This window comes from Ruegeria sp. CDSA077, from assembly GCF_059612265.1.
Window position 1 is genome coordinate 1 of the sequence record NZ_JBXWQG010000001.1, and the last position, 54538, is coordinate 54538.

58 protein-coding genes and 1 pseudogene (1 of these 59 cut by a window edge) are annotated in these 54538 nt (G+C 57.6%); 34 read left to right on the forward strand and 25 right to left on the reverse strand.

Annotation, left to right across the window (positions count from 1 at the left end; genetic code table 11):
- The 4 genes and pseudogenes from AC2FLE_RS00005 to rpsD all read left to right on the forward strand — a co-directional run.
- Positions 1–293: pseudogene (locus AC2FLE_RS00005) on the forward strand (glycine dehydrogenase (aminomethyl-transferring)); the annotation flags it as partial.
- 98 nt (positions 294–391) lie between these two features.
- Entirely contained in the window at positions 392–1399 is a 1008-nt protein-coding gene (locus tag AC2FLE_RS00010; RefSeq protein WP_496694686.1) for a helix-turn-helix domain-containing protein, read from the forward strand.
- A 283-nt stretch (positions 1400–1682) separates the two neighbouring features.
- Positions 1683–2186 (forward strand): hypothetical protein, encoded by a 504-nt coding sequence (locus AC2FLE_RS00015; RefSeq protein ID WP_496694687.1) that lies wholly within the window; start codon positions 1683–1685, stop codon positions 2184–2186.
- Positions 2187–2399: 213 nt separating this feature from the next.
- Entirely contained in the window at positions 2400–3020 is a 621-nt protein-coding gene (gene rpsD / locus AC2FLE_RS00020) for a 30S ribosomal protein S4 (protein ID WP_058279997.1), read from the forward strand.
- 129 nt (positions 3021–3149) lie between these two features.
- On the opposite strand, the gene AC2FLE_RS00025 is transcribed toward rpsD, so the two are convergent.
- The gene (locus tag AC2FLE_RS00025) at positions 3150–3611 is read right to left on the reverse strand and encodes an Lrp/AsnC family transcriptional regulator (protein ID WP_496694688.1); all 462 of its coding nucleotides are present in this window, start codon (positions 3609–3611) and stop codon (positions 3150–3152) included.
- Between the two features lie 103 nt (positions 3612–3714).
- Here AC2FLE_RS00025 and AC2FLE_RS00030 point away from each other — a divergent pair, with 103 nt between their 5' ends.
- From AC2FLE_RS00030 to AC2FLE_RS00045, 4 genes are all read left to right on the forward strand, one after another.
- Positions 3715–5130, forward strand: a complete 1416-nt coding sequence (locus AC2FLE_RS00030) for an aminotransferase class V-fold PLP-dependent enzyme (protein WP_496694689.1) — start codon at positions 3715–3717, stop codon at positions 5128–5130.
- A 65-nt stretch (positions 5131–5195) separates the two neighbouring features.
- A complete protein-coding gene (gene hisC, locus AC2FLE_RS00035) occupies positions 5196–6281 on the forward strand; it encodes a histidinol-phosphate transaminase (protein ID WP_496694690.1) in 1086 nt (361 codons plus the stop codon).
- Entirely contained in the window at positions 6278–7198 is a 921-nt protein-coding gene (locus tag AC2FLE_RS00040) for a prephenate/arogenate dehydrogenase family protein (protein WP_496694691.1), read from the forward strand. The genes hisC and AC2FLE_RS00040 overlap by 4 nt, the downstream gene beginning before the upstream one ends.
- Entirely contained in the window at positions 7195–7914 is a 720-nt protein-coding gene (locus AC2FLE_RS00045; protein WP_496694692.1) for an extensin-like domain-containing protein, read from the forward strand. The genes AC2FLE_RS00040 and AC2FLE_RS00045 overlap by 4 nt, the downstream gene beginning before the upstream one ends.
- Here AC2FLE_RS00045 and AC2FLE_RS00050 read toward each other — a convergent pair.
- A complete protein-coding gene (locus tag AC2FLE_RS00050; protein ID WP_496694693.1) occupies positions 7911–8912 on the reverse strand; it encodes a DUF2125 domain-containing protein in 1002 nt (333 codons plus the stop codon). The two genes, AC2FLE_RS00045 and AC2FLE_RS00050, sit on opposite strands and share 4 nt — an antisense overlap.
- Positions 8913–8979: 67 nt before the next feature.
- On the opposite strand from AC2FLE_RS00050, the gene AC2FLE_RS00055 reads away from it, so the two are divergent.
- From AC2FLE_RS00055 to AC2FLE_RS00065, 3 genes are all read left to right on the forward strand, one after another.
- A complete protein-coding gene (locus tag AC2FLE_RS00055; RefSeq protein ID WP_496694694.1) occupies positions 8980–9510 on the forward strand; it encodes a gamma-glutamylcyclotransferase in 531 nt (176 codons plus the stop codon).
- 69 nt (positions 9511–9579) lie between these two features.
- Positions 9580–10761: a biopolymer transporter ExbB gene (locus AC2FLE_RS00060; protein WP_142636479.1), complete on the forward strand. Its 1182-nt coding sequence runs from the start codon at positions 9580–9582 to the stop codon at positions 10759–10761.
- Between the two features lie 3 nt (positions 10762–10764).
- On the forward strand, positions 10765–12444 hold the full coding sequence (locus tag AC2FLE_RS00065) for a peptidoglycan -binding protein (RefSeq protein ID WP_496694695.1): 1680 nt from the start codon (positions 10765–10767) through the stop codon (positions 12442–12444).
- A gap of 137 nt (positions 12445–12581) precedes the next feature.
- Here AC2FLE_RS00065 and clpA read toward each other — a convergent pair whose 3' ends face one another.
- Together clpA and gloB are read right to left on the reverse strand one after the other, a co-directional pair.
- The gene (clpA, locus tag AC2FLE_RS00070) at positions 12582–14906 is read right to left on the reverse strand and encodes an ATP-dependent Clp protease ATP-binding subunit ClpA (RefSeq protein WP_496691026.1); all 2325 of its coding nucleotides are present in this window, start codon (positions 14904–14906) and stop codon (positions 12582–12584) included.
- A 174-nt stretch (positions 14907–15080) separates the two neighbouring features.
- The gene (gloB, locus tag AC2FLE_RS00075; protein WP_496694696.1) at positions 15081–15848 is read right to left on the reverse strand and encodes a hydroxyacylglutathione hydrolase; all 768 of its coding nucleotides are present in this window, start codon (positions 15846–15848) and stop codon (positions 15081–15083) included.
- A 61-nt stretch (positions 15849–15909) separates the two neighbouring features.
- Here gloB and AC2FLE_RS00080 point away from each other — a divergent pair, with 61 nt between their 5' ends.
- The 7 genes from AC2FLE_RS00080 (at position 15910) to AC2FLE_RS00110 (ending at position 22278) form a co-directional block, all read left to right on the forward strand.
- Positions 15910–16644, forward strand: coding sequence for a class I SAM-dependent methyltransferase (locus tag AC2FLE_RS00080; protein ID WP_142636487.1), 735 nt, complete (start codon positions 15910–15912; stop codon positions 16642–16644).
- Between the two features lie 310 nt (positions 16645–16954).
- Positions 16955–17515: a F0F1 ATP synthase subunit delta gene (locus AC2FLE_RS00085; protein ID WP_142636489.1), complete on the forward strand. Its 561-nt coding sequence runs from the start codon at positions 16955–16957 to the stop codon at positions 17513–17515.
- Positions 17516–19054 carry a F0F1 ATP synthase subunit alpha gene (gene atpA / locus AC2FLE_RS00090; protein ID WP_142636491.1) on the forward strand — a complete coding sequence of 513 codons (1539 nt, stop codon included), beginning with the start codon at positions 17516–17518 and terminating at the stop codon, positions 19052–19054.
- A 15-nt stretch (positions 19055–19069) separates the two neighbouring features.
- The gene (locus tag AC2FLE_RS00095; RefSeq protein WP_496694697.1) at positions 19070–19945 is read left to right on the forward strand and encodes a F0F1 ATP synthase subunit gamma; all 876 of its coding nucleotides are present in this window, start codon (positions 19070–19072) and stop codon (positions 19943–19945) included.
- A gap of 20 nt (positions 19946–19965) precedes the next feature.
- Positions 19966–21390 (forward strand): F0F1 ATP synthase subunit beta, encoded by a 1425-nt coding sequence (gene atpD, locus AC2FLE_RS00100; RefSeq protein ID WP_282021532.1) that lies wholly within the window; start codon positions 19966–19968, stop codon positions 21388–21390.
- Between the two features lie 12 nt (positions 21391–21402).
- A complete protein-coding gene (locus AC2FLE_RS00105; RefSeq protein WP_142636498.1) occupies positions 21403–21813 on the forward strand; it encodes a F0F1 ATP synthase subunit epsilon in 411 nt (136 codons plus the stop codon).
- Positions 21814–21927: 114 nt separating this feature from the next.
- Positions 21928–22278 carry an H-type lectin domain-containing protein gene (locus tag AC2FLE_RS00110; protein WP_142636499.1) on the forward strand — a complete coding sequence of 117 codons (351 nt, stop codon included), beginning with the start codon at positions 21928–21930 and terminating at the stop codon, positions 22276–22278.
- Between the two features lie 14 nt (positions 22279–22292).
- Here AC2FLE_RS00110 and rpiB read toward each other — a convergent pair whose 3' ends face one another.
- Both rpiB and AC2FLE_RS00120 read right to left on the reverse strand, forming a co-directional pair.
- Complete coding sequence (gene rpiB / locus AC2FLE_RS00115) at positions 22293–22745, reverse strand: ribose 5-phosphate isomerase B (protein WP_142636502.1); 453 nt, start codon at positions 22743–22745, stop codon at positions 22293–22295.
- Positions 22746–22805: 60 nt separating this feature from the next.
- On the reverse strand, positions 22806–23825 hold the full coding sequence (locus tag AC2FLE_RS00120) for a ribose-phosphate pyrophosphokinase (protein ID WP_142636504.1): 1020 nt from the start codon (positions 23823–23825) through the stop codon (positions 22806–22808).
- 108 nt (positions 23826–23933) lie between these two features.
- Between AC2FLE_RS00120 and AC2FLE_RS00125 the strand changes: the two genes are divergently transcribed.
- Together AC2FLE_RS00125 and AC2FLE_RS00130 are read left to right on the forward strand one after the other, a co-directional pair.
- Entirely contained in the window at positions 23934–24536 is a 603-nt protein-coding gene (locus tag AC2FLE_RS00125; protein ID WP_496694698.1) for a 2-hydroxychromene-2-carboxylate isomerase, read from the forward strand.
- 9 nt (positions 24537–24545) lie between these two features.
- On the forward strand, positions 24546–25358 hold the full coding sequence (locus AC2FLE_RS00130) for an alpha/beta fold hydrolase (RefSeq protein ID WP_496694699.1): 813 nt from the start codon (positions 24546–24548) through the stop codon (positions 25356–25358).
- A 16-nt stretch (positions 25359–25374) separates the two neighbouring features.
- Here the strand turns inward: AC2FLE_RS00130 and AC2FLE_RS00135 are convergent, their stop codons facing one another.
- The 7 genes from AC2FLE_RS00135 to AC2FLE_RS00165 all read right to left on the reverse strand — a co-directional run bounded on the left by AC2FLE_RS00135 (position 25375) and on the right by AC2FLE_RS00165 (position 31521).
- Positions 25375–26409 (reverse strand): threonine aldolase family protein, encoded by a 1035-nt coding sequence (locus AC2FLE_RS00135; protein ID WP_281994979.1) that lies wholly within the window; start codon positions 26407–26409, stop codon positions 25375–25377.
- Positions 26409–26882: a YcgN family cysteine cluster protein gene (locus AC2FLE_RS00140; RefSeq protein ID WP_142636512.1), complete on the reverse strand. Its 474-nt coding sequence runs from the start codon at positions 26880–26882 to the stop codon at positions 26409–26411. Before AC2FLE_RS00140 ends, AC2FLE_RS00135 begins: the two co-directional genes overlap by 1 nt.
- Positions 26879–27811 (reverse strand): bifunctional riboflavin kinase/FAD synthetase, encoded by a 933-nt coding sequence (locus tag AC2FLE_RS00145; protein WP_496694700.1) that lies wholly within the window; start codon positions 27809–27811, stop codon positions 26879–26881. Before AC2FLE_RS00145 ends, AC2FLE_RS00140 begins: the two co-directional genes overlap by 4 nt.
- 58 nt (positions 27812–27869) lie before the next feature.
- Positions 27870–28313: a MaoC family dehydratase gene (locus AC2FLE_RS00150; protein WP_496694701.1), complete on the reverse strand. Its 444-nt coding sequence runs from the start codon at positions 28311–28313 to the stop codon at positions 27870–27872.
- A gap of 100 nt (positions 28314–28413) precedes the next feature.
- Entirely contained in the window at positions 28414–29289 is an 876-nt protein-coding gene (locus AC2FLE_RS00155) for an HAD family hydrolase (protein ID WP_496694702.1), read from the reverse strand.
- Between the two features lie 230 nt (positions 29290–29519).
- The gene (locus tag AC2FLE_RS00160; RefSeq protein WP_142636520.1) at positions 29520–30440 is read right to left on the reverse strand and encodes a manganese-dependent inorganic pyrophosphatase; all 921 of its coding nucleotides are present in this window, start codon (positions 30438–30440) and stop codon (positions 29520–29522) included.
- Positions 30441–30540: 100 nt separating this feature from the next.
- Positions 30541–31521 (reverse strand): TraB/GumN family protein, encoded by a 981-nt coding sequence (locus tag AC2FLE_RS00165; RefSeq protein ID WP_496694703.1) that lies wholly within the window; start codon positions 31519–31521, stop codon positions 30541–30543.
- A 136-nt stretch (positions 31522–31657) separates the two neighbouring features.
- Between AC2FLE_RS00165 and AC2FLE_RS00170 the strand changes: the two genes are divergently transcribed.
- From AC2FLE_RS00170 to AC2FLE_RS00195, 6 genes are all read left to right on the forward strand, one after another.
- Positions 31658–32332 (forward strand): DUF2161 domain-containing phosphodiesterase, encoded by a 675-nt coding sequence (locus AC2FLE_RS00170; protein ID WP_496694704.1) that lies wholly within the window; start codon positions 31658–31660, stop codon positions 32330–32332.
- Positions 32333–32483: 151 nt separating this feature from the next.
- A complete protein-coding gene (locus AC2FLE_RS00175; protein WP_120632017.1) occupies positions 32484–32771 on the forward strand; it encodes a co-chaperone GroES in 288 nt (95 codons plus the stop codon).
- A 55-nt stretch (positions 32772–32826) separates the two neighbouring features.
- Complete coding sequence (gene groL, locus AC2FLE_RS00180) at positions 32827–34467, forward strand: chaperonin GroEL (protein ID WP_496693887.1); 1641 nt, start codon at positions 32827–32829, stop codon at positions 34465–34467.
- 239 nt (positions 34468–34706) lie between these two features.
- Positions 34707–35549: a DMT family transporter gene (locus AC2FLE_RS00185; protein WP_496694705.1), complete on the forward strand. Its 843-nt coding sequence runs from the start codon at positions 34707–34709 to the stop codon at positions 35547–35549.
- A gap of 38 nt (positions 35550–35587) precedes the next feature.
- Positions 35588–36361, forward strand: coding sequence for an alpha/beta fold hydrolase (locus AC2FLE_RS00190; RefSeq protein WP_142636531.1), 774 nt, complete (start codon positions 35588–35590; stop codon positions 36359–36361).
- Positions 36358–37509: an alpha-D-ribose 1-methylphosphonate 5-triphosphate diphosphatase gene (locus AC2FLE_RS00195; protein ID WP_496694706.1), complete on the forward strand. Its 1152-nt coding sequence runs from the start codon at positions 36358–36360 to the stop codon at positions 37507–37509. Before AC2FLE_RS00190 ends, AC2FLE_RS00195 begins: the two co-directional genes overlap by 4 nt.
- A 1-nt stretch (position 37510) precedes the next feature.
- On the opposite strand, the gene AC2FLE_RS00200 is transcribed toward AC2FLE_RS00195, so the two are convergent.
- From AC2FLE_RS00200 to AC2FLE_RS00215, 4 genes are all read right to left on the reverse strand, one after another.
- Positions 37511–38578: a 5-(carboxyamino)imidazole ribonucleotide synthase gene (locus AC2FLE_RS00200; RefSeq protein WP_496694707.1), complete on the reverse strand. Its 1068-nt coding sequence runs from the start codon at positions 38576–38578 to the stop codon at positions 37511–37513.
- Positions 38579–38580: 2 nt separating this feature from the next.
- The gene (locus AC2FLE_RS00205; protein WP_496677633.1) at positions 38581–39336 is read right to left on the reverse strand and encodes an NAD(P)-binding domain-containing protein; all 756 of its coding nucleotides are present in this window, start codon (positions 39334–39336) and stop codon (positions 38581–38583) included.
- A complete protein-coding gene (gene purE / locus AC2FLE_RS00210; RefSeq protein WP_142636539.1) occupies positions 39333–39818 on the reverse strand; it encodes a 5-(carboxyamino)imidazole ribonucleotide mutase in 486 nt (161 codons plus the stop codon). Before purE ends, AC2FLE_RS00205 begins: the two co-directional genes overlap by 4 nt.
- A 76-nt stretch (positions 39819–39894) precedes the next feature.
- Positions 39895–40119, reverse strand: a complete 225-nt coding sequence (locus AC2FLE_RS00215) for a YdcH family protein (protein ID WP_037308505.1) — start codon at positions 40117–40119, stop codon at positions 39895–39897.
- Between the two features lie 163 nt (positions 40120–40282).
- Between AC2FLE_RS00215 and AC2FLE_RS00220 the strand changes: the two genes are divergently transcribed.
- The 4 genes from AC2FLE_RS00220 to AC2FLE_RS00235 all read left to right on the forward strand — a co-directional run bounded on the left by AC2FLE_RS00220 (position 40283) and on the right by AC2FLE_RS00235 (position 42763).
- Complete coding sequence (locus AC2FLE_RS00220) at positions 40283–40696, forward strand: Hsp20 family protein (protein WP_142636541.1); 414 nt, start codon at positions 40283–40285, stop codon at positions 40694–40696.
- Between the two features lie 5 nt (positions 40697–40701).
- Positions 40702–40926: a DUF1150 family protein gene (locus tag AC2FLE_RS00225; protein ID WP_142636543.1), complete on the forward strand. Its 225-nt coding sequence runs from the start codon at positions 40702–40704 to the stop codon at positions 40924–40926.
- A 92-nt stretch (positions 40927–41018) separates the two neighbouring features.
- Positions 41019–41903, forward strand: a complete 885-nt coding sequence (locus AC2FLE_RS00230) for a PhzF family phenazine biosynthesis protein (protein ID WP_142636545.1) — start codon at positions 41019–41021, stop codon at positions 41901–41903.
- Positions 41903–42763 carry a glycosyltransferase family 10 fucosyltransferase gene (locus AC2FLE_RS00235; RefSeq protein WP_496694708.1) on the forward strand — a complete coding sequence of 287 codons (861 nt, stop codon included), beginning with the start codon at positions 41903–41905 and terminating at the stop codon, positions 42761–42763. The genes AC2FLE_RS00230 and AC2FLE_RS00235 overlap by 1 nt, the downstream gene beginning before the upstream one ends.
- A 57-nt stretch (positions 42764–42820) precedes the next feature.
- Here AC2FLE_RS00235 and AC2FLE_RS00240 read toward each other — a convergent pair whose 3' ends face one another.
- The 4 genes from AC2FLE_RS00240 to trxB all read right to left on the reverse strand — a co-directional run bounded on the left by AC2FLE_RS00240 (position 42821) and on the right by trxB (position 47901).
- Complete coding sequence (locus tag AC2FLE_RS00240; RefSeq protein WP_142636548.1) at positions 42821–44539, reverse strand: bifunctional sulfate adenylyltransferase/adenylylsulfate kinase; 1719 nt, start codon at positions 44537–44539, stop codon at positions 42821–42823.
- A 217-nt stretch (positions 44540–44756) separates the two neighbouring features.
- Positions 44757–46427 (reverse strand): adenylate/guanylate cyclase domain-containing protein, encoded by a 1671-nt coding sequence (locus tag AC2FLE_RS00245; RefSeq protein WP_496694709.1) that lies wholly within the window; start codon positions 46425–46427, stop codon positions 44757–44759.
- A 60-nt stretch (positions 46428–46487) separates the two neighbouring features.
- A complete protein-coding gene (locus tag AC2FLE_RS00250; protein WP_496694710.1) occupies positions 46488–46955 on the reverse strand; it encodes an RES family NAD+ phosphorylase in 468 nt (155 codons plus the stop codon).
- A gap of 4 nt (positions 46956–46959) precedes the next feature.
- Complete coding sequence (gene trxB / locus AC2FLE_RS00255) at positions 46960–47901, reverse strand: thioredoxin-disulfide reductase (protein ID WP_282021515.1); 942 nt, start codon at positions 47899–47901, stop codon at positions 46960–46962.
- 225 nt (positions 47902–48126) lie between these two features.
- Between trxB and AC2FLE_RS00260 the strand changes: the two genes are divergently transcribed.
- Positions 48127–48627, forward strand: a complete 501-nt coding sequence (locus AC2FLE_RS00260; protein WP_142636556.1) for an Lrp/AsnC family transcriptional regulator — start codon at positions 48127–48129, stop codon at positions 48625–48627.
- 116 nt (positions 48628–48743) lie between these two features.
- Here the strand turns inward: AC2FLE_RS00260 and AC2FLE_RS00265 are convergent, their stop codons facing one another.
- The 4 genes from AC2FLE_RS00265 to lgt form a co-directional block, all read right to left on the reverse strand.
- Positions 48744–49526, reverse strand: coding sequence for a Hint domain-containing protein (locus tag AC2FLE_RS00265; RefSeq protein WP_271949219.1), 783 nt, complete (start codon positions 49524–49526; stop codon positions 48744–48746).
- A 726-nt stretch (positions 49527–50252) separates the two neighbouring features.
- On the reverse strand, positions 50253–51011 hold the full coding sequence (pgeF, locus tag AC2FLE_RS00270; protein ID WP_496694711.1) for a peptidoglycan editing factor PgeF: 759 nt from the start codon (positions 51009–51011) through the stop codon (positions 50253–50255).
- Positions 51008–52075, reverse strand: coding sequence for a class I SAM-dependent methyltransferase (locus AC2FLE_RS00275; protein ID WP_496694712.1), 1068 nt, complete (start codon positions 52073–52075; stop codon positions 51008–51010). Before AC2FLE_RS00275 ends, pgeF begins: the two co-directional genes overlap by 4 nt.
- Positions 52075–52956 carry a prolipoprotein diacylglyceryl transferase gene (gene lgt, locus AC2FLE_RS00280; RefSeq protein WP_496694713.1) on the reverse strand — a complete coding sequence of 294 codons (882 nt, stop codon included), beginning with the start codon at positions 52954–52956 and terminating at the stop codon, positions 52075–52077. The genes AC2FLE_RS00275 and lgt overlap by 1 nt, the downstream gene beginning before the upstream one ends.
- A gap of 97 nt (positions 52957–53053) precedes the next feature.
- Between lgt and AC2FLE_RS00285 the strand changes: the two genes are divergently transcribed.
- The 3 genes from AC2FLE_RS00285 to proC form a co-directional block, all read left to right on the forward strand.
- Positions 53054–53302 (forward strand): accessory factor UbiK family protein, encoded by a 249-nt coding sequence (locus AC2FLE_RS00285; protein ID WP_142636566.1) that lies wholly within the window; start codon positions 53054–53056, stop codon positions 53300–53302.
- A 308-nt stretch (positions 53303–53610) separates the two neighbouring features.
- A complete protein-coding gene (locus AC2FLE_RS00290; RefSeq protein ID WP_496691006.1) occupies positions 53611–54111 on the forward strand; it encodes a type III secretion system chaperone family protein in 501 nt (166 codons plus the stop codon).
- Positions 54112–54147: 36 nt separating this feature from the next.
- Positions 54148–54538, forward strand: partial view of a pyrroline-5-carboxylate reductase gene (gene proC, locus AC2FLE_RS00295; RefSeq protein WP_142636570.1) — the beginning only. 425 nt of this gene lie beyond the right edge of the window; only the first 391 of its 816 coding nucleotides appear in the window; the start codon lies at positions 54148–54150; its stop codon lies beyond the right edge, outside the window.

The window sequence follows — 54538 nt, forward strand, 5'->3', positions numbered from 1 at the left end:
AGCTGGATCGCTTCTGCGACGCCATGCTGTCCATCCGGGCCGAGGCGCAGGACATCATCGACGGCAAGATCGATGCGAAGAACAACCCGTTGAAAAACGCCCCCCATACGGTGCGCGATCTGGTCGGCGACTGGGACCGCCCATACACCCGCGAACAGGCCTGCTTCCCCCCGGGCTCCATGGGCGTCGACAAATACTGGTCCCCCGTCAACCGCGTCGACAACGCATACGGAGACCGAAACCTCATCTGCACATGCCCACCAATGGACGCTTACGAAGAAGCCGCAGAGTAAACAGACGACAACCAGATCAGCCCCCGCACTGGCCAGGGGCTGATCCATCCCGGGCCATATGCCTTTGCCTGTGGCCCAGGCTTTTCAGCGGGGGAGACATGAAGCATTGCATCTTCGAAAATGACCAAGCCTATCTGGCTGAGCCAACCTCTGCTGCGTTCGTGCGAACCCACAACATCGATGTGATCGTGCGCGATAGTAGTGCATTTGCCTCGGCCGAGATGATCAGGGAATTTTATCATGCCCTGAGCGACCTGACCGGCGACCACTCCTACGTTGTTAATCTGCGTTTGGCTGGTGCGGGGTCCGTAGGAGGACCGCAGTACTGGACCGGAAGAGCCGCTGTTTTCTGGGGCGATTTTTCGGATTGTTGGACGTTGTCCGACGCCGAAAAAACATGGGTCTCACAAGTTCTGAACCTTTCGCCACGGACCGTTCTTGTCGGTGGTGCCGTGCTTGTGCTGGCCCAGATTAGATTGTCGGAAAAAACAGTCGCGGCCATTCACCCCAACTTCGATGCGGCAGCGCGTGAAGCAGGTTTGACCAACTGTGGTACAGGCACATATCTGGCGGCGCGCGGGCGCACGCATAGCGCGACGACACGTCTGAGTACGCTGCGTTTGTTGGCGGATTTTGTTTCGTTGGACCATGGTGAGAACATGGCTGATAACCTACGCGGGTTTATCGGCCTGTCCGAACCCAAGCGGGACTGCGAAAGCCAGCTTGCCAATCGCTTGATCCATCGTGCGGGCGGGGATCACCTGGTTATGTCAGCCGTTGAGGCAATGCTGAACCATGTCGAAGAGCCACTCAGGATCACGGATCTTTCGAACATGGTCGGCACTTCAACCCGGCAGCTTCAGAGACGGTTTCTGAACAAGACGGGGGCAAAGCTTTTGGCCACATACCGAGAATTGCGTCTGGAACGTGCGCATAGCCTGCTGCGGTTTACGGATTTGCCACAAATCGAGATTGCCACCGCCACAGGGTTTTCGTCTACAACGTCACTAAAACGTGCTTTTCGAGACCAGTACAAGACGATGCCGGAAGATATCCGCAGCCTCCGCTTTTCCGGTGGAATGGCGGATCGGGGGCTGGTGAACTGACAGCTCGTGCAGTGTGCCGATTAGGGCGCACGCATTTGAAATTTAAATCCGCTGTGATTGGCGAATCGAAAAAAAGCCTGATCAGACCGAATGCAGGGCAGACCGACATTCGGGCTCAGTATGATCCTTTAGGTCTTTGAAACGCGGATTTCTGCACCCGGATTCTGATTCTGTTCTGCAACATTCTCGTGATTGCTGCAATTCCGTCCCTTTTCTGCCGGAATCGTCACTGATAAACCCTTGGCCATCGGGCAGTGATTTGTTGAGGGGTACGGGCGGTAAAATGAATACCGGGGTAAACGGTCGTGTTGCCATTTCATGGTCGCAGACAGAGATTGATGGGCTAGAGGCGGCGCCTCTGGCATTTTTAAATGTAGGGTCGGCCTGGTCCTGGCGCGGTCAGGCATCGATGCTGGCAGGCAGCGCTGAAGTTGCCGGGCGTAAAAACGCATTTGCATCTGGTACAATCGGGCGCGTTATTCCTGGCACGACTTTTTCGGATAATGTCGTCGGAACGCTCGAGCTTATGAACGGGGCGCAACGGTTTTCAGCGTTACTGGTCGTTTCCGATGATGATGAAAGCCCGTCGCTGGTGTTTGAAAGCGGCTTTCCTTCACGCGATCAGGAATTCTGGATCAGCGCATATACTCAGATCAAGCATCAGAGTGGTGAAGTTGCAGAGCAGGACGGAACTGTCGTCGCGTTTCATCGCAAGGCCACTCAGTTCCAGTACACTGGTGTCGCGAACCTACGCGCAACTGTAAACGGTGCCACTTTAGCGGACTAAATCCCGTTAGTGGTGCCGTCTTTGAATTGAATTTCAGAAAGTTTCGGTTCCGTCCGTTCGGCATGTTGACTCTGCCAGCGCTGCGGATATAAGCGCGGCTTCATTGGTGTTGGTGGCCCCCGCAAGGGGAGGCCTGTCATGAGGGAAACCTCAAGAGGACAACGCCCTTCATAGTGGCCTATCAGGGCCTCGACCTTAAGAAGGAGATCAGCCGTGACCAAACGCACGTCTGCCAAGTACAAAATCGACCGCCGGATGGGCGAAAACATCTGGGGTCGTCCGAAATCCCCGGTCAACCGTCGTGAATACGGCCCTGGTCAGCACGGTCAGCGCCGGAAAGGCAAACTGTCTGACTTCGGTCTGCAGCTGCGCGCCAAGCAGAAGCTGAAGGGCTACTATGGCGACCTGACCGAAAAGCAGTTCCGCCGCATCTATGCCGAAGCTGTTCGTGTCAACGGCGATACCGGTGAAAACCTGATTGGTCTGCTGGAACGCCGTCTGGACGCCGTTGTCTATCGCGCCAAATTCGTCGCGACCGTGTTCGCCGCGCGTCAGTTCGTGAACCACGGCCACGTCACAGTGAACGGCAAGCGGGTCAACATCCCCAGCTACCGTGTCAAAGAAGGCGACGTCATCGAAGTACGTGACAAGTCCAAGCAACTGGCCGTTGTTCTTGAAGCTGCTGCTCTGGCCGAGCGTGATGTTCCTGATTACATCGACGCCGACCACTCGAAAATGACCGCGACTTTCGTGCGCGCACCGGGTCTGGGCGATGTGCCTTACCCTGTCATGATGGAACCGAACCTGGTTGTCGAATTCTACGCGAAGAACTAATCTTCGCCGAAATCGAAATTCGAAAGGCCGCGCGGTTGCGCGGCCTTTTTCGTTTTAGGGGACTCTGCCCCCAATCACGACCAGCCGCGATGCCCCCCGAGCAATTTTTTTGGCCAAATAAAGAGCGGATCAGATTGGCAAGGGTCGTCCTTCTGCAATTGCCTCCATCGCGAAATATGAGGTTACGCTGTCCAGCTCGACTTTTTCGATGAGGCGTTGATAGACCTTGTCGTACGAAGCCATATCCTGCGTAACAACCTTGAGCTGATAGTCGTAATCGCCGCCAATGCGGTGGAAGTCCACGACCTCTGGTATCGTCAGAACATGCCTGCGAAAGGCCTGTAACCACTCGGCCGAGTGGTGCCGCGTACGCAGCATGACGAAGACTACAAGGCTCAGCCCTAGTTTTTCACGCGCGATTTGCGCCGTCGATCCGATGATGACGCCCTGATCATTCAGGGCCTTCAGCCGACGCCAGCAGGCGTTTTGCGATAGCCCGATGCGGTCGGCCAATTCTCGTTGGGACAGCGTAGCGTCGGTTTGCAATTCACGCAGCAGGCGGTGGTCAACATGATCTAGATTTTTTGACATTCCAAATCATATGACACATGATTTATGAAAACCATCTAAAAATATGCATTATATACACAACACATATCAATCATATTTGTTGGGAAACTTCGGAGTCCATATAATGACACTTTCCCAATTTCGTTCTGACATTGAAGCTGCTGTTCGTAGCGACACGTTGCGCGATGGCTTAATCGGCGAGAATGTTATGATCCCGGGGCTGCGCGGGGACATACCTTTGGTTTACGCGGATTATGTTGCGTCGGGCCGCGCATTGAAGCAGGTCGAGGATTTTGTGGCCGCTCATGTGTTGCCGTTTTATGCCAACAGCCACACCGAGGCGTCTTATTGCGGGGCCTACATGACCCGACTGCGGCGCGAGGCCCGCGTGGAAATCTCCCGGATTGTTGGCGCCGGGGAAAATGATGCGGTGATCTTTACGGGATCGGGCGCTACAGCGGGTCTCAACCGGCTGGTCAACCTGTTGGGGATCGAGGCTGCTGCGCGACCAGTGGTTTTGATCGGCCCATATGAGCACCATTCGAACATCCTGCCGTGGCGGGAAAGCAAAGCGCTGGTGATCGAAATCCCCGAAGCACCCGAAGGGGGTGTCGATCTGTCGGCTTTAGAGCGTGCCTTGGCGGAAAACGCGGATGCGGATCTGATCGTCGGATCATTTTCGGCCGCTTCGAATGTGACGGGCATAATCACTGATCCCGACCCGGTTACGCGGCTGCTCAAGGCTAATGGCGCTGTAGCGGTTTGGGATTATGCGGGCGGTGGGCCTTATCTGCCAATGAGAATGGGCCCTGCGGATGCGCGCAAGGATGCGATCGTGGTCTCTCCTCATAAATTTGCCGGTGGACCCGGCGCGTCTGGTGTATTGATCGTCAATCAAAACGTTGTGCAGCGCACATGCCCCAGCTGGCCCGGTGGTGGCACTGTGAGTTTCGTGTCCCCTTGGGGGCATGACTACAGCGCCGATCTTGCAACGCGCGAAGAGGCGGGAACGCCGAATGTCATAGGCGACATCCGTGCCGCGTTGGCTTTCATGGTCAAGGATGCGGTTGGCGCAGACGAAATCGCAAGGCGCGAGGCGCTTTATAACCAGATGGCATTGGAAGGGTGGGGAGATAACCCAGGTCTGACCTTGTTGGGCGCGGACAATCCACATCGGTTGCCGATTTTTTCCTTTCTTGTTCATGACAGTAAAGGTCAGCCGGTGCACCAGCAGTTATTCACCCGGATGCTGAGTGATGTTTATGGCATTCAAGCGCGGGGCGGGTGTGCTTGTGCAGGGCCCTATGCCCATCGGTTGCTGGGTATTGATCGTGCAGCCTCGGAGCAGTTGCATGCGGCGCTTGGTGCTGGTGAAGAGTTGAAAAAACCCGGTTGGGTGCGTCTGAACTTTTCATATCTGATGTCCCAAGAGACTGTCCGCTTCATCATCGACAGCGTCAATGACCTTTCCCGGCGGACCGAAGAATTTACCCCCTTTTACGACGCCGACCCGGCGACAGCCCGCTTCAAGGCGGCATAAGGGAATTGCCGCTTTTCTCAACGCTTTGAGACGGGTATGAGGGGCTTCTAAATACGGAGCCTCTTATGACCCAGATCACCCCTCAACCCGGCATTATGGACATCGCGCTTTATCAGGGCGGCCAGTCGAAGGTGGCGGGGGTCGACCATGTGATCAAGTTGAGCTCGAACGAAAACCCCTTTGGCCCTAGCCCCAAAGCGATCGAAGCAGTGCGTGACAGTGCGGCCACCCTGAACCGGTATCCCAGTACAGATCACGCCAGTCTGCGTATGGCCATTGGCGAACGCCACGGGCTGGACCCGGCGCGAATTATCTGCGGCGTGGGCAGTGACGAGGTGCTGCAATTCGTGGCACAGGCTTATGCCGGTCCGGGGGATGAGGTTATCTATACCGAACACGGATTTTCGATGTACCCGATCATCGCTCGGATGGCTGGGGCAACTCCAGTGATGGTGTCTGAAACCGATCGTCACGTGGATGTGGGCAACATTCTTGCCGCTGTGACTGACCAGACCCGGATCGTGTTCGTGACCAATCCGGGCAATCCGACATCGACCATGATCCCCGAGGCTGATCTTATCCGACTGGCCGAAAGCTTGCCGCAGACCTGTCTGATGGTGATTGATGGCGCCTATGCCGAGTTTGTCGAAGGGTTCGACGGAGGCCGCGCTCTGGTGGATCGGTTCGAGAATGTGATCATGACGCGGACCTTTTCCAAGATCTTTGGACTGGGTGGGATGCGGGTCGGTTGGGGCTATGCGGCGCAAGAGATCATTGATGTGCTGAACCGGGTGCGCCAGCCCTTCAACCTGTCGCTGACTGCGTTGGCCGCTGCCGAAGCCGCCATAAAGGACGAAGAGTACCTGACCTTTTGCCACAGCGAAAATGCACGCTTGCGGGTTTGGCTTTCGGCCCAGTTGTCCAAAATCGGCGTATCTTCGGATGCGTCCAGCACCAATTTTATTCTCGCCCGTTTTAGGGATCAGGCCGAGGCCGAAGCGTGCGACGATTACCTCAAGACACAGGGTTTGATCGTGCGCCGCGTGGCGGGATATAACCTGCCAAATGCTCTTCGGATCACGGTTGGGGACGAGGAGGCTTGTCGCCGTGTCGTTGCGGCCATAACCGCTTTCAAAGGGGGCGCCGCATGAGCCAGGTATATGACCGCGTTGCGCTGATCGGGTTGGGCCTGATCGCATCGTCGATGTTCTGGGCGATTAAACGTGCTGGATTGGCCGCCGAAGTAACCGGCTATGCCCGGTCCGAGGCCACGCGCGACACCGCGCGCAAGATTGGCCTATGCGACCGGATCTGTGACACCGCGCAAGAGGCCGTTGAGGGGGCAGACCTTGTGGTTCTGTGCGTGCCTGTTGGCGCGATGGGCGCGGTAGCGCAGGAGATTGCGCCTGCCCTGAAGTCGGGCGCGACCGTGTCAGATGTGGGTTCGGTCAAGCGACATGTCATTCAAGAGGTCTCACCTCACATCCCGCAGGATGTTCATTTCATTCCCGCGCATCCGCTGGCCGGGACCGAGCATTCCGGCCCTGAATCTGGATTTGCCGAGCTGTTCGACAATCGTTGGTGCCTTTTGGTGCCGGTAGAGGGCTCGGACCCGGAGGCCGTTGCGCGACTACGCTCATTGTGGACGGGTTTGGGTTCGAATGTTGATGAGATGGATGCCGATCACCATGATCTGGTTCTTGCAGTGACATCCCATGCGCCACACCTTATCGCCTATACGATGGTCGGCGTAGCGGATGATCTGCGCCGTGTGACCGATAGCGAGGTCATCAAATACTCGGCCGCGGGCTTTCGGGATTTCACCCGGATCGCGGCCTCGGACCCGACTATGTGGCGCGATGTGTTTCTGACCAACAAGGATGCGACGCTAGAGATATTGGGGCGTTTCACTGAAGAACTGTTTGCGCTGCAGCGGGCCATTCGTACAGGTGACGGCGATCAGCTGTTCGATTATTTCACGCGCACACGTGCGATCCGGCGCGGGATCATTGATGCCGGGCAGGATACGGACGCGCCGGATTTTGGTCGCGGGAATACCAACCCATGAGGCGCGGCTGGAGCGCTCTGTCGATTGGGTGGTTGGTACTTGGTGCCACAATGGGGAATGCAACGCCATCTGAACACCTGTTGACCCCCGATGACCAACCGGTTCTGGCCTTTGCCGCTCCGGTCGGGATGCAGCCAGAGTTGCAGCCGAATACGCTGGTACAGCAGGTGCTGTTCAAAAAGCGTAAGCTGCGCAAAACATCGGTCTGCGGGAATATCGAAATTCAGGGCAAGCCGGTGGGTAATGTTCCCGGCAAGATCAAAGCCTGCGGGATCAAGGAAGCGGTACAGATCACCTCAGTTTCTGGTGTGGCGCTTAGCCGTCCGTCCACCATGGATTGCGGCACAGCAATTGCGCTGAACCAATGGGTCGAGAAAAGCGTGAAGCCCACCTTCAAAAGGCGCGGTCCCGTTGTCGAACTGCAGGTCGCGGCCCACTACGCATGCCGGACGCGCAACAACCGCAAGGGTGCGCGGATATCGGAACACGGTAAAGGCCGGGCCATAGACATATCAGGTTTCAAGATGGCGAATGGCGAGGTTGTGACCGTTCTGAACGGTTGGCGCAAGAACCCGTCAAAGAAGCAACTGACCAAGATCTGGCGCGCCGCCTGCGGGCCGTTCGGAACGGTACTTGGCCCGAATGCGGACCGGTATCACCGGGATCATTTTCACTTGGACACAGCCCGGTATCGCCGTGGCCCGTACTGCCGTTAACGCAGGATCAACCGCGGGGCCGGACCAAGGGGTAGCGGGCCAAGCGCCACATAGCCCTCACGGAAATTCAACTGAAGATCCAGCGCGTCGGGATTGCCCCCCAAGCCAGCCATGAATTTCAGGGCACGTGTAACAGGGTCTACCGCCTGATCGGGTAGGGCCCCTGCGGCGTTGGCCATGGCAACCATCTCACGCCAATTTTCAGCCTTGATCGAAATCTCTCCGGTAGGAATACCCTGTTCGTCCACGTCCAGCTCTCCGGCAGCGAACAGGCGCAATGCACCCCATTTCATCTCAGCCAGACGCAGGTCGATCCGGGTGGGCTGAGGTCGGCTTTGTTCCAGTGCAGATCGGTCCCACGGTTTGTCAAAGGTGGCGACCATATCCATTTCCAGTGCATCGAATGTCTGGGGCAGGGTGGTGGCTGAATGCATCATGGCGCGCAGATCATCGCCGGGGGCAAAGCCGTCAATCCGCGCGTTGATCGCATAGGCTTGAGGATTTTCGGTTTGCTCCATCACCAGACCAAGTGTGGTTCCCGCTGCTAGCAAATCAGCATCATTGGCAACGGACCATGGTCCGGCAGTCAGAGACATTTTCTCTAGCACCAGCGCGACACCAGGTTGCAGCTGCAGCTCGGCCTGCAGGTCAGCTGCAACGATGGTCGACGTTTGATCGAAATAGGACAGCAGCTGCGGCGTTTCCGCGAAACGCAGAACTTGCCGACCCGGCCAGATCGCGGGGCTTTGGAATTCGATCCAGTCGGCGCTCCAGGCGGTGCCGTTGACCGGGTCGGCCAGTGCGGGGCTGTTCAGTCGGGTGACGTGGTTGAACGGATAGCCTGCTGTTGCTACATCCGAAAAATCGGCCAGCCAGCCTCTTTCTTGTTGGTTGTCGAACCATGTTGTGATCGCGTTGCGCAATCCATATCCGGCGACGAACCAATAGGCGCTCCAGATCGCAGTGATGAAAATGACTACTCGTATCAGCCCGCGCATTGCTAATGGCCCTTTTTCCCGCCTTGAAATTGATGTTTATAGGCGCAAACGGGCAAGGACCAGTGCTATGACGATGTGGGTTTTCGGATATGGGTCGTTGCTGTGGAATCCCGGCTTTCCCGTGTCCCGCAGCGAACGCGCAACCCTGAATGGATACGCGCGGTCTTTCTGCATGAGTTCGGTTCATCACCGCGGAACCGAAGAGAAACCCGGCCTTGTTCTGGCGTTGGATGAACAGCGTGACACCCTGTGCAAAGGTCTGGCCCTCGCCGTCGAGGCAGGCCACGAAGAGCGTACCTTGCATGAACTGCGCGAGCGCGAGCTGATCTCGTCGGCCTATGTCGAAAAGATGCTTGATGTGCATTTGGAAACGGACGAGGTCGTAACGGCTGTCACCTATGTTATCGACGCAGATCACGTGCAGTATTGCGGGGGCATGCCGTTGGAAGACCAGGCGCAGATCATTGCCCATGCTGTTGGCGGGCGTGGTCCAAATACCGAATACCTTTATAACACTGCTGAACATCTGACCGAGATTGGTCTGCGTGATCCCGATCTTGAGTGGTTAGCGCAACGGGTGCGAAGCATTACCTCATAAACCCTTGGCGTCACCGGCAGATTTTCGGTAGATTCGCGTCAGAGCAGAAAAGAACCGGGAAAAACGCGCATGGCGCAGGCACAACAGGGCGCGAGACCGCATTTCTCGCAACCCATTCGTCAGATCGTAACGATGCTTGTGGCGATCGGCCTGGCTGGTATGGGCATCTTCATGGCGCTGCCTTACGTTTTGCCGGTTTTCTATGCAAACCCCTATCTGAACGGTTTTATCCTTCTGGTATTTTTTGTCGGCGTAATTGCCTGTTTTTATCAGGTGACACAGTTGATCGGTTCGGTGCGCTGGATCGAGTCCTTCGTTGGTGGCGTTGTTCATGAGGACGCGCGCACGCCTCAGCTTTTGGCACCGCTGGCGTCGCTGCTGCGGGACCGGGGTGCGCGGTCGCAGATCAGTTCCAGTTCGACCCGGTCTATTTTGGATTCGGTGGCCGAACGGGTCGAGGAAGAGCGTGAGATCACGCGTTATATCACCAATGTTCTGATCTATCTTGGGCTTTTGGGAACGTTTTTTGGCTTGGCCACGACGGTCCCCGCTATTGTCGACACGATCCGCAGTCTCAATCCGCAGGATGGCGAAGAAGGGCTGGCGGTGTTCAATCGCCTGATGGTTGGCCTTGAAACCCAACTGCAGGGAATGGGCGTGGCCTTTGGGTCCTCGTTGCTGGGCCTTGCCGGATCGCTGATTGTGGGGTTGCTGGAACTGTTCGCGGGCCACGGGCAGAACCGGTTTTATCGAGAGCTCGAAGAATGGTTGTCCTCGATCACCCGTGTCGGCTTTGCAGCAGGCGATGACGGCAGCAGCACCGAACTGGCGGTTCTGACACCGGTTCTGGATGCAATGTCCGAACAGATGAACGCCCTGCAGGACCTGTTTTCGGCGCAGGAAGCCGACCGGGCCGAGCTGTCGGGCAAGCTGGGGCATCTTGTCGGCGCAATCGGAGATATGAACCAGCGTCAGTCTGAGACCGAGAATGTCACCGCTGCGCTGGAACGTGTCGCACTGGGGCAGGACGCTCTGCTGGATCATCTGCGGGAACAGGGGACCAGCGAAGGAATAGACGCAGAAAGCCGCATGCGCCTGCGCTCGATGGATGTTCAGTTGCTGCGTATCCTCGAAGAAATTTCAGCAGGCCGCCAAGAAAGCATGAGCGAGCTGCGCAAGGACATCGAACTTTTGGTCAAAGCTCTTACATTGCCCCGAGGCGCCGTTCGAACCGCTCCGGAAGGAGAGTAATCCATGGCTCTGTCCCGTCGCACAGGTCAGCGGTTTCAGGGGTCGGTCTGGCCGGGTTTCGTGGATGCGATGACCGGGCTGTTGATGGTGCTGACCTTTGTGTTGACCATCTTCATGGTGGTGCAATTCGTGCTGCGCGAGACGATTTCGGGGCAAGAGGATGAACTGACCGCCCTGTCCGGCGAAGTGGCGGCCCTTGCCGGTGCGCTTGGGTTGGAAGAAAGGGAAAACAGCCGCCTTCAGGCCCGGTTAGGGGCGCTGAATGCGACCCTGACGCAGGCCGAGGAAGATCTGGCGCAGGCAGAAACCAGGATCACGTCATTCGAAGCACAGGTCGCATCTTTGTTGGCCGATCAGGAGCGGTCGCTGGGGGTTATCGCCTCACTGGAATCTGAGCGTTCGGAATTGCTGAATGAACAAGAGGCCCTGAACCGGGCCCTTGCCCAAAGCCGTGCCGAGGTCGATGCCCAGGCCGAGGCCGCCCGGCTTGATGCTGCCCGCCGCGAAGCGCTTGAAGCGTTGGTGGCGGATCTGGAACAAAATGAGGCCGCGCAGGCCGCATTGGTCACCGAGCTTGAAGGCCAGCTTGACGCCGAAGAGGCCGCGCGCCTGGCCGAAGCTGCGGCGGCCGAAAACCTGCGCAATCGTCTGCAGGACGCGGATGCGGAACTGACCGCTATGACGCTGGCTCTGGAAGCGCAACGCAAGCAAGCCGAAGAAACCCTGACCCTGTTGGCCGCTGCGCAAGCTGCTAAGGCCGAGCTGGAGCGGCAGTTTGGTGAGCTTGATAGTCAGGAGTTGCAGGCCCAGCTGCAAGCGGCATTGGCCGCCCAAACCGACGCTCTGACAGCGGAACAGATACAGCGTACATTGGCCGAAGAACGCGCAGCCTTGCTGGCCGTTGCGCGTGAGGCAATCTCTGCCGAGAAAGCCGTTTCAGCAAAGGCGCAGCGTCAGACTGCCTTGCTGAACCAGCAGATGGCAGCCCTGCGCGAGCAGTTGGGTGGATTGCAGGCCTTGCTGGACGATTACGAAGACCGCAACGCCGCCGCTGATATTCGTATTCAAACATTGGGTCAGGATCTGAACGCCGCACTCGCCCGCGCCGCCTCGGAAGAGCGTCGCCGCCGTTTGTTGGAAGAGGCCGAGCGCGCCCGGCTTGAGGCCGAGGCCGAGGCTCTTTCGGGTCAGAACCAAGAACTTACGGCGCAGGCCGAGGATCTTCAGCGATATCGCTCTGAATTCTTCGGTCGGTTGCGCGATGTGCTGGGTAATCAGGAAGGGGTTCGGATCGAAGGCGATCGGTTTGTGTTCTCGTCCGAAGTACTGTTCGATACAGGATCAGCAGTGCTGTCGCCCAAGGGTCAGCTTGAGATCGCCAAGGTGGCCAATATACTGCGCAGTGTCGCGGCTGAAATTCCCGAAGGCCTGAACTGGGTTATTCGCGTGGACGGCCATACCGACAATGTCCCGCTGGCCGGAACTGGCCGCTATCGGGACAACTGGGAGCTCAGCCAGGGACGCGCCTTGTCGGTTGTCCGTTATATGGTCGATGCGCTGGGTATTCCACCGCAGCGTCTGGCGGCCAATGGCTTTGGTGAATTCCAACCCTTCAACCCCGCAAACACCCCAGAAGCGCGCGCTCAGAATCGCCGGATCGAATTGAAGCTAACCGAGCGCTGATTGCAGCAAGGAAGGCCCATTGTCAGAGTTGGGAGGTTTTCCGGGCGCCCCTGAGATTTTCTTTTGAGACAGGTGACACGGCTTAGGCAAGAAAAAAGCCCGGCGTAGAAGCCGGGCTTTGATTTGATGCGCTGCTTTTAATCTGCAGTCAGAAGCGGGGGTTTGTCGCCAGGGATGCGCGGTTGATCGGGGCCAAAAATGTCCAGATCCAGCTCTCCCTTCTTGACCGAGACGCGAACGACACCGCCCTTGGCCAGCTTGCCGAACAGCAGCTCCTCGGCCAGAGGTTTCTTGATGTGTTCCTGAATGACGCGCCCCAATGGGCGTGCGCCCATCTTGTCGTCATAGCCTTTGTCGGCCAGCCATTCGGCGGCTTTTGGCGTCAGGTCGATGGTCACATTGCGGTCCAGTAGCTGTGCTTCAAGCTGCAGCACGAACTTCTCGACCACCTGCAGGATGACCTCTTTCGGCAGCGGCGCGAAGGAAATGACGGCATCCAGACGGTTGCGGAATTCCGGCGTGAACATACGTTCGATCGCGGCGGTATCCTCACCTTCGCGGCGGTCGCGGGCAAAGCCGATGGCCGCCTTTGCCTGTTCTTGCGCCCCTGCATTCGAGGTCATGATCAGCACCACGTTGCGGAAGTTCACCGTGCGACCATTGTGGTCGGTCAGCTCTCCGTGGTCCATCACTTGCAGCAGGATGTTGAACACGTCCGGGTGGGCTTTTTCGATCTCATCCAGCAGCAGAACGCAATGCGGATGCTGGTCGACACCATCAGTCAGCAAACCGCCTTGGTCGAACCCGACATAGCCCGGAGGCGCACCGATCAGGCGGCTGACCGCGTGTTTCTCCATGTATTCCGACATATCAAAACGCAGCAGTTCCACTCCCAGCGTATCCGCCAGCTGTTTCGCGACCTCGGTCTTACCCACACCGGTTGGGCCAGCAAACAGATAGTTGCCGATGGGCTTTTCCGGCTCGCGCAGACCGGCGCGCGCCAGTTTGATGGCGCTGGACAGCGCCTCAATCGCCACGTCTTGCCCGAAGACCACCCGTTTGAGCGACTTTTCAAGGTCTTTCAGAACCTCGGCATCGTCCTTGGTGACGTTCTTGGGTGGAATCCGGGCGATCTTGGCAACAACGGCCTCGATCTCTTTGACACCGATGGTCTTGCGGCGCTTGCTTTCAGCAACCAGATGCTGGGCCGCACCGGCTTCGTCGATCACGTCGATCGCCTTGTCGGGCAGCTTGCGGTCATTGATGTACCGTGCTGACAACTCGACCGCGGTTTTAATCGCGTCGGCTGTATATTTGATCTCGTGATGCTTTTCGAAATAGGGCTTCAGACCGCGCAGGATTTTTACGCTGTCCTCGACCGAAGGTTCGTTCACGTCAATTTTCTGGAACCGGCGGCTGAGCGCGCGGTCCTTTTCGAAATGCTGGCGAAACTCTTTGTAGGTGGTCGAACCCATAGTGCGCAGTTTTCCACCCTGAAGGGCCGGTTTCAGCAGGTTCGAGGCATCCATTGCCCCGCCCGAGGTGGCACCGGCACCGATGACGGTGTGGATTTCATCAATGAACAGAACCGCGTCTGGGTGATCCTCAAGCTCGGTCACGACCGCTTTCAGGCGTTCTTCGAAATCACCGCGATAGCGGGTGCCCGCCAGCAATGCACCCATATCCAGCGAATAGATGGTGGTTTCTGACAGGACATCGGGGGCCTCGCCAGAAATGATCTTAAATGCCAGTCCCTCTGCGATTGCGGTTTTGCCGACGCCCGGATCACCGACTAGAAGCGGGTTGTTCTTGCGCCGGCGGCATAGCACCTGAATGCAGCGCTCAACCTCATCGGCACGACCGATCAGCGGGTCGATATCGCCTGCTCGCGATTTCGCGTTCAGGTCGATGCAGTATTTCCCCAGCGCGCTTTCTTTTTGCTCGCCATCGGCAGTGTTGGCCGGAGATTCCTCTTCCGCCTGATCCGCGCCCGATACCGAACGGCTTTCGCCGTAAGCCGGGTCCTTGGCCACACCATGGGCGATGAAATTCACCGCATCGTACCGGGTCATATCCTGTTCCTGCAGGAAATAGGCTGCGTTGCTTTCGCGTTCGGCAAAGATTGCGACCAGAACATTCGCCCCGGTCACTTCGGTCCGGCCCGAGCTTTGGACATGGATCGCAGCGCGCTGGATCACACGTTGGAAAGCGGCTGTCGGTACAGCCTCGGACCCGTCAATATCGGTGACAAGGTTCGATAGGTCTTCGTCGATGAATTCCACCAGAGTGCTGCGCAATTCGTCAAGATCGACGCTGCAGGCTTTCATCACGCGGATCGCATCGGGCTCTTCCAACAATGCCAGAAGCAGATGCTCCAGCGTTGCGAATTCATGTCGCCGTTCATTCGCAGCCGCCAGGGCCGCGTGGATGGCTTGTTCTAGTGTGCTCGAGAATGAAGGCACGCGGGTGCTCCTCTGTCTTGGGTCAGAAGGGGGCGGGCTGAAGGCCGGATCCCCATCCCAACCATGTCCTCATACTATTAGAGTTTGGTTGATCAGAGCCCGGCTTCAAGGGTTTTCTTGCTCTTGACAGTCACATTTGTTGTGACCGTGGCTGTGAAGTAGGTGAAATAGGTATCAAAACCGATCTTTTCTAGCCCTGATTTCAGCAAAAATTTTGGCTGGTTCGGCGCCTGCCATACCCAGATGCGCCTGAATCGCCGGGTCAGCAGCGCGCAGGAAGGGGTTAGTGGCCTTTTCCAACGCCAGAGTGGAGGGAACCGTAGGCTGTTGGGCGGCTCGGGTGCGGTCAATTTCTGCGACGCGTTTCTGCAGCGCAGAATTTCCTGGATCGACGGTGAGAGCGAATTTGGCGTTGGACTGCGTGTACTCGTGCCCTGAACAAACCAGCGTGTCATCCGGCAAGGCGCTCAGTTTACACAGCGATTCCCACATCTGCGGTGCGGTGCCTTCAAACAGGCGTCCACAACCCATTGCCATCAGGCTGTCGGCGGTAAAGACCACCGCGCTTTGCGGCATGTGAAAGGCGATATGACCAAGAGTATGCCCCGAAACGTCCAGAACAAGGACGGGTTCCCCGCCGATTTCAAAACTGTCGCCGTCATTGACCTGTTGATCCAAGGGTGGCAGGCGATGTGCGTCGGCTGCCGCGCCGATCACCGTCGCCGGGTGCTGTTCCAAAATGGCCGGCAACCCGTCGACATGGTCGAAATGGTGATGCGTGAGCAACACATGAGACAAGCCCCAGCCACGTCGTTCCAGTTCTGACAGAATCGGGCCGCTTTCGGGCGCGTCGATTAATACGGTGTTGCCGCTAACCGCGTCATGCGCCAGAAATGCGTAGTTATCGCTGAGACATGGGATGGTGACGATCTCAAGAGGCATGGCCTTTTGCCCTTTCGTTGCTAGACTGCGCTCAGCTAATCCGATTGGCCAGGTGTCCGCAATGCATCTTGATGTGCAGGATCTGAGGAATTTCTACTACCGCAGCACTCTTGGTCGTGCAGCGCAGGCGGCCATTCGTGGGCGAATGATTGATCTGTGGCCCGAGGCCAAAGGTCAAACCGTCGTAGGGTTTGGCTTTGCTGTGCCGTTGTTGCGGCCCTACCTGAAAGATGCGCGTCGCGTCATCGGGCTGATGCCCGGGCCGCAGGGGGTGATGCCCTGGCCTGCGGGAATGCCCAACGTATCTGTTTTGACGGAAGAGACCTTGTGGCCGATTGAAACGGGCCATGTGGACAAGCTGGTGGTGATGCATGGACTTGAAACGTCACAACGTCCCGCCGAATTGCTGGCGGAATGCTGGCGTGTGCTTGGTCCCGGTGGACGGGCGCTTTTTATCGTACCGAACCGTGCGGGGCTGTGGTCACGGACCGATCGAACGCCATTTGGATTCGGGCGCCCTTATTCTGCCTCGCAGTTGGAAAGCCAGCTAAGAGCGCATCACTTTATGACGGATAACTATTGTTCCGCCTTGTATTTGCCTCCGTCCTTCCGTCGGTTCTGGTTGAAATCCGGCAGCCTGATAGAGAAAACTGGCCAGCGCTTGCCGACGATCATGGCAGGCGGCGTTCTGATGGTTGAAGCGACAAAGCAAATCAGACCGCCCAGCGGAACCGTCACCAAAGCGACAGGGCGCCGTCAGATCAAGGCGCTGGATGGCCTGCTCAAGCCAGCCTAGCGCAACGCCGGTACTAGCTTCCATCATAAGGCCGAAACACGCGAAAATGGCTGCAGGAATCGCAAAACCTTGCGGTTTGGTAACATTTTTCACCCTCATCAGCCGTATAAAAGGGTCGCACCCAAGCTAAGTATCTGAAATAGAACGCTTTGTGGATAAGGTGCCCATGGTGATAATATGTTGCTAGCTGGGTTTACCTCTGCTACATCCCCGTTGATTTTGATCCCCGGCCTTATGGACGGGGTTTCTTCACGCCCCCGGGTAGCTGCCGCAACGCGAATTCGGGGCCCAAAATATCGGAAGGGTGGACGTGTCCGAACCAGCTTCGATTTCCACAGGCATCGCCGAGCGCTATGCCACAGCGATTTTTGAGATCGCTAAAGAGAATAAAGACCTCGCAGGTCTGGAAACCGGAATCAACGATCTGGCAGCAGCATTGGGCGACAGTGCCGATCTGCGCGACCTGATCGCCTCGCCTCTGGTTTCGCGCGCTGAACAAGAAGGCGCGATTACAGCGATTGCCGACAAGATGGGTCTGAACGCCATCCTGCGCAACACGCTGGGTCTGATGGCGCAGAAACGCCGTCTGTTCGTTGTGCCGCAACTGGTGCAGGTTCTGCGCGACATGCTGGCCGAAGAGCGTGGCGAAGTGACCGCCGATGTCGCCTCGGCCAAGGCGCTGACTAAGACACAGATGGATAAACTGTCCAAAACGCTGTCCGAGCGTGTGGGCAAGACCGTGACAATAAATGCGACCGTTGATGAAAGCCTCATCGGCGGTCTTGTCGTTAAAGTGGGCTCGAAGATGATCGACAGCTCGATCCGCTCCAAGCTCAACTCCCTACAGAATGCAATGAAAGAGGTCGGATAAATGGGAATCCAAGCTGCAGAGATTTCTGCAATCCTGAAGGACCAGATCAAGAATTTTGGTCAGGAAGCCGAAGTGGCCGAAATCGGTCGCGTGCTAAGCGTCGGTGACGGGATTGCCCGTGTATACGGCCTGGACAATGTGCAAGCCGGTGAGATGGTCGAATTCCCCGGTGGCATCATGGGCATGGCGCTGAACTTGGAAAGCGACAACGTCGGTGTTGTTATCTTTGGTTCTGACCGTGACATCAAAGAAGGTGACACTGTTAAGCGCACCAACTCGATCGTGGACGTGCCGATCGGCAACGGTCTTCTGGGTCGTGTTGTTGACGGCCTGGGCAACCCGCTGGACGGCAAGGGTCCGATCGAATCCACCGAGCGCGGCGTTGCAGACGTCAAAGCGCCGGGCATCATCCCGCGTAAATCGGTTCACGAGCCGATGGCAACCGGCCTGAAATCGGTCGACGCGATGATCCCGATTGGTCGTGGCCAGCGAGAGCTGATCATTGGTGATCGTCAGACCGGTAAAACTGCCGTTGCTCTGGACGCGATCCTGAACCAGAAAGTGTACAACGAAGCAGCAGGCGACGACGAGTCCAAGAAGCTGTACTGCGTTTATGTGGCCATCGGCCAAAAGCGTTCGACCGTTGCTCAGCTGGTGAAGAAACTGGAAGAATCCGGTGCGATTGAATATTCGATCGTTGTGGCCGCAACCGCGTCCGACCCGGCGCCGATGCAGTTCCTGGCACCCTATGCCGCGACCGCGATGGCTGAATTCTTCCGCGACAACGGCCGCCACGCGCTGATCATCTATGATGACCTGTCGAAACAGGCCGTGTCCTATCGTCAGATGTCGCTGCTGCTGCGCCGTCCGCCCGGACGTGAAGCCTATCCTGGCGACGTTTTCTATCTCCACTCCCGCCTGCTGGAGCGTTCGGCGAAGCTGAACGAAGATTTTGGCGCGGGCTCGCTGACGGCTCTGCCGGTTATCGAAACCCAGGGTGGCGACGTTTCGGCGTTTATTCCGACCAACGTGATCTCGATTACCGACGGCCAGATCTTCCTGGAAACCGAGCTGTTCTATCAGGGTATCCGTCCTGCTGTGAACACCGGTCTGTCGGTTTCGCGTGTGGGCTCCTCGGCTCAAACCAACTCGATGAAGTCGGTTGCCGGTCCGGTTAAGCTGGAACTGGCTCAGTACCGTGAAATGGCTGCCTTTGCGCAGTTTGGTTCCGACCTTGACGCCGCAACCCAGCAGCTGCTGAACCGTGGTGCGCGTCTGACCGAGCTGATGAAACAGCCGCAGTACTCGCCGCTGACAAACGCGGAAATCGTCTGCGTCATCTTCGCGGGCACCAACGGTTACCTCGACAAGATCGACGTCACCGATGTTGGCCGCTATGAAGCTGGCCTGCTGGCGCATCTGCGTGGCAAGCACGCGGATCTGCTTCAATGGATCACGGACGAAGATCCCAAGATCAAGGGTGATGCTTCCGACAAGATCAAGGCTGCGCTGGACGAATACGCCGCAACCTTCGCTTAAGGGAGAGGCGGGCACATGCCAAATCTTAAGGATCTAAAAAACAGGATCGAGTCGGTCAAATCGACCCGCAAGATCACCAAGGCCATGCAGATGGTCGCGGCCGCAAAACTGCGCCGCGCCCAGGAATCTGCCGAAGCCTCGCGCCCCTATGCCGCACGGTTCAATGCCGTGATGGCGGGGCTGGCGGCATCGGTCGGGGGCAGCGACAGCGCCCCCAAGCTGCTCCGGGGTACGGGCAGTGATGATGTCCATCTGCTGGTTGTCATGACAGCTGAACGCGGCCTGTGTGGCGGCTTCAATTCGAACATCGCCAAGCTGGCCCGCGCCAAAGCCTATGAGCTGAAGGCCAAGGGCAAGACGGTCAAGATTCTGACCGTCGGCAAGAAAGGTCGCGACGCAATCAAGCGCGACTATGGCGATCTGTTCGTTGGACATGTCGACCTGAGCGAGGTCAAGCGGCTGGGGTATACCAACGCGCAGGACATCGCCAAAGACGTCCTGTCCCGTTTCGACGCGGGTGAGTTCGACGTTGCCACGATCTTCTACTCGAAGTTCGTCAACGTCGTAAGCCAGATCCCGACGGCACAGCAGATCATCCCTGCCTCGTTCGAGGATATCGAAGGGGACGACAGCGGCGCGGTCTTTGATTACGAGCCCAGCGAAGAGGCCATCCTGGCCGATCTGCTGCCCAAGGCGGTTGCGACTGCGATCTTCTCGGGACTGCTCGAAAACGGGGCCTCGGAACAGGGTGCACGGATGTCCGCGATGGACAACGCGACACGCAACGCGGGTGAGATGATCGACAAGCTGACGATCCAGTTCAACCGTTCGCGTCAAGCCGTGATCACCAACGAGCTGATTGAAATTATTTCCGGCGCCGAAGCGCTGTAGAGACAAACCGGAGACGAAACATGGCGAATGCAAAAGGCAAAGTCACACAGATCATCGGGGCCGTTGTTGACGTGCACTTCGAAGATGAACTGCCTGAAATTTTGAACGCGCTGGACACCACCAACAACGGCAAGAAGCTGGTTTTGGAAGTGGCTCAGCACTTGGGCGAAAACACAGTCCGCACCATCGCGATGGACGCGACAGAAGGTCTTGTACGTGGTGCCGAAGTCACGGACACCGGCGCACCGATTGCGGTTCCAGTCGGCAACGCGACCCTGGGCCGTATCCTGAACGTTGTGGGCGAGCCCATCGACGAAAAAGGTCCCGTGGAAACCACCGAAACGCGCTCCATCCACCAGGACGCGCCGGATTTCGCGGATCAGGCCACTGAATCCGAAGTTCTGGTGACCGGCATCAAGGTTGTTGACCTGCTGGCCCCTTACGCCAAAGGCGGTAAGATCGGCCTGTTCGGCGGCGCCGGTGTTGGCAAAACCGTTCTGATCATGGAATTGATCAACAACATCGCCAAAGTGCACTCGGGCGTGTCCGTGTTTGCGGGCGTTGGTGAGCGGACCCGTGAAGGCAACGACCTGTATCACGAGATGATTGAATCCGGCGTTATCGTTCCCGACAAGCTGGAAGACTCGAAAATCGCGCTGGTTTACGGTCAGATGAACGAGCCTCCGGGAGCCCGTATGCGGATCGCTCTGTCGGGCCTGACCCTGGCGGAACAGTTCCGTGATGCAACCGGCGCCGACGTTCTGTTCTTTGTCGACAACATCTTCCGCTTTACACAGGCGGGTTCCGAGGTTTCGGCTCTGCTGGGTCGTATTCCTTCGGCTGTGGGTTACCAGCCGACACTGGCGACCGACATGGGCGCGATGCAGGAACGTATCACCTCGACCAAATCCGGGTCGATCACCTCGGTTCAGGCCGTATATGTTCCTGCGGATGACTTGACCGACCCTGCGCCGGCCACCTCGTTCGCACACTTGGATGCGACCACCGTTCTGAACCGTGCGATCTCGGAAAAGGGTATCTACCCTGCCGTTGACCCGCTCGACTCGACCTCGCGTCTGCTCGACCCGGCCATCGTCGGTGAAGAGCATTATACCGTTGCGACTGACGTTCAGCAGATCCTCCAGCGCTATAAGTCGCTGCAGGACATCATCGCGATCCTCGGCATGGACGAACTGTCGGAAGAAGACAAACTGACCGTGGCCCGTGCCCGTAAGATTGAACGCTTCCTGTCGCAGCCGTTTGACGTGGCCGAAGTCTTCACAGGCTCGCCTGGTGTTCAGGTTCCTCTGGATGTCACCATCGCGTCGTTCAAGGCCGTTGTGGCCGGCGAATACGATCACCTGCCCGAGGCAGCCTTCCTGATGGTTGGCGGCATCGATGAAGTGATCGCCAAAGCGGAAAAGATGGCCGCAGAAGCCGCCTAAGGAGCACACCTGATGGCAAACACGATGCACTTTGACCTCGTCAGCCCCGAGCGGAGCCTTGCTTCGCTCGCGGTGACTGCGGTCCAGCTTCCCGGCGCGGACGGGGACATGACGGCGATGCCCGATCATGCCCCCACCATCACCACGTTGCGCCCCGGTCTGCTAAAGGTCGAGGCACCCGAAGGGTCCAGCGAATACCTGGTCACCGGCGGGTTTGCCCAGATCAATGGCGACAGCATGTCGGTTCTGGCCGAAAAGGCCATTCCGGTCTCTGAAGTGACCCGCGCGCATCTGGACGATCTGATCGCCGAGGCACGTGCGTCGCATGACGCGGCCAAAGGCGGCGACGATCAATCAGTCGTCGACGATGCGGCCAAGCTGCTGGCCGATATGGAAGCTCTTGGGACACATATGAGCCTGTAAGTTTCAGGACATGTAGATTTAGAAACGGCCCTGCCTGTGCGGGGCCGTTTTTTTGTGGTGATTTTGGATGAAGGGCGGTCTAAGGTTCCGTAATTCTTTATAAAAGACGACAAAATGCAGACTTTTAGTACCCATCCGATTGGTATCGACCAAGGCGAAGTTGTGCTGTTCTCCGACTTCGCAGATGGTGGTGACATGTGGACAGGCGAGGGGCCGCGCGAACGACGCTCGGACATAGAATTCAGCCAGCCATTCCGTTCCGCGCCTGTTGTACAGATCAGCGTGTCACTGTGGGATGTTGATACATCTTCGGCATTGCGCGCCGAGGTCAAGGCCGAGGACATCACGCCCGAGGGATTTGCTGCGGTGTTCCGTACCTGGTCGGATACCCGCATCGCGCGCATCCGAATATCTTGGACAGCGTTCGGCGAGGTGCCGCATGAGGATGACTGGGATATTCTGTGAAGCCAGCCTTGGGTTTAGGACTCGTCCGATGCCTCTATCATGGCGACCCGGTGTGCATGCCGTCCGCCTTCGAATTCGGCTGACAGGAACGCATCCACTATATCCAGCGCCTGACCCTCACCCACGACCCGGGCGCCGACAGACAGCATGTTGGCGTCGTTATGCTGGCGGATCATGCGTGCGGAAAAGGCATCCGAGCAGACACCGCAGCGAATGCCGGGGACCTTGTTGGCCGCCATCATGATACCTTGACCCGTTCCACACAGAACGATGCCAAGCTGACAATCCCCGGAAGCCACTGCTTGGGCGGCGGCCTTGCCATGAACAGGGTAATGGGTGCTCTCAGGTGTCTTGGGGCCGATATCGACGACGTCCCATCCCTGGGCCGCAATATGAGAGGCAACCGCCTGGCGTAATTCGATAGCTGCGTGGTCGCTGGATAGAACAATGCGTTTTGAGGCTGTCACGGTAAACTCCGACCTGAATTGCAGAAAGAAAAGAGGCGGCCCTTGGGCCGCCGCGTTCGATCAATCCCTATGATACATCGACTCGTAGATCGGCGTCAGGGTCTTATCCTCGAACAATGACGATACACTGGTGCCGTTCCAGATATTCAGGATCGCCTGCGTAAAGATCGGGGCCGTGGGCACGATGCGGATGTTCTTGGCCTTGGTTATTTCTTCTGTCGGCTGGATCGTGTCGGTCAGCACCAGAGATTTCATCACCGAATTGGTCACGCGTTCGACCGCAGGGCCGCTCATGACGCCGTGTGTGATGTAGGAATGAACTTCCTTCGCACCATTATCCAGCAGTACTTGCGCCGCTTTGCACAGGGTGCCGGCCGTGTCGCACATGTCGTCCACGATCAAACAGATCTTGTCTCTGACATCGCCAATTACGGTCATCTCGGCGACTTCGCCGGCTTTTTCGCGGCGTTTGTCCACGATCGACAGCGGGGCGTTGATCCGCTTGGCCAACTCGCGCGCCCGGGCCACGCCGCCCACATCGGGCGAAACGACCATAATCTCGTCGAGGCTGTCCTTGAACTGATGTTTCACATCCAGCGCAAAGATCGGCGAGGCATAAAGGTTGTCGACAGGCATGTCGAAGAACCCCTGAATCTGCGCTGCGTGCAGATCCATGGTCAGGATACGCTCGATCCCGGCGCCAGTCAGCATGTTGGCCACCAGCTTGGCGCTGATCGGTGTGCGGGCCTTGGTGCGGCGGTCCTGGCGGGCATAGCCGAAATAGGGGATCACGGCGGTAATCCGTTGGGCCGACGAACGGCGCAGCGCATCAGCAATGATGAGTAGCTCCATCAGATTGTCATTGGCCGGGTTCGAGGTGGGCTGGACGATGAACATATCTTCGCCGCGCACGTTCTCGAACACTTCGACAAAGATTTCACCGTCGTTAAACCGTTCGACCCGGGCATCGACCAGACCCTGATCGACGCCGCGATACAGGCTCATTCGGCGTGCAATGGATTCGGCAAGCGGAAGATTAGCGTTCCCAGCGATTAACTTGGGTTCGTGAAGTGTCGGCATCGGCTGAGGTCCCCGGGCAGCAATGGCAAATGTGACAGATTCGTGATGTTGACACCGCTTAGCATGGCCTTACCGTCCAGCAAAGATAACGCTGCGGAGAAAGTGAACATGGCCCAAATTGACTACTATTTTGCGACACTCTCGCCATACACCTACCTGGCCGGACTGCGCCTGGAGGAGATTGCGGCCAAACATGGTGCGACAATCAACTACAAGCCGCTTGATATCGTCGCCCTGTTCGGACGCACGGGAGGTGTTCCGCCCAAGGACCGCCATATCTCGCGCATCGAATACCGGACGCAAGAAATGCAGCGACAGTCGAAAAAGCTGGGCATGGCGTTCAATCTGCGGCCGGCCCATTGGCCCACCAATGCGGCGCCGTCTTCCTATGCCATTATCGCGGCCATTCAGGACGGGTCGGGGAATGTGGGGCAGCTGCTGCATTCCTTTGTGCGCGCCTGCTGGGCCGAGGAAAAGGACATCGCGCAGGACGACGTAATCCGCGCTTGCCTGGCTGACGCTGGGTTTTCCCCGGATCTGGCCGTTAGCGGCTTGCTGCTCGGGGCTGAGACCTATACCGCCAATCTGGAAGAAGCCGTGGAACGCGGGGTTTTTGGAGCTCCGTTCTATATAACGGAAGACGATCAGCGGTTCTGGGGCCAAGACAGGTTGGACGATCTGGACGGGCATCTGGCCGGGCTGAAGGGATAGGACAACATAATGGCCGTTGCGCAGAACCTGCATGTCACGCAGTTGGGGCAGGGTGATCGCCCTGTGCTGGCCTTGCATTGTACCATTGCTCATTCCGGGGTCTGGGCGGGCCTAGCCGCGGCGATGAAAGGGCAGGCAAGTTTTATTGCACCGGATATGTTGTCCCATGGGCGCAGTCCGGACTGGGATCGCCAGGGGGATCTGTATGACCGGCTGACCGAAGCCACACTTGAACATCTGACCGAGCCGATGGACGTGGTCGGGCATTCTTTTGGCGCGGCGATTGCATTGCGGCTGGCGGTCGAGCACCCAACATTGGTTCGCAGTGTCGTACTGATCGAACCGGTGTATTTTGCGGTGGCACAGCAGGATGCCCCGGACCTTGTGGCGGAATACGCGCATGTTGCCCAACCCTGTATGGACGCGCTTGCATCAGGCGACGAACCTTTGGCGGCAAGGCTGTTCAACCGGTTGTGGGCCGGAGATAGGGGACCGCGTTGGTCAGACATGCCCGAAACTGCACGGGCGGGGATGGTGCGTGGAATTCATCTGGTGTCCGAGGTCGAAAACGAACTGATAATGGATTCCAAAGGCTTGCTACGGCCCGAGCGGATCGCACACGCCAATATGCCGGTATTGCTGCTGCATGGCGCGCTCACCCACCCAGTGATGGTCGCGATAAACTCTGGATTGAAATCCCGTCTTCCAATGGCCGAAAGCACCGTGATCGAAGGGGCAGGGCATATGGCTCCGATCTCTCACCCGACAGAGACCGGCGCTCTGATCGAGGCTTTTTGGAACAGACTGCCTGCCACTGCCTGAAGCTTCGGGCGCGTCGTTACAAGAGCGCGATGAACCGATCAATTTGCGCAGGCTCGATGGACCAGTCACAAACCAGCCGACAGGCTAGAATTTCGCTGTCATCTGCCCCGTCCAGCTCTGCCCCCCACAGGTGGTAAACAGCACCTGCGGCATGCAGTTGCTTGTGTTGGGCGCGTGAAAATTGGGCAAAAATCATATTCGCCTGCGGCGCGTGCAGGAAAGAGGCACCTTTGGCCCGCAACCCCTCGGTCAGACGGGCGCAGTTGTTATTGGCCTGACGGGCCAGTGTCAGCCACAGATCATCCTGCAGATACGCCGCCATTTGGGCGGACAGATAGCGGTGCTTGGAGAACAGGTGCGCCCCGCGCTTGCGGCGCAATTCGAATTCCCAGGCTTTGCTTTCATCAAAGAAGACAACGGCTTCGACGCCCATCAGCCCGTTTTTGGTCCCGCCAAAACTGACCGCATCCACGCCTGCTTTCCACGTCATCTCGGCGGGTGAGCAGTTCAACGCAACAAGGGCGTTGGAAAAACGCGCACCGTCCAAATGGACAGGCAGCCCATACTCTTTGGCCACAGCGCAGAGCGCCTGCAATTCTGACAGGGTGTAAACAGACCCTCGTTCGGTCACCTGCGTAATGGATACAGGTCCGCGCTGCGGTCCATGCACGCCGCGTGTTTCTTCGGCCAGAATCGAGCCGCGCAGCGCGTCCGGCGCCATCTTGTCCGCGCCCGGAACCAGCGTCAGCTTGGCGCCGCTGTAAAACTCGGGCGCGTTGCACTCATCCTCGTGGATATGGGCCACAGGTGAGCAGAACACCGTCTCCCACGGCTGCGCCAGCGTCGCCAGCGCCAGCGAATTCGCCGCCGTCCCGGTGGCCACCAGATACACGGCGGCGCCAGGTGCCTCGAACACCCCGCGAATGCGATCCCGGACCTCATTCATCAGGGTGTCGGTTCCATAGGCCATCTGATAGCCCTGATTGGCAGCATTCAGCGCTTCCATGACCGCCGGGTGAACCGGCCCCGAATTGTCAGAGGCAAAGTACATTAGCTGGGCTCCTCGATGATATGATCTTCCCACTCCTCCAGCGGAGTTTCGAATTCGGACACGGTCCGCCCCTGAACCGAGACTCCGGCGGCATGAACGCTGTCCGGTGTGCCAGAAATCAAGGGGTGCCAGTCGTGTAGGGGTTTGCCCTCCCACAACAGGCGATAGGCACAGGTCTGTGGCAGCCAATAGGCGTGATCGTTGATGTTGCCCGGCGTCATCACGATACATTCCGGCACAAATTGGTGGCGGATATCGTATTGGGTGCAGCGGCAACTTTCGTCATCCAGCAGACGGCAGGCGACGCAGGTCAGGGCAACCTCGCCGGTGTCTTCATCTTCCAGTTTGTTCAGACAACATTTGCCGCAGCCATCGCACAAAGCTTCCCATTCGGCTTGGTTCATGCGGGTTAGCGGTTTTCGTTCCCAGAACCTGGGGGCCAGGCCGGTGCGGTCGATCGGATCCGTTGTCATCGGTCCGCCAGCAGGCCGCGGGCCTTGTCGCAATCGGCATCCATCTGCGCGATCAGGCCGTCCAGACCGTCAAAGGTCATCTCGGGGCGCAGGTATTCTACCAGACCCACCGACAGGGTCGCGCCATAAAGGTCACCCGAGAAGTCGAACAGGAAGGTTTCGATATTGGGGACCTCACCATTGAACATCGGTCGCGTCCCAACCGAGGCTGCGCCCTGATAGCTGCCCAGATGAGGTCCATCCAGAACATCGACCAGAACGGCATAGACGCCGAATCTTGGCGGATGCAGCCCCTCAATGGACATGTTTGCGGTGGGAAATCCCAGTTCACGGCCCCGTTGTTCGCCTCCGATCACCTCGCCTTCGATCCGGTGCCAGTGACCCAACATGGTAGCGGCATCCTGCGGGCGGCCCTCGGTCAGTGCAGTACGGATCGCAGTGGATGAAACGACATTTTCGGACCGCTCCATCAACGGAGCGATGGTGACACCGAACCCCATCTCTTGCCCAAAGAGCACCAAGTCATCAGCGGTGCCGCTGCGGCCTTTGCCGAAACAGAAATCGGCACCTACGACGACATGCGACAGGCCGAGCCCTTCGCAGATCACGTTGCGGGCGAATTCCCTGGGCGTCAGGCCAGCCAATGCGGCGTTGAACGGCAGCTCATACAGCTTTTCGACCCCCAGTTTTGCTAACCGGTGCGCGCGGGCATTGCCGCGCATCAGGCGAAAGGGCGGGGTGTCCGGGGCGAAGTATTCTCTGGGATGCGGCTCGAATGTCAGTACGCCCAAAGGTGCACTCGGCGCGGCGCTGAGGGCCAGTTCAATCACAGATTGGTGGCCGATATGAACGCCGTCGAAATTCCCGATCGCCACGCTGGCGCCGCGATCTTGGGGTTCGATGAATTGGAGGTCACGAATGATGCGCATAGCGACTGCCTAGCGGGACAGGCGCGCTTGTTCAAGGGTCTGAGACCCCCGGAAACGCTCAGTCGAATTTGCGCGACGGGGCCAGCACCATGGCTTCGCCGACCAGCACGTTCTTGCCATCCACTGCGCAGTGACAATCGAGCTTGACCCGACGTTTGGCAAAATCAATGTCGATCACCTTGACCTCGGCATAGACCATGTCACCCGGGCGAACAGGAGCGAGAAACTTCAGCGACTGCCCCATGTAAACTGTGCCGTGGCCTGGCAACTGCTCGCCGATCACGGCCGAGATCAGACCCGCGGTCAGCATCCCATGCGCGATGCGCCCCTCGAAGATCGTGTCGCGGGCGTAATCGTCGTCCAGATGTACGGGGTTTCTGTCGGTCGACACCTGAGCGAACATTTCGATATCTTCGTCCGTCACCACTTTGCGAAGGTGACGGGACATGCCCATCTCGATGTCTTCAATACAGATCGTGCCGCGTGGAAGATTATCCAACATGTTGCCCTCACTCGAATTCATCGGGCAACAAAAAAATCAAAGTCACCCCTGTTGGGAAACTTTATTACTTTGCAACTGCAGAAAATCAAGCCTTTTTTGACTACCTAAGGCGGCCGATCGTATAGGTCGGGTTTATCTTTTCTTTTTGAATATAATCAGTTAGCGATTCATGATGCGGATGTGTCGCGGTTTTGGTCTCAGCCGCGGCGAGCCCACCTGAGATAAAAAGAGAATCAATGCCTTCGCCCATACCACCCAGAATGTCGGTATGCGGGCCGTCTCCGATGACCAGAATGTCCCCATCGGGGATGTCGTGGCCAAGTTCCTGCAACCTGCGACGGGCCAGATCATAGATCGGTGGATGGGGCTTGCCGAAATACAGGCTCTCGCCGCCCATTTCCGTATACAGTTTGGCCAGCGCGCCCGCGCACCATTCCCGAACCTCGCCACGGTCCACCACGATATCGGGGTTGGCGCAGAGCAGCTTTAACCCTTTCTGCTTGGCATACAAGAAATCAGCGCGGTTCACCGCCGGGTCCGCCATAGGGTCGAACGGCCCGCAGCAAGCGATGCCCTCGGCCTCGGCCAGCGGGACGCGTTCGATATGGATCGGGTGGTCCAGCAGCTTCAGCGGTTCAAAGAAGCCCGCATCCCGCTGCCATTCGCCCATGAAATAGACCTTTTCGCCGACTGCGCCGCGGAACATGGCCGACCGTGCCGAATCTCCGCTGGTGGCAATCGTGTCATAGGCGTCGTCTGGGACATTGAATTGCGCCAGCTGGGTGGCGACGCCAGCACGCGGCTTGGGCGAGTTGGTCACCAGAACGACAATGCCACCCTGCGCGCGATAGGCCTGCAGGGCCGCAACTGCTTCGGGATAGGCGGTGATGCCATTGTGGACACAGCCCCAAAGATCGACGAACAGCGCCTTATACCGGCTGGAAACCTCGGGCAATGCGTGGATGATCTGTGTCATGATGGGGCCCCGTTTGATCTGGCAGGAATGTCAATCCAGCCTATGCCAGAGGTGGTGGCGTTTGGCCAGTGGGGGCTCTGCCCCCGCCGCCCTGCGGGCGACTCCCCCGAGGTATTTGGAGCCAGATGAAGCAGGGGATTCTTCATTCATCTGGCTTCAAATACCTCGGAGCGCGAGGCAGAGCCTCGCAGAAAAAAGGCGCCCGATTGGGGCGCCTTCGACGTTATGCATCAGACCTTGAGGTTCGGAATGATCTGTTTCTTACGGCTCATGATCCCGGGCAGAACGACCACGTCGCCATCAACCGAGGCGTCAAAGCTTTTCTCGGCCACGGCTTTGACCAGATCGTTGGGAACCAGCAGGGTGGCTTCTTCGTTCAGAATATCGACCACGAACAGCAATACCTGATCGACACCGTCCTCTTTGGCTACGTCGGCCATCGACGCCGCAAGGCTGTCTTTGCGGTCCAGCACGACACCCGGTGCTGTGGTTTCCAGAACCGAAACGCGGAATTTGGTGCCGTCGACTTCGTATTCCTTGCTGTCCATCCGGATCAGCTCGGCGTCTGAGAATGAGGACACATCTGATTTGGCCGCGAACATTTCTGCAGCATAGGCCGAGACGTCCAGACCCAGATCCGCGGCCAGTTTTTCGGCCACAGCGCGGTCATGCGCGGTTGTGGTGGGCGAGCGGAATTCCAACGTGTCCGACAGGATGCAGGTCAGCGCCGCGCCTTTGATGGCATCGGGCATTTTGGCGGCATCGTCGCCGATCATGTCGACCATGATAGTGGCGGTGCAGGCCAGCGGCCGCACGGTGATGTCGATCGGGCCTTTGGTTTCCAGACCGCCGACCAGTTTGTGGTGGTCGATAATGGCGCGGATATCGGCGCCGTTGATGCTGGCGGGCAGCTCGGCGGGGTTGTTCGTGTCGACAATAACAACCGGTGCGTCAGCCTCTACGTCTGTGATGATGCGCGGCTTGGGCAGGTCCCAGTGCTGCAGCATAAAGGCTGCTTCAGTGTTGGGTTCGCCCAGCAGGACAGGCTCGGCCTGTTCGCCTTTGATTTCGTTCATGTACCACGACCACAGGATCGGCGAACCGGTGGAATCAGTGTCGGGGGATTTATGTCCAAATACGAGGGTTGTCATTTCAGCGTCCTGAGGAGAGTAGATTTGGGCGCCTTATAGGGTGGTCTGGCACACTTGTCACCCGCCCCTGCGTAAACTGCGACGAAGGGTAAGGCCGGGCCTAGAAAGCGGCACGTTTCAGCGTGTATCCGGCCTGTTCCAACTGGTTCAACAAACCATGGTCATCGCCCAAATGTCCGGCGCCCACAGCAATGACCACCGTTTGGTCCTGAATGGCCAATATGTGCTGCATCCAGTTGTTGTTGCGCCCGACTAGAAGTTGCTGTTCGAAACTAGACCACTCTTCGTCGAAGACCTCTTGTGACAGACCGGATGTTTCAAGCCCCTGTAGTCTGGCAAATTGGATGATCTCTGCGTGCTTTTCTTCTAGATAGGCATTGACCATAGTCGCCAACTGATCCTCGCTGCTTTCAAAGGCACTGGCCATGCGGATCAGTGATTGCACCTGCTTTTCGATCGGGTGCTGGTCAAACATCGCCATCAGATCGTCAATCTGCTCTAACGAGTACTGGGGGATGTCATGGGCTTCGGCCATGTCGGTCAGGCGCGCGTCCATTCCATAGCTGGCTTCCGGATTCTCGGTCATGCATGGGGGGACACCCAGCATCATGCTCAGAAACCAGGGGCGCATTTTTGCAGCCATCCAACTGGGGATGCCACGCTCTGCCAGGCCGCTGGACAGGGCGGCCCAGTCCTCTTCCGGCATCAGCTCAATCAGGGTGGGACCTGACGTGATCAGAACAGGGCTGAGGTCTTTGGCCAGTTCCTGTTCAAATGCAGTCATTTCGTCCTGGGTCACTTCGAAATAGAACGCATCCGCCTGGCTGAGTGTCGGTTCCAGCCTTTCTATGACGGCGTCCATACGCGGGTCGTTTGTGTGCAGCGTTCCTATCAGATGCAGAACTGTATCGCCTTTTGTCGCGATCCAGTGATTGCCTTCCGGGTACGGGAAGTCGGCCAAAGCCTGCTGCAAATCAGCTTGCGCCTCTGGATTTAGGTCAGACCTCAGGTCGCGCCCCTCGCAGGCCGCTTGGGCCGAGAAAGGTACCAGCAGACAAGCCAAAAAGATCAAAAAACGCATCGTACCATCCTGGTTGGATCAATCCCTATATGGGGTGCGACCTTGCCGGGGCCAAGGCCGGTGTTCAACCTGCCAGGATGGACACTGACCTGATCTGTGTCTGGCATTCCACAGTAATTCGAATAGCATGAGCCACATGGACCGCGAGCAGGATCTCTACCCCCCAATCAAGGCGCTGTTAGAGCGTCAGGGCTATACCGTCAAAGGCGAGGTCGGTGCGGTCGATGTCATGGCTGTTCGTGAGGGTGAAGAGCCTGTGATTGTAGAGTTGAAGTTGCGTTTCTCATTGGCGCTGTTTCACCAGGCAATCACCCGACTGAAGGTTACTGAAAATGTCTATATCTGTGTTCTCAAGCCCCGCGGACGCACGGCCAGGCGGGCGTTGAAGGACAACACGGCGCTATGTCGAAGGTTGGGCCTTGGCCTGATAACTGTTCGGGCGGATGGCGTTGTCGAGGTGCATTGTGATCCTGGGCCCTACGTCCCGCGAAAGGACAAGGCCAAAACAGCGCGGCTGCTGCGCGAGTTTGACAGGCTTGAAGGTGATCCGAACGCAGGCGGCGCCACACGCCACGGCCTCGTCACCGCCTATCGTCAGGATGCTTTGCGCTGTGCGGCGCATCTTGCAGAATGTGGTGCCACAAAAGGGGCAGATGTTGCTAAGGCAACCGGTGTTTCGATTGCGACCCGGCTAATGCGCGAAAACCATTATGGCTGGTTCGACAAAATTGAAAAAGGTGTCTACGTCTTGTCGGAATCCGGACAAGAAGGTCTGAAGCACTGGGCCTATAGCTGGGATCAGCCTGATTGAGTCCCAAGGATAAAAAATTCTTCACGCTTGTTGACTCAGGGATTTCGACCCCCTAGCTATACGCCGTTATCACTCGCAAGGGTCGAGTGCTAACGCCTCGCCGCAAGGTGAGGGGAGGATAGATAAACTTTGAGCCCAAGGAGCTGCAAAGATGGCATTGAAACCGCTTCATGACCGCGTGTTGGTTCGCCGTACCGAAAGCGATGAGAAAACCGCTGGTGGTCTGATCATTCCCGACAGCGCAAAAGAAAAGCCCAGCGAAGGCGAAGTTGTTGCGACCGGCGAAGGCGCACGCAAGGACAGTGGCGAGCTGATCGCAATGGCTGTAAAAGCTGGCGACAAGATCCTGTTCGGCAAATGGTCGGGCACCGAGGTCCAAGTCAACGGCGAAGAGCTGCTGATGATGAAAGAAAGCGACATCATGGGGATCATCGAGTAAGCCCACGCGCTTCCTCTGATCTTCAACCCAATACATTTTCTCAAGGAGAAACGACATGGCTGCTAAGGACGTCAAGTTCGACACCGATGCCCGTAACCGCATGCTGGCAGGTGTGAACATCCTGGCCGACGCTGTCAAAGTGACCCTGGGCCCCAAAGGCCGCAACGTGGTTCTGGACAAATCTTTCGGCGCACCGCGCATCACCAAAGACGGTGTTTCGGTTGCCAAGGAAATCGAACTGGAAGACAAGTTCGAAAACATGGGCGCGCAGATGGTGAAAGAAGTCGCCAGCCGCACCAATGACGAAGCCGGCGACGGCACCACCACCGCAACCGTTCTGGCTCAGTCCATCGTCAAAGAAGGTCTGAAGCAGGTTGCAGCGGGCCTGAACCCGATGGACCTGAAGCGCGGCATCGATCTGGCAACTGCCAAGGTTGTTGAAGGCATCAAGAACGCCTCGCGTGAAGTCAAGGACTCGGCTGAAGTTGCTCAGGTTGGCACCATTTCTTCCAACGGTGAAACCGAGATCGGCCAGCAAATCGCAGACGCGATGCAGAAGGTCGGCAACGAAGGTGTTATCACCGTCGAAGAAAACAAAGGCTTGGAAACCCAGACCGATGTTGTCGAAGGCATGCAGTTCGACCGCGGCTACCTGTCGCCTTATTTTGTCACCAACGCTGACAAGATGGTTGCAGACCTCGAAGACTGCATGATCCTGTTGCACGAAAAGAAACTGTCCTCGCTTCAGCCGATGGTTCCGCTGCTCGAGCAGGTGATCCAGTCGCAAAAGCCGCTGCTGATCATTGCAGAAGACGTTGAAGGCGAAGCGCTGGCAACTCTGGTTGTTAACAAACTGCGCGGCGGCCTGAAAATTGCTGCTGTCAAAGCACCGGGCTTCGGCGATCGCCGTAAGGCCATGCTGCAGGACATCGCAATCCTGACCGGCGGTCAGGTCATCAGCGAAGATCTGGGCATGAAGCTTGAGTCCGTGACCATGGACATGCTGGGCACTGCCAAGAAAATCGAAATCACCAAAGACGAAACCACCATCGTCGACGGTGCTGGCGAAAAAGCCGAGATCGAAGCACGTGTTGCTCAGATCCGCACCCAGATCGAAGAAACCTCGTCGGACTACGACCGTGAGAAGCTGCAAGAGCGCGTTGCCAAACTGGCAGGCGGTGTTGCTGTTATCCGCGTCGGCGGCATGACCGAAGTTGAAGTGAAAGAGCGTAAGGACCGTGTGGACGATGCACTGAACGCGACCCGCGCTGCTGTTCAAGAAGGCGTTGTTGTGGGCGGTGGTGTTGCTTTGGTTCAGGCCGGTAAAGCATTGGACACCCTGCAAGGCGCAAACGCCGATCAGGACGCGGGCATCAACATTGTTCGTAAAGCCATCGAATCTCCGCTGCGTCAGATTGCTGAAAACGCAGGCGTTGACGGTGCGGTTGTTGCTGGCAAAGTTCGCGAAAGCGATGATGTGGCATTTGGCTTCAACGCGCAGACTGAAGAATATGGTGACATGTTCGCATTCGGCGTGATTGACCCGGCCAAAGTTGTCCGTACCGCATTGGAAGATGCAGCGTCGGTTGCTGGCTTGCTGATCACTACCGAAGCAATGGTTGCTGACAAGCCGCAGAAAGATGCACCTGCTGGCGGCGGCATGCCCGACATGGGCGGCATGGGCGGCATGATGTAAAACGTCGAATTCGCTTAGGCGAATTCTGACGGCCCCACAGGCGCTTGGCAGCCTAGCCAAACCGCCCAGAGGGGAGCTGCAGAGCTAAGGAACGGGGTCGCCTTCGGACGACCCCGTTTCGTTTTGACACGCCGCTTTTGACTGAAACTGTGGCTCAAACTGTTCCGAGGTCGACGGTCTAACCGGTCCCTTCAGGAAAGTGAGTACCCAAACCGGTGTGAAACCGATATCGGGTTGATATGCGACTGTTCCTTCTGACCGCCCTCACCATGTGCGCCTTTGCAGCGAACTCCATTCTGAACCGGATGGCCGTTGAAGGCGGCGATAGCGACCCGGCCGGGTTTGCAGTTATGCGCGTTCTGGCAGGGGCGCTGATGCTGGCGGTGCTGGTTCTGATACGTGGCGGCAGCCTGCCGTTGCGCAGCCCTCGCCGGTTCATTGGCGCTGGCGCCTTGTCGCTTTACATGATCGGGTTCTCGATCGCCTATCTTACACTGGATGCCGGGCTGGGCGCCTTGATCCTTTTCGGGGTGGTGCAAATCACGATGTTCGTGGCCACTGCCGTGACTGGAAATTCACCGACACGACAGCAACTTCTGGGGGCGGCGATTGCATTGGGTGGCCTCGCCTATGTGCTTTGGCCGTCGGGAACGGTTCAGGTGGACCCGGTCGGAGCCGCCCTGATGTGCGCTGCCGGGATTGGCTGGGCAGCATATTCTCTGGCGGGACGGTCCGAGCCAAATGCGCTTGCCGGTACGGCGGCGAATTTCGTCATTGCCCTTCCGGTGACGGCCGGAGCTTTGCTGCTGCTCGGCGGAGGTTGGCAGATGACGGGCACCGGTTTGTTGCTGTCGGCAATATCCGGGGCGGTCACTTCGGGGCTGGGATATGCGTTGTGGTACCGTGTTTTGCCCCAACTGGCACCGACCGTTGCAGCTGTAGTGCAGTTGAGCGTGCCCGTGATTGCTATTCTGGGCGGTGTCCTCTTGCTGAGCGAAACAGCAGAGGCCCGGCTTTTGATTGGCGCAGCGTTGGTGTTGGGCGGCATCGCGCTGGCGGTGCTGCGACGTCAGCGGGGGTAGGGCTTTCATCAGCGGCGCTAAGGCATTATCTGGCGCTTATGAAAATTCTGATCGCCCTGCTTATCTTTCTGCTTCCTGCCGCGGCCAGCGCGAAATGCGTGGTCTTGTTGCATGGTCTTGCGCGGACCGAGGCCTCTTTCACCGTGATGGAGCAGCTGTTCAAGTCACATGACTATTCGGTTGTGCGCCCGGGCTATCCCTCGACCGAGATCGGTATTCCCGAACTGGCCGAACAAACCATTCCTGATGCCTTTGCGTCTTGTGGCGATGACACTGTCAATGTGGTGGCACATTCGATGGGCGGCATTTTGTTGCGCTATTGGCTCAAGGATCATAGCCCGGAAAACCTGGGTCGTGTCGTCATGCTGGGGCCGCCCAATCAGGGCAGCCAACTGGTCGATGAACTTAGCGCGTGGGAGGTGTTCGGCTATCTCAACGGACCTGCGGGCCTTCAACTGGGCACAGGCGCCGAAGGGATTCCGGGTCGTCTACCGCCGGTGGATTTTGAACTGGGTGTTATCGCAGGCGAGAACTCATTAAACCCGGTGTTTTCTTCACTGATTGATGGGCCTGATGACGGTAAGGTTTCGGTTGAAAGCACCAAGGTCGAAGGAATGACTGATCACCTGGTTCTGCCGGTGACCCACACGTTTATGATGAACAATCCGCGGGTCATGGCTCAGGCCCTGCACTTCATCGAATTCGGCCAGTTCGACCCGCAGATCACCTGGCTTGACGGGGTGATGGAAGCTATTGACGAGATCTGCATCGGACAGGATTGCTCGGAACCTGACTCGGAGTCCACGCAATGACCGCATTAAGCCTGACTCTGACCGGTGCAGAGGTTCTTCTGCCCGGCGAGGGGCTGACGGATGTCGATCTGACCATTGCCGATGGCGTGGTTCAGACAGGCCCTGCCGGGCGGCAGATCGACCTGTCAGGATATCTGGTTCTGCCCGGTATTATCGACTTGCATGGCGATGGGTTTGAACGGCACATCGCGCCCCGTCGCGGTGCCATGAAGCAGATGAACGAAGGGATCCTCTCGGTCGAGGCTGAACTGGCGGCCAATGGCATCACCACAGCCGTTCTGGCCCAGTTTTACAGTTGGGAAGGCGGGGTGCGCGGGCCTGAGTTCGCAGGGCAGGTGTTTGATGCCATTGCGGCAGTCAAGGACCACACCGTCACCGATCTGATGCCCCAGCTTCGGTTCGAAACGCATATGCTGGACGATTACGCCGGACTGGCAGAAAAGATTGCGGCTTGGCAGGTGCCCTATGTCGTGTTCAACGACCACCTGCCGCATGACCGTCTGACCGAGGGGCGTAAGCCCCCGCGTCTGACCGGTCAGGCGCTCAAGGCCGGTCGCAATCCCGAGGTGCATTTCGAAATGCTGCTGTCGATGCATGCTCGCCGGGATGAGGTGCCTACCGCACTGGATGTACTCTGTACTGCTTTGACAAAGCAGGGCGTCCGCATGGGCAGCCACGATGACGCCAAAGCCCAAACTCGTGCCGAATGGCGCGCGCGGGGCGCGCGGATTTCAGAGTTCCCCGAAACGCTGGAAGCCGCCGAGGCAACCCGCACCGCCGGGGATCACATCATCCTGGGGTCGCCCAATGTAGTACGCGGCGGGTCGCATAAAGGGAATGTTAGCGCGCTGGACCTGATTGCGATGGGGCTGTGCGATGCGCTGGCCTCGGATTATCACTATCCCAGCCCGCGCCGGGCAGCCTTGATGCTGGCCAAATCCGGCCTTCTGGACATGGCGGGCGCATGGGCGCTGGTGTCGTCAGGGCCAGCCCGCGTACTTGGGTTGCAAGATCGCGGCACGCTCACCCCCGGGCAGCGTGCCGATCTGGTCATTCTGGAGGCAGATACAAACCGTGTCGCGGCAACGTTGGCTGCCGGGCGCGTCAGCTATATGGCCGGGGATATCGCCGCGCGGTTTGTGGGCTGATTTACCGCGTGATGCGGTTAAAATGACCCATCTTGCGGCCTGCCTTCACCTCGGCCTTTCCATAAAGATGCAGCGCAATATCACGTTCGGTCGCGAGTTCAGGTACGCGGTCCATATCGTCGCCGATCAGGTTCTCCATCACCACGTCTGAATGACGCTGCCCGTCGCCCAGAGGCCAGCCTGCCACGGCACGGATATGTTGCTCGAATTGATCCACCGCGCAGCCATTCTGTGTCCAATGGCCCGAGTTATGCACGCGCGGTGCGATCTCGTTCACGATCAGACCCTGCGGGGTCACGAACAACTCGACCCCCATGACGCCGACATAGTCCAAGGCGTTCAGGATATTTGCCGCCAGCAGGATCGCATCTGTGCGCTTTGCTGCGGGCAGGCGGGCAGGGACGGAGGTGGTATGCAAAATGCCATCGCGATGCACGTTCTCACCGGGGTCGAAACAGGCGACCTGACCATCCAATCCGCGCGCGGCGATGATTGATACCTCATGGCTGAAATCGACAAAGCCTTCCAGGATCGCAGGCGCGCCCGCCATATCAGCCAGAGCAGTTTCAGCGTCATCGGGGCTGCGTAGCCGGGCCTGTCCCTTACCGTCATAGCCAAATCGGCGGGTCTTCAGGATGGCAGGGGTGCCGATCTGGTCAATCGCAGCCTTCAAGCTGTCCAGATCCGTGATATCGGCGAAGGGCGCTGTATTTAGGCCCAGCCCTTGCAAGAAAGCCTTTTCGTTCAGTCGATCCTGACTGACCCGCAGCGCCTCGCGCCCCGGGCGGATGGGGCGGTGGGCTTCCAGAATGTCCAGTGCTTCGGTGGGGATGTTCTCGAACTCATAGGTGATGACATCGACTGCTTCGGCAAAGGCCTTGAGGGCCTCGGCATCTTCATAAGAGGCGGTGGTCACCCGATCCGCCACATGACCCGCAGGAGGGGTCGCACCGGGTTCATAAATATGCGACACAAAACCCAGCCGGGCTGCAGCAACGGACAGCATACGGCCCAGTTGACCGCCGCCCAAAATCCCGATTGTCGCGCCGGGGGCGAGCATTTCCACCATTCTCAACTCTCCAAACGTTTGCCAATAGCGCCAAGTGCTGCATGCAATACCTTGTGCGCGCCCTGATCTTGCAGGGTCTGTGTCATTTGCAGGCTCAGCGTGCCGTCAGTGGCCAGCGCATCGCGTTCGGCCTCTAGGCGGCCTGCGGCCTTCTTATCCATCGCGTGCAGAAAGCCCGATACCAACTGGGTGGTGTAGAATTCGGCCCCGGCTGCGTCTCCGGTTGTGTCTCCCAGCCAAGTTGCTCCGGTCGCCATCAGGTCCAGAAGGCCGGGGACCATGGCGCAAATGGCGAAATGGGCGTTCAGTGCCGCCTCATCTGCGACCTTGATCACCGGGTTTTCCGGTGCGAACAAATCGGCCAGCAGTTGATCGTTGCCGAAAGCGACCAGCGGGCAGCCACCGGCTTCCAAAAATCCCAGCGGAATGGTTTGCACGATTGCCGGCGCCGGAGAGCAGAGCTCGGTTAGTTCATCTTTCGAAACTGCTGCCATGACCGAGACGATCTGATGGTCGGATCGAAACGTTAAGGCGGCCAGAACGTCCGCAGCGATATGTGGGCGCAGGCACAGGAACACGATCTCGGATGCATCAATCACGGCCTGTGGCGTCGTGACAGACACACCCAGTTCAGCCTTTAGCGCGGTTGAAACCTGGTCATTGCGTTCTGTCACGGAGATCTCGTGCCCTTTACGGGCCAAAAAACGCACCATCGGGGCCGCAATATGGCCCGTACCGATGAATCCGATCCGGCTCATCCCTCGGGTTCTTCGGGGATTGAGGCCGATAGCGCGTCGCGCCAGGCATCCAGCCGGCCGGCCAGAGCGTTATCCTGCAGCGCCAGAATGCCAGCGGCCATCAGCCCCGCATTGGCGCCACCTGCCGACCCGATCGCCATAGTCGCAACCGGGAACCCTTTGGGCATTTGAACAATGGAATAGAGCGAATCGACGCCAGACAGTGCCCGCGTCTGCACCGGAACGCCGATCACAGGAACGCGTGTTTTCGAGGCCATCATGCCCGGTAAATGCGCAGCCCCGCCGGCCCCTGCAATGATCACCTGCAATCCGCGCGAGACAGCAGTCTTGCCATAGTCCCACAAGCGATCTGGGGTGCGGTGCGCTGAAACGATGCGTTTTTCATAGGCCACGCCCAGCTCATCCAGAATGTCTGCGGCTTCTTTCATCGTGGACCAGTCTGACTGGCTTCCCATGATGATCCCCACTTTAACGTCGCTCATCCGCTTGCGTCCCTGCCTTCCGAAAGAGCGCGAACTATAGCCAAATCCGCCTTTGTGGCAATGCGGTTCAGATGTCTCAGGCGATGATATCTGGGGTCAGGCGGTCTTCGATCAGGCGAATGATGTCTTTCAGGCGCAGTTTCTGCTTTTTCAACCGTTTGATCGTCAGTTGATCCGAGGTGCCAGTGGCCTGAAGCGCCTCGATTGCTTCGTCAAGATCACGGTGTTGACGGCGGAAAACTTCCAGCTCTACCCGCAGAACCTCATCAGTTTTCATCGAAAGATCGGTGGGCGCGTTCATTGGCGACTCAGAGTTGTTGTGGTGCTTGTCACACAAGATAGTGTGTCAGGCTTGATCCGGCCAGACCTTGTGGACATCGCTGTATATTCCCATATTCTATTATACGCGGTTGCCAGAATGGGGCCGCACAACACGTCGCTTTGGCAATAAAGGACGAAAATACGTGTCTAAACTTACTCTGGGCTCATACCCGCATCTTTTGGGGTTCGAGCAGTTGGAACGCCTTCTGGAGCGGTCTGCAAAGGCCGGAAATGAGGGGTATCCGCCCTATAATATTGAACAGACCTCGAATTTTTCCTACCGCATTACCTTGGCCGTGGCCGGGTTTGCAGAAGAGGACCTGTCGATTACCATCGAAGATCGACAGTTGGTGATCCGGGGACGTCAGCGCGACGACAGCGAAGGACGTATCTTTCTACACCGTGGGATCGCGGCACGTCAGTTTCAGCGCATGTTCGTGTTGGCCGATGGGGTCGAGGTTGGCGAGGCGATCATTGAAAATGGTCTGCTGCATGTGGATCTGACCCGCGCCGTGCCCGAAACCGTGGTGCAAACGATCAACATAAGGAAGGGGTAAGAGCAATGAATACACCGTTTGAAATCAACGCCGAAGGCGATCGGATCGTCTATGTCAAAACAGTTGAAGTCGCCGATCTACCTCGGGAAGTTCGCGAACAGGCCGGAGATCTGAGCCTGCTATATGCGGTACACGATGCCGACGGCCAGCAACTGGCACTGGTTGCTGATCGCAAGCTGGCGTTTAACCTGGCGCGCGAGCATGATTTTTCACCGGTGGCCGTGCACTAAAGCGACCTCCGTACGTTTTCCTCGTGACATCCATGGCCTGTCGGGCGAGACAGTCGAACCTATGATGGTTCGAATATCGGAGTGCACGACACATGAATTGGTTCGACTTTGACTGGGTAGACGCCTTCAGCGATCGCGCCTTTGGTGGCAATGGGTGCGCTGTTGTTCATGGTGGGGCAGCTCTGTCCGAAGACGTCTGCATGGCCTATGTGCGCGAGACGTCCTTGGTTGAATGCACCTTTACTGGCCCGTCCGATGTGGCCGATTTCCGGGTTCGTTATTTTCTGGCCAGTCGCGAAATCCCCTTTGCCGGGCATCCCACGATCGCAACCGTAGCTGCAATGCAGTCCAGAGGAATGCTGCAAGGCAATACCCTGACGCTTGAAACCGGCGCGGGGATCGTTTCGATCTGCATCAGCGGTGATGAAATCGAGATGACGCAGATTGCACCACAATTCGGCGCCTATGTTCCCGCCGAGCTGGTCGCCTCTGCCATCAGCCTGCCCAAAGAGGCGATCATCTCGCCGCCGCAATTTGTTTCTACCGGGCTGCCCTTCTGTGTCACTGTTCTTCGTGATCACGACGCCCTGCGCGCGGCAAAACTGGTCGAAAGGCCTTTGCGCGAGATTGCCGAAAAGGCGGGCTTTTCCGGCTCCGATATGGCCGAACCTTTTCTTGTAACGCTCAAAGGCGCGACCAAAGCAGGCGATACATTCTCGAGATTGCTGTTGGCCCCGCCCAGCCCGCCCGAGGATCCGTTTACCGGATCTGCCACAGGTGCGATGGCGGCGTATCTCTGGAAACATGGGCTGATGCCAAAGGACGTTTTTATTGCCGAGCAAGGCCATGATATGGGGCGCCCCGGTCAGGCGACTGTTACCCGAGCTGGCCCATCGGATGCGATGACAGGCATCAAGGTCGCCGGTCGCGGGCATATTCTGATGCGGGGTCAGGTTAATTTGCCAGATGCCGGATGATGACAGAACCTGCAATCGCCATATTGCCCTATGGGCATCGGTTAGGGCCGAAACTGGCCACGGTTCCTTTGTCGGAACTGACCTGGCCCGAAGGTTGCCCGGATCGTCTGATCGGAAAAACAGTGGGCGATCTTGCGCACACGGACCATCTGATCATGTACCCCAATTCCACCGTACATCTGCGTCTTCGTCGGGGAACACGTGCGCGGATATCTTTGATGATGGGAGAGCCTTCGGCCATCCATGCCAAACATGATCGCATGTTGCGCTATACGTGGCGGCGGTTCTTCCGGGTGCTGACCTTTCATGATGTTTTGTTGCAAGGTATCCCAAACGCCGTGTTTCTGCCTTATGGCGTGACGATGGTGCCTGATTGGCGAGAACTTTTGGTCGAGAAATCTAAATCCTGTTCTTTGATCGCCTCGGCCAAACGTGATCTCGAAGGACATCAGCTGCGCCATTCCGTGATCGACTGGGTTCGTGAATCCGGGGCAGATGTCGATATTATGGGGCGTGGCTATACTCCGTTTGACCGAAAGTCTGACGGGCTGGCCCCATATCGCTATTCGGTGGTGATCGAGAATGTGCGGGAGCGGAATTACTTTTCGGAAAAGCTGACAGACGCGATCTTGTGCTCGACAGTGCCGATCTATTGGGGCTGTCCCAATATTGATGATTTCTTCGACACATCCGGGATGATCCTGTGCGATTCCGAGGCCGACATTCGGAGTGCGATTCAAGCCGCTTCGGTCGATGACTATGCCGCGCGTCTAGATGCCCTGCGGGCCAGCCAGTCCAAAGCGGCCGAGTTTGGTGATTTCGAAGGGCGCGCGGTCGCCGCTATTCGGGCGGAGCTGTAGTCCAATAGAAAAAGGCCCCCGGAAACCGAGGGCCTTTTTCTTGATTCTTTGCGCAGGTTACGATCCGGCGATCAAACCCATGCTTTCCAGCTTGAGCAGAACCTGGTGGGCACAGTTGTCTACGTCCACATTCTCGGTCTCGACGCTCAGCTCAGGATTGGCAGGTACGTCGTAGGGATCGGAAATTCCGGTGAATTCCTTGATCTTGCCTTCACGCGCCAGCTTGTACAGGCCCTTGCGGTCGCGGCGTTCGCATTCTTCGATGCTGGTGGCCACGTGAACCTCGCAGAAAGCGCCAAACGCTTCGACATCTTCGCGGACGGCGCGGCGGGTCGTGGCGTAGGGTGCGATTGGGGCACAGATAGCGATGCCGCCGTTCTTGGTGATCTCGCTGGCCACATAGCCGATGCGGCGGATGTTCAGGTCGCGGTGCTCTTTCGAGAAGCCCAGTTCCGATGACAGGTTCTTACGAACAATGTCACCATCCAGCAGGGTCACCGGACGACCGCCCATCTCCATCAGCTTTACCATAAGCGCGTTGGCGATGGTCGATTTGCCCGAGCCGGAGAAACCGGTGAAGAATACGGTAAAACCCTGCTGACTGCGCGGCGGTTTGGTCTTGCGCAGCTCGGTCACAACCTCAGGGAAGCTGAACCATTCGGGGATTTCCAGGCCTTCGGCCAGACGGCGGCGCAGTTCTGTGCCCGAGATGTTCAGGATTGTGACGTTGTCTTTGTCGGCGATCTCGTCATTCGGTTCGTATTGAGCGCGTTCCTGCACAAAGACCATGTGCTTGAAATCGACCATTTCGACGCCGATTTCATCCTGGAACTGGCGGAACAAATCCTGTGCGTCGTAGGGGCCATAGAAATCTTCGCCGGCCGAGTTCTTGCCGGGGCCTGCGTGGTCACGGCCGACAATGAAATGCGTGCAGCCGTGGTTGGCGCGGATCAACCCGTGCCACACCGCCTCGCGCGGGCCTGCCATACGCATCGCCAGGTTCAGCAGTGACATCGAAGTTGTCGAGGCCGGGTACTTGTCCAGAACAGCCTCATAGCAACGCACGCGGGTAAAGTGGTCCACGTCGCCCGGCTTGGTCATACCAACAACCGGATGGATCAGCAGGTTGGCCTGCGCCTCTTTGGCGGCGCGGAAGGTCAGTTCCTGATGCGCGCGGTGCAGCGGGTTGCGGGTTTGGAACGCAACAATACGGCGCCAACCCAGCTTGCGGAAATAGGCGCGCAGCTCGTTCGGTGTGTCGCGGCGGGCACGGAAATCATAGTGAACGGGCTGTTGGATACCAACAACAGGACCGCCCAAGTAAACCTTGCCCGCAGTGTTGTGCAGGTAGTTGACCGCCGGGTGAGCATCGTCATCTGCGCCAAAGACCTTTTCCGCCTCGCGCGCCTTGTTCGGCGTCCAGCGGTCGGTCACAGTCATGGTGCCCAAAATGACACCTTCTTGGTCGCGCAGTGCAATGTCCTGACCCAGTTTGATGCCCTCAGCGAAGTCTTCGCTGACATCCAACGTGATTGGCATCGGCCAAAGGGTGCCGTCGGCCAGGCGCATGTTCTCGACGACATTGTCGTAATCGGCCTCGCTTAGGAACCCTTTCAGCGGGTTGAACCCGCCATTCATCAGCAGTTCCAGATCACAGATCTGACGAGGGCTCAGGTCCCAGCTTGTCAGGTCGGCAGCTTCTACTTTCAGTTTCTGTGCGGACTCGTACGAAACATAAAGTTCAGAGATCGGCGCCAGATTGCTTAACATCGTCATGGGAATTCTCTTGTCGAAGGATGGATTGGCCAGTGATTCAGGGGCGTTTGCCGGGCATGTGCCCCGGCGGTCGAGTGAAGTCCAGATGGATTTATGAAACAAAGGACGATATGCGCGGTTTTTCTCCGGATTGGAAGGATTTTCCACATTTTGACGCGAAACCCGACGACAATCCCTTGGATCAAGGCCAAATAGACCGGTTTGAATGAGTGTGTTCTCAGGCGGCAATCTTGGGGGTGAGGTCGGACGCACGTTCGACCGGCAGGGCAGAAATTGGCCTTGTTACCCCACGCAATTGGAAGGGGCGCAGATCGTTCTGCCAACTCTCATGCCCCGCTGCCTTCAGCAAATCGCCCGAAACCAAAAGCTCGACACCCAACCCCTTGGTCTCGGCCTCCAATCGGCTGGCGACATTCACGGCGTCGCCGATAATCGTGCGGCTTGCAGTGCCCACGGCGCCGATTTCGCCCAGAACAAGATCGCCCAGATGTAACCCCATTCCAATGCGAATAAGCGGGCTGCCCTCGGTTTCGAGTTGCTCGTTGAACCGTTGCAATGCGCGGCTGACATTGGCTGCAGCTTTCATCCCGGCCCGTGCTGAACTTGCAGCATCGGCGGTTTCAAACACTGCCAGCAGCCCGTCACCCATATACTTGTCGACCACACCCCCATCCGAGGTGATGGCTGGCACGATGGCGTCAAAGAACCGGTTGAGCAGGAAAACAATGTCATAGGGCAACTGCCCGGTGGTCAGTGCCGTGAACCCGCGCATGTCCAGAAACAGCACCGCCAGTTTACGTTCCTGCCCCTGGCTGGCATGGGCGCGATTGCGACCGCTACCGGGATTGTACATCCGAAAGGCCGTGATTGGCTCGGTCGGGCGGATCTGACAGGCCAGGCGTGCGCCTTCGGGTGCTTTTACGGCAGCCAAGCTGCGGGCCTCGATCTCACTGGGGACGGGGAGCTGATCTGCACCATTTTCGACAATAACGCGACAGGTGGTGCAGCGCCCCTTGCCACCACATAGCGCAGTGTGGGGAATTCCGTTGGCCTGAGAAATCTCAAGCAGAGTCATGCCTTTTTCGGCCACAATTTCGGGGCCTTCCACATATTTGATGCGCACCGAATGCCGGCGTCGCAAAATTTTGCGCACCAGAAACACAAGCAATGTAGCGCCAACCGCCAACCCGAATGCAAGCAGTGTATCTTGCCTCACAGCCATCAGAGCCTGAAAAGCCTCGGGCGATGGCCAGTTGTAATGTTCGATATACTGATCGCGCAGAAACGGGTCGGCGAAATCAGCCCAGATGCGTCGGCCCTCTGTCAAAAGACCTGCTAGAGCGAAAGACGGAATGAACACGGCGAGCCCGATCAGATAAGGCAGCGCCCTTTGCCACCAGGATGTCAGGCGCAGCCACATGTGAAGACCGATGCAACTGTGGACCCAGACCACCAGCAAAAGCAGGCTTTGTGTCCAGATTGCATAGCTGGGCCACATTAGCGCGATGATATAACCCATCTCATCATTAACCCCGAAAACTGCATGCGCGTATCGGGTGTGAACAAGGTGCGAGATCAGTTGCAGTGGAATCACAAATCCAAGCACCACCTGTAGCCCCAGACTGAAAGGCATTCGCATGGTTCTGCGCTGAGCTAACGAATACAGCGCCAGCCCAAAATGCACGAGCAAGGCCAGATATAGAATCGCGCTGCCGATGTTGTTGCGCGTAATGACATGGCGGCCTTTCTGCATTTCGTGGAGATAATCAGTATGAAACAGTCCCAGACCGATATTGATGAAGTGAAAGAAGGCAAAGATGAACAGGATCAGGCCGCTCATGATCCTCAGCCGGGTAGCCCACCCGCCTTGCCATAGTACGCTTTTCACTCGGTTCACCTGTGTTCGTTTTGCTCGCATTTCAGAGTCTGTAACGGCGCAGAGCGGGGGTCAAGCGAAGCCTCTATGCCCCGGCAACCAGGGATGCGGATCCCCATCCAGGCACACTACCTCTGGCGAGGTGCTAAACAAAACCGCATGACTGAGTTCTGGCCGGGATCGCGAGCTGTATAGCAAGCCGTCGGCGCCTTTGGCGCGGGCGTCATCCGAAAATAGCCAGGTGGGTGAGGTGCCTTCTTTTTCGTGGATATCCTGCCACACGACCGAGGCTTCACTGCGCCCCCGCAGATCTACCAGCCGAGCGCCGGTGATCCGGCATTTTTGAAGAATGCGTGGTGGATCGGATGGGCAGACATAGCGTTTGATGGCTACTTCGGCACCCTCAGCGCTCAGCGAAGTATAAAGCGCGAATTGGCCCGCATAATGAAAACGCCCCTCTGGCGCCCGTGCTGGGGCCAAAGGGGCGTCTATCTGTGACAGTAACAGAATTCTCCAGATCGGGCCGGAGAATTCGATCACCTGATTAATCCTGCTCGGCCAGGAACCGTTCAGCATCCAGCGCGGCCATACAGCCCATCCCGGCGCTGGTAACGGCTTGACGGTAGATGTGATCTGTCAGGTCTCCGGCAGCAAAGACACCTGGAATGGAGGTTTCTGTGGAGCCCGGTTTGGTGATCACATAGCCGCCCATATGGGTTTCCAGCGAGTCCTTGACCAGCTCATTCGCGGGCGCGTGGCCGATGGCGATGAAAACACCTTTGCAGGGGATTTCGCGAATCTCACCGGTTTTCACATTCTTGACGCGCACGCCTTCGACACCCAAAGGCGCGTCGGTTCCGGTGACCTCGTCCAGTTCGTGGAACCACAGGGGCTCGATCTTGTCGTTCTTCATCAGCCGATCCTGCAGGATTTTTTCGGCGCGCAGTTCATCGCGGCGATGGATCAAGGTGACCTTGCTGGCAAAGTTGGTCAGAAACAGCGCCTCTTCCACGGCGGTATTGCCGCCGCCGATTACAACGATCTCCTGCCCGCGATAGAAGAACCCGTCGCATGTGGCGCAGGCGGAAACGCCAAAGCCTTTGAACTTCTCTTCCGAGGGCAATCCCAGCCATTTCGCCCGCGCGCCAGTGGCCAGAATGACCGCATCGGCAGTGTAGATGGTGCCGCTGTCGCCCTTGGCGGTGAATGGGCGTTTCGAGACATCCAGATCGCTGATGATGTCGCCGATGATTTCGCAACCCATCGCGGCGGCGTGCTCCTGCATCTTGATCATCAGATCAGGCCCCTGAACCTCGGTAAAGCCGGGATAGTTCTCGACCTCGGTGGTGGTCGTCAGCTGCCCGCCCGGTTCGATGCCCTGAACCAGTATCGGTTCCAGCATCGCACGGCTGGCATATACGCCCGCAGTATAACCGGCAGGTCCTGATCCGATTATCAGAACCCTGGTGTGTTTTGTTTCGGCCATGATACCCCCGACTCGATCTGCCTGATACGGGCCTGCGGCCCCTTGGCGAATGGATATAGCGACCCCCTTGAGGCGCTTAAAGCCCCTTCGTGCCGTATCGGAGAATCCGTTTCACAACTCGCGCTAGAAAAATACCTGTAAAATCAAAGAATATTGCGCAAACGCGAAACATTATTGCGCATCCCTTGGGTGCTGATATAACAACCGAAAATTCAGGAGCTTTTTATGGTCGCGACACGGCTGGACGAGATTGACCGCAAGATTCTGGCAGAATTGCAGGCAGACGGTCGTATGACCAATGTAGAGCTCGCGAAACGTGTGGGAATTTCCGCGCCTCCGTGCCTGCGGCGCGTGCGCACATTGGAGGACTCGGGCCTTATCCGCGGATACCACGCGGAAGTGAATGCGCGTGAGCTGGGTTTTGAGGTTCAGGTCTTTGCAAGCGTCGGATTGGAAAGCCAAGCCGAAGCCGAACTCAGCGCATTCGAGGAACGCTGCCGCGAGTGGCCACTTGTCCGTGAATGCCACATGCTGAACGGCGAAGTGGATTTTATTCTGAAATGCGTCGCTCCTGATCTCAGCAGCTTTCAGCAGTTTTTAACAGGCGAGTTGCTGACCACGCCAAACGTGGCCAGCGTTAAAACCTCACTTGTGATACGCGGCGCTAAGGACGAGCCCGGTGTACCGTTTGACGTTCTGGAAGAACGAATGAACCGGACGGCGTAAAGCGCATCCTTTTGTGACGGCTGGTGCACGGCGGCAAAATCGCCGTGACAACCAGAAACAACACCCAACTAATTAAAATCTGCATAAAGCCCCCACTTTGCAGTACTGGTTAAAACTCAGGCAGTGATTGCGTCCACCTCTCCATCTCCGGCACGCGGTAACTGCAGCGGGCCAAAGTCATTCAGCGATTCGACATGCTCGAACAAGTTCAAATAGATTGAGCGAAGCGAATGGCTGATCATCCGAACCGCATTTACGCCTGGATGATATGATTCAAACTGTAATCCGTCTACCTTGATAACCGAATGGCGTTTCAGACAGATGTGAAACAATTCGATTGGGGTAGGCGGTAGCATCTCGATGACACCCATCCCGTCTTGGAACTCGTGCGCGGGCGTCAAAACAGGAGATCCGCCATACAAGTGCCGCAGATGTGCTGGGGTGCCCAACAGGCGCGCAGCCGGACCGACAGTCACGCCTGACATCGGTTTTTGCATTCCGAAGGTATCCGCCATGATGCGTGTCAGCGGGCGCGTGCGACCACGCGAGTCTTCGCGCCCGGGGATCAAAGTAACCGAGCCCTTCCAGACCACGGTTTCCGAAGTTCCATTCTGGGTCAAAACCGTATCGCCAGGCAAAAGATCTTCGATCGCTATCGGCCCGTTTTCGGTTTCGACAAGCGAACCCCTCGTAAAGGCACAAAACGCATCCTCGAACATGGGCAGTGCTGGCGCGATGTGGCGGGTTTGGGATACCTCGCCATTGCTCAACAATGAACTGACCTCATAGCGCCGCAGTTGCGCTTTTTGTTTTGTTGTATTTCTTGGAATCTCGCGCAGCATTGTCGACGTATCGACGGCGTTTCTGGCGGCGCGGGCCAAAGAATGTGGAATAGTCATACTAATTCCGTCCCCTCAAACATCCGCTCAGGAAGGCTGAACCCCCGTACAGGCCCGCCTGATCGGTTTTCTTTGTCTTGAATGCTATGGCGACTTCGAGACGTCGGCTGTAACGGCCGCGCAGTGCGATGGAATTTCGCAAACTCTTGGTCAACACATTGACCCCCCAGACAAACTCACAACTCGCAGACGAAAATTGTCTACGCACACAAACTCCTAAACACATTCACAGAAAGCGTCTGTGAAGCGCCACACACCGGATCGGAGCACCCCCGCTGTGTGTATTGACCCTCAAAGCCGGCAGAATGGCTTTGGTAGGCCTGTCTAGTCAGCGTCGCGAAGCCAAACGGCGCGCCACACTGGCAGAACGGCTGGAAACCCGCTTCCACGGCATCTCCAGTTTTTGCTCTCTGGACGCTTTTAGAACAGCGCTGAGAAAGCGGGATCTTTGTTTCATCCTGTTGTCCTACTCGTTCAAGGCTTAATGCCTAATGACCCAATCTTAGACTAACGTGTCGCGATATTGAGGCGGCCATAAGGCTGACGCGGGTTGAATCTGGGACAAAAGAAAGTTGGCTGTTTCCTTTTCTTAATCTAGCCGCACTCACATTCGGAAATGTGCAGATAACCATCTGAGAGAGGGCAAAAAAACCTAATTTTGGCGACTCATATAGACACAACAAATGTGGCGAAAAAGCGGCGATTTCGCCACAATCAGGACACGCGTCACAGTTTGATGGCGGAAATCAGGCGGCCGTAGTCGGCTTCTTTTGCATGAACCGATCGGCGGTACGAATAGAATCTGTTCGGGTCCGAATAGGTGCAATGACGAATCCACTCTGCATGCCCGACACCAGCCTGACGTAACCGGTGCAGCCCATAGGACGGGAGGTCAAATTGCATCCGATCACCCGTCCCATTTGCGAAGAATCGCAGGTTTTCTGATGATTCAGCGGCAAAGTCTTCTAGGAACTCGGGCCCGACCTCATACGCAATTTGCGAGATTGTGGGCCCTATGACGGCCACTGTATTCTCGCGCCGTGCTCCCAGCGCCTCCATGGAGTCCAACGTGGCCTCAAGCACACCGTCCAACGCGCCGCGCCAACCCGCATGTGCAGCCCCTATCACTTTTGCGTGGGTGTCGGCAAATAGAACAGGTTGGCAATCCGCCGTGAGGATGGTCAGCGCCAGCCCGGGACAGGCCGTAACCAACGCGTCTGCTTTAGGCTTTTCCCCGTCGATTGGACCATCAACAGTTATGACCGTCGGTGAATGCACCTGATGGACCCCGATAAGGGATCCGGGATCGACCTCCATCGCATCCGCTACGCGGTTACGGTTTATCGCGACAGCCTCGGTCTGGTCAGATGATCCATGACCGCAGTTGAGCCCTGCAAAGACCCCGGATGAGGCCCCACCACGGCGGCAGAAAAAACCATGGCGTATGGATGACAAGAGATCCGAAGTCAGAATTTCCAGCGTCATGATTCCAGTCCCGGTGGTAATGCGGCATAAGATGGGTACAGGCCCAGTACTTTGAACAGGTTTCCCATTTCCTCTGGGTGCGTCAACCGGCGATGTGCGGCTATCAACGCCTCAAGCTTGGACCCGCTGAGTGGTTTCGCCAATGCTTGCGCCCGCGCGGTGATGCCCAGCCGTTCCAGAAAAACGCCTTGGGGTGTCAGGCGCGAATGGGCGCAGCCCGCAGCTCGCGCTGCGCTCGCCAGAGGTTCGAAGTCCACATGGGCGGTCAGATCAGCTTGTCCGGGGCTGGAAAGCGGGTCGATCGGCTTGTGGGCATGCAGCGCTTGAAACGTATCCCCAAGCGAATGCCAGTCGCCATAATCCAGGATCAGTCCGGCGCCGCCATGGGTCGCGATCCGTCCGGCGATCACAGTGATGATCGGTATGGCCGAAGGGCAAAGCTCGACCAGATCCCCATCCTGCGTGTCCTCAAGCCGGTTCTTCAAAGCGATCTGTGGCGACCGCGGCCCCTGGCCAAAAGCCAGTGATTCGTCCTTCATCCCGATCAAACGTTCCCGCCAATCGCTGCCATCACGGATGAATTGGCGTATGGGCAGAGCGTCAAAGAACTCGTTTGCCACCAGCAAAAGCGGGGATTCGGGTAGATCGGTGACCGATTTAATCCAGCGTGGAGCATAGGCATCCAGCGTCTTTGCCTGAATGGTGCGCAGGGTTGGTGAGGCCTCAAGCAGTACAATATCTGCCGCCGCGTGAAAGCCATCCACGCCCTGTGTTGCACGCAGCATGTCAGCCATCAGCGTTCCGCGCCCGGGACCCAGCTCCGCTAGCGTGAAACGGTCCGGACGCCCCTGGTCAATCCAGCATTGCGCAAGGCTGAGCCCGATTAGTTCGCCAAACATCTGGCTGATTTCCGGGGCGGTGATGAAATCGCCCTGCGGGCCAAGGGGGTCGCGGGTGGTGTAATATCCCAGTGTCGGGTGCAGCAGGCATTCGGTCATATAGTCGGCTACACTCATCGGGCCGTCTTGTGCGATACGAGCCTGTAAGAGGTTGGCGAGGGTCATCACTTGGCCTTAGCGCGTGATGCCAGCCAAAGGCCAAAGGCAATCATTGGCAAAGACAGCAACTGGCCCATGGTCAGGCCGTAGCCGCCCATTTGCCAGGCAAGTCCAAGCGGATTTCCGGCCGAAACAAACTGTGCATCGGGTTGCCGGAAAAACTCGACAATGAAACGCGATGCGCCATAGCCCGCCAAAAACACGCCTGTGACCAGACCGGGCCGTAGGAAAGCGTGGCGCCGATAGGCCAGCCACAAGAGCAAGGCACCCAGCAGCAACCCCTCAAGCGCGGCTTCGTAAAGCTGAGAGGGGTGGCGGGCGCAAAGACCAATAACCTCCGGGCAGTTTTGGGCGGCGGCACCGGGGAATACAAAGGCCCAGGGCAGGTCGCTGGGCCTTCCCCACAGTTCGGCGTTGATGAAATTCGCGACACGACCCAATAACAGTCCAGGCGGCACGGTATGCGCGATCAGATCAGCAAGCGGCAAAATCGAAATTTGGTGACGTCTTGCATAGATATATGAGGCCACGACGACGCCTAGCAATCCACCGTGGAAGGCCATGCCGCCCTGCCAGACCATCAGAATTTCGATCGGGTTCGAAAGGTAATAAGCTGGTTGATAAAACAGCACGAACCCAAGTCGCCCGCCCAGAATCACGCCCAGGATGATCCAGGTGATCAGATCCTCAAGCTGGGCGGGTTGCATAGGTGGCGCCTTGTCGGGCCACAGGGCGGGGCGCTTTAGGGCGATCACCCCCAGGCGCCATGCAATCACAATCCCGGCGATATAGGCGAGGGCGTACCATCTAAGTGCGAACTCCATCCCGAACAGCGAGATCGAGAAAAGTTCGGGCGACAGATCGGGGAAATTCAGAACAGCCTGCATGTGCGTCTCATTGCCCGGGCTTTGAGGGTTAAGTCAACCTTGAGCCTGCGCCAATCATTCCCCATATAGAGACCAACCGCCAAATCGGAGGATAACCATGCAAACCCGCAACAAGATTCTGGATGATGTTTCCCAACTCATGACCAACGCCATGGGTGTTGCCCAAGGCGCAAAGGACGAGGCGGAGAACGCCATGAAGTCGATGATCGACCGTTGGCTGGCCGATCGCGATTTCGTCACACGCGAAGAATTCGACGCTGTCCGTGCCATGGCTCAGAAAGCGCGCGAGGAAAACACAGCGCTCGAGGCGCGCATTGCAGCGTTGGAAGCCAAGCTGGGCGAATAATCCCCCGCGAAATTTTCGAAAAAAAACAAACGCCGCGCAATCCGGTTCTGGGTTGTGCGGTGTTGTGCATCATGCCGTCTTGCGGGAATTAATCAAGACAAAGCTGCATCTGATGCCAATATTTTGATCCCCGTTGCCAGCTATCCACAACTTATTGCTGTTATCCCCAAAAATGGGGGTTGTCAGGCCACCACCCACAGCGCACCATATTTAGTACAGGCCTATGGGGGAAGCCCGGCTTGTAGAGCAGGCAACTAGCGCTGGGGCGCTGCCAGCCCCGAAATGCTAGAAATTAGTGAGGTGGCATTATGGCCCTTTCCGAGCAGTTTCTTGACGAAGACCTTCATCCGATCGACATTGTTGAACATCTTGCCGAACATCACGATTGGGACTTTGATCGGATCGGGGATGATCAGATCGCAATGGCTGTCGAAGGACAGTGGCGCACCTACTCGATTACGCTGGCCTGGTCGAATTATGACGAAACGCTGCGTATGGTGTGCTCGTTCGAGATGGAGCCACCTGAGGCGCGCGAGACCGAGCTTTATGAACTGCTGAACAAGATGAACGATCAGTGCTGGGCCGGGGCCTTCACATACTGGGCCAATCAGAAGCTGATGGTTTACCGGTACGGTCTGGTTCTTGCGGGTGGTCAGATGGCCAGCCCGGAACAGATTGATACGATGATCACCGCAGCGGTCCTGAGCGCCGAGCGTTATTATCCCGCGATCCAACTGGTCACATGGGGCAACCGTACCCCGGAAGACGCGATGCAAGTCGCCATTGCAGAGGCCTACGGCCGCGCGTAAAGCTTTGCCCCGAGCCAAATAAGCGGAGGGGCAATCATGGACATGTCACGCGTCGCCGAACAGGGGCTGGTGCTTTTGGGATGCGGCAAGATGGGATCGGCCATGCTTGCCGGGTGGTTAGAGCATGGCCTTCCTGCCTCGTCAGTCTGGGTGATTGACCCTTTCCCGTCGGATTGGCTGAAATCGTCGGGCGTCAACATCAATACCCCGCTACCCGAGGCGCCTGCAGTTGTGCTGGTCGCGGTAAAGCCGCAGATGATGGGCGATGCGCTGCCCGCAATTACAGCCTTGGGCGGCGGGCGCAGCCTGTTCGTGTCGGTCGCGGCGGGCACCTCAATCTCCACATTCGAAGAAGTGTTGGGCCAGAAAACACCAATCGTGCGTGCCATGCCGAACACCCCGGCGGCGATCCGACAGGGAATCACGG

Excerpts from the sequence above, each read along its gene's own strand:
- AC2FLE_RS00045 (WP_496694692.1), top strand. The coding sequence starts at position 7,195 with ATGAGGCGCGGCTGGAGCGCTCTGTCGATTGGGTGGTTGGTACTTGGT.
- AC2FLE_RS00215 (WP_037308505.1), bottom strand. The coding sequence starts at position 40,119 with ATGAACGCGCCCACCGATCTTTCGATGAAAACTGATGAGGTTCTGCGG.
- AC2FLE_RS00025 (WP_496694688.1), bottom strand. The coding sequence starts at position 3,611 with ATGTCAAAAAATCTAGATCATGTTGACCACCGCCTGCTGCGTGAATTG.
- AC2FLE_RS00170 (WP_496694704.1), top strand. The coding sequence starts at position 31,658 with ATGGACCGCGAGCAGGATCTCTACCCCCCAATCAAGGCGCTGTTAGAG.
- AC2FLE_RS00290 (WP_496691006.1), top strand. The coding sequence starts at position 53,611 with ATGGCCCTTTCCGAGCAGTTTCTTGACGAAGACCTTCATCCGATCGAC.
- AC2FLE_RS00105 (WP_142636498.1), top strand. The coding sequence starts at position 21,403 with ATGGCAAACACGATGCACTTTGACCTCGTCAGCCCCGAGCGGAGCCTT.
- atpA (WP_142636491.1), top strand. The coding sequence starts at position 17,516 with ATGGGAATCCAAGCTGCAGAGATTTCTGCAATCCTGAAGGACCAGATC.
- gloB (WP_496694696.1), bottom strand. The coding sequence starts at position 15,848 with ATGCCTCTTGAGATCGTCACCATCCCATGTCTCAGCGATAACTACGCA.
- AC2FLE_RS00275 (WP_496694712.1), bottom strand. The coding sequence starts at position 52,075 with ATGACCCTCGCCAACCTCTTACAGGCTCGTATCGCACAAGACGGCCCG.
- AC2FLE_RS00235 (WP_496694708.1), top strand. The coding sequence starts at position 41,903 with ATGACAGAACCTGCAATCGCCATATTGCCCTATGGGCATCGGTTAGGG.
- AC2FLE_RS00030 (WP_496694689.1), top strand. The coding sequence starts at position 3,715 with ATGACACTTTCCCAATTTCGTTCTGACATTGAAGCTGCTGTTCGTAGC.
- AC2FLE_RS00285 (WP_142636566.1), top strand. The coding sequence starts at position 53,054 with ATGCAAACCCGCAACAAGATTCTGGATGATGTTTCCCAACTCATGACC.
- AC2FLE_RS00125 (WP_496694698.1), top strand. The coding sequence starts at position 23,934 with ATGGCCCAAATTGACTACTATTTTGCGACACTCTCGCCATACACCTAC.
- AC2FLE_RS00145 (WP_496694700.1), bottom strand. The coding sequence starts at position 27,811 with ATGCGCATCATTCGTGACCTCCAATTCATCGAACCCCAAGATCGCGGC.
- AC2FLE_RS00165 (WP_496694703.1), bottom strand. The coding sequence starts at position 31,521 with ATGCGTTTTTTGATCTTTTTGGCTTGTCTGCTGGTACCTTTCTCGGCC.
- hisC (WP_496694690.1), top strand. The coding sequence starts at position 5,196 with ATGACCCAGATCACCCCTCAACCCGGCATTATGGACATCGCGCTTTAT.
- AC2FLE_RS00195 (WP_496694706.1), top strand. The coding sequence starts at position 36,358 with ATGACCGCATTAAGCCTGACTCTGACCGGTGCAGAGGTTCTTCTGCCC.
- AC2FLE_RS00120 (WP_142636504.1), bottom strand. The coding sequence starts at position 23,825 with ATGCCGACACTTCACGAACCCAAGTTAATCGCTGGGAACGCTAATCTT.
- AC2FLE_RS00140 (WP_142636512.1), bottom strand. The coding sequence starts at position 26,882 with ATGACAACGGATCCGATCGACCGCACCGGCCTGGCCCCCAGGTTCTGG.
- atpD (WP_282021532.1), top strand. The coding sequence starts at position 19,966 with ATGGCGAATGCAAAAGGCAAAGTCACACAGATCATCGGGGCCGTTGTT.
- AC2FLE_RS00160 (WP_142636520.1), bottom strand. The coding sequence starts at position 30,440 with ATGACAACCCTCGTATTTGGACATAAATCCCCCGACACTGATTCCACC.
- AC2FLE_RS00015 (WP_496694687.1), top strand. The coding sequence starts at position 1,683 with ATGAATACCGGGGTAAACGGTCGTGTTGCCATTTCATGGTCGCAGACA.
- AC2FLE_RS00055 (WP_496694694.1), top strand. The coding sequence starts at position 8,980 with ATGACGATGTGGGTTTTCGGATATGGGTCGTTGCTGTGGAATCCCGGC.
- AC2FLE_RS00225 (WP_142636543.1), top strand. The coding sequence starts at position 40,702 with ATGAATACACCGTTTGAAATCAACGCCGAAGGCGATCGGATCGTCTAT.
- AC2FLE_RS00155 (WP_496694702.1), bottom strand. The coding sequence starts at position 29,289 with ATGACACAGATCATCCACGCATTGCCCGAGGTTTCCAGCCGGTATAAG.
- AC2FLE_RS00175 (WP_120632017.1), top strand. The coding sequence starts at position 32,484 with ATGGCATTGAAACCGCTTCATGACCGCGTGTTGGTTCGCCGTACCGAA.
- AC2FLE_RS00230 (WP_142636545.1), top strand. The coding sequence starts at position 41,019 with ATGAATTGGTTCGACTTTGACTGGGTAGACGCCTTCAGCGATCGCGCC.
- AC2FLE_RS00265 (WP_271949219.1), bottom strand. The coding sequence starts at position 49,526 with ATGACTATTCCACATTCTTTGGCCCGCGCCGCCAGAAACGCCGTCGAT.
- AC2FLE_RS00010 (WP_496694686.1), top strand. The coding sequence starts at position 392 with ATGAAGCATTGCATCTTCGAAAATGACCAAGCCTATCTGGCTGAGCCA.
- AC2FLE_RS00185 (WP_496694705.1), top strand. The coding sequence starts at position 34,707 with ATGCGACTGTTCCTTCTGACCGCCCTCACCATGTGCGCCTTTGCAGCG.
- AC2FLE_RS00135 (WP_281994979.1), bottom strand. The coding sequence starts at position 26,409 with ATGTACTTTGCCTCTGACAATTCGGGGCCGGTTCACCCGGCGGTCATG.
- AC2FLE_RS00040 (WP_496694691.1), top strand. The coding sequence starts at position 6,278 with ATGAGCCAGGTATATGACCGCGTTGCGCTGATCGGGTTGGGCCTGATC.
- AC2FLE_RS00240 (WP_142636548.1), bottom strand. The coding sequence starts at position 44,539 with ATGACGATGTTAAGCAATCTGGCGCCGATCTCTGAACTTTATGTTTCG.
- AC2FLE_RS00190 (WP_142636531.1), top strand. The coding sequence starts at position 35,588 with ATGAAAATTCTGATCGCCCTGCTTATCTTTCTGCTTCCTGCCGCGGCC.
- pgeF (WP_496694711.1), bottom strand. The coding sequence starts at position 51,011 with ATGACGCTGGAAATTCTGACTTCGGATCTCTTGTCATCCATACGCCAT.
- AC2FLE_RS00205 (WP_496677633.1), bottom strand. The coding sequence starts at position 39,336 with ATGAGCCGGATCGGATTCATCGGTACGGGCCATATTGCGGCCCCGATG.
- AC2FLE_RS00050 (WP_496694693.1), bottom strand. The coding sequence starts at position 8,912 with ATGCGCGGGCTGATACGAGTAGTCATTTTCATCACTGCGATCTGGAGC.
- trxB (WP_282021515.1), bottom strand. The coding sequence starts at position 47,901 with ATGGCCGAAACAAAACACACCAGGGTTCTGATAATCGGATCAGGACCT.
- AC2FLE_RS00080 (WP_142636487.1), top strand. The coding sequence starts at position 15,910 with ATGCATCTTGATGTGCAGGATCTGAGGAATTTCTACTACCGCAGCACT.
- AC2FLE_RS00260 (WP_142636556.1), top strand. The coding sequence starts at position 48,127 with ATGGTCGCGACACGGCTGGACGAGATTGACCGCAAGATTCTGGCAGAA.
- purE (WP_142636539.1), bottom strand. The coding sequence starts at position 39,818 with ATGAGCGACGTTAAAGTGGGGATCATCATGGGAAGCCAGTCAGACTGG.
- AC2FLE_RS00060 (WP_142636479.1), top strand. The coding sequence starts at position 9,580 with ATGGCGCAGGCACAACAGGGCGCGAGACCGCATTTCTCGCAACCCATT.
- AC2FLE_RS00130 (WP_496694699.1), top strand. The coding sequence starts at position 24,546 with ATGGCCGTTGCGCAGAACCTGCATGTCACGCAGTTGGGGCAGGGTGAT.
- AC2FLE_RS00065 (WP_496694695.1), top strand. The coding sequence starts at position 10,765 with ATGGCTCTGTCCCGTCGCACAGGTCAGCGGTTTCAGGGGTCGGTCTGG.
- AC2FLE_RS00110 (WP_142636499.1), top strand. The coding sequence starts at position 21,928 with ATGCAGACTTTTAGTACCCATCCGATTGGTATCGACCAAGGCGAAGTT.
- AC2FLE_RS00095 (WP_496694697.1), top strand. The coding sequence starts at position 19,070 with ATGCCAAATCTTAAGGATCTAAAAAACAGGATCGAGTCGGTCAAATCG.
- AC2FLE_RS00150 (WP_496694701.1), bottom strand. The coding sequence starts at position 28,313 with ATGTTGGATAATCTTCCACGCGGCACGATCTGTATTGAAGACATCGAG.
- AC2FLE_RS00200 (WP_496694707.1), bottom strand. The coding sequence starts at position 38,578 with ATGGTGGAAATGCTCGCCCCCGGCGCGACAATCGGGATTTTGGGCGGC.
- groL (WP_496693887.1), top strand. The coding sequence starts at position 32,827 with ATGGCTGCTAAGGACGTCAAGTTCGACACCGATGCCCGTAACCGCATG.
- lgt (WP_496694713.1), bottom strand. The coding sequence starts at position 52,956 with ATGCAGGCTGTTCTGAATTTCCCCGATCTGTCGCCCGAACTTTTCTCG.